This is a genomic window from Geobacter hydrogenophilus, assembly GCF_018501225.1.
Lineage (GTDB): Bacteria > Desulfobacterota > Desulfuromonadia > Geobacterales > Geobacteraceae > Geobacter > Geobacter hydrogenophilus.
The window spans coordinates 115,344-164,019 of the sequence record NZ_JAHCZI010000007.1; the positions used below are offsets into that span (position 1 = coordinate 115,344).

Sequence of the window (48,676 nt, forward strand, 5' to 3'; positions counted from 1 at the left end):
GAGATCGTGGCCACGGTTGAGGAACCCCTGACGCCGGTTTCGTGCATGGACAAGGGGAAGGGGCGCTGCACCCGGACGGCCGCCTGCACCACCCATAATGTCTGGGAGATGCTCGGCGAGCGGATCAGGACCTTTCTCGATTCCATTACCCTGGAGGACCTGGTAATCGAGGCGCGGGGGCGCGGAGGCGAGGAGTGAGGGCGGTATTGCCCGCATTTGAGACTGCATGATGATCTATCTGGACCACAATGCGACAACGCCGGTCCACCCTGAAGTGGTGGAGGCGTTGTTGCCGTTTCTGCAGGGGAAGTTCGGGAACCCGTCCAGCATCCACTGGGCAGGCCGCGCCGTGAAAGGGGCGGTGGAGGAGGCCCGGGAGCAGGTGGCTACCCTTGCGGGATGCGAGCCGGGGGAGGTGGTGTTCACCTCGTCGGGAACCGAGGCCGACAACATGGCCATCAAGGGGGTGGCCGCAGCCCTCGGGGGGCGCGGCAACCACATCGTCACTACCCAGGCGGAGCACCCAGGAGTGGCAAACCCCTGCCTCTACCTGGAGAGTCTTGGCTTCGAGGTGACCCGGGTACCGGTGGACCGGGACGGCATCCTGGACCTGGAGCGCCTGGAGGCAGCCATCACCGACCGCACCATCCTCATCTCGGCCATGGCCGCCAACAACGAAACCGGCGTCCTTTTTCCGGTGCGGAAAATCGGTGAGATCGCCGCGCGCCGCCGTGTCTATTTCCACTGCGACGGGGTCCAGGCGGCCGGCAGGGTCCCCCTCTCGGCCCGGGATGACGGCATCTCGTTTCTGGCCCTCTCGGGCCACAAGCTCTATGCACCGAAGGGGATAGGTGCCCTGGTGGTGAGGCGCGGGGTCAAGTGCCATCCGCTGATCCACGGCGGTTCCCAGGAGCGCAACCGCCGGGGAGGGACCGAGAATGTGGCCGGCATCGTGGCCTTCGGCAAGGCGTGCGCCATCGCCCGCGAGACCATGAATGACGAGATGGGGCGGCTTAGGGGGTTGCGCGACCGGCTGGAAGAGGGGATACTGTCACGGGTTTCCGGCGCCCGGGTGAATGGCCACCGGGAGCAGCGGCTCCCCACCACCACCAACATCACGATTCCCGGCGTGGAGGCCGATTCGCTCCTCATGGCACTGGACCTGGAGGGGATAGCTGCATCGTCGGGCTCCGCGTGCAGTTCCGGGACCCTCAAACTCTCACCGGTCCTGGCCGCCATGGGACGCACCCCCGAGGAGGCCAAGGGTTCGGTGCGATTCTCGCTGGGAAAGGGGAACACCGACGAGGAGATAGACCGGGTGCTGGCGGTGCTGCCGGCCATCGTTGCCCGGTTGCGGGGAAAATCATGACGGAGAAAACGAAAAAACGGATAGTCGTCGCCATGAGCGGCGGGGTCGATTCGTCGGTGACGGCGGCCCTCCTGAAGGAGGAGGGGCACGAGGTCATCGGCATCTCCATGCAGGTCTGGGATTACTCGAAGTTCACCGCCCCGGAGGGGGAGAAGTTCGACACCTGCTGCTCCCTGGACGACATCCACGACGCTCGCCGGGTGGCGGAGCAGATCGAGATTCCCTTCTACGTGGTGAATTTCGAGGAGGAGTTCCAACGGCTGGTCATCGACGACTTCGTGGACGAGTACTTTCGGGGGCGGACCCCGAATCCCTGCGTGCGGTGCAACCAGCGGGTGAAGTTCCAGCTCCTGCTCCAGAAGGCCCGGGAGCTGGGGGCCGACCTCCTGGCCACCGGCCACTACGCCCGGATCGAGCGGGGAGACGACGGCCTGTTCCATCTCCTGCGGGGGGATGATCCCGGCAAGGATCAGAGCTACTTCCTCTTCACCCTCACCCAGGAGCAGCTCGCCCGGGTCATCTTCCCCCTGGGAGGGATGACCAAGCCGGAGGTCAGGCAGCTGGCTGCCCGGTTCGGCCTGCGGGTGGCCGAGAAGGGGGAGAGCCAGGAGATCTGCTTTGTCCCGGACAACGATTACGTCCGGTTTCTGGAGGATGAACGGGGCAAAAATCAACTGGCCGGGGAGATTGTCGACCGGGCTGGCACCGTCCTGGGGCGCCACGAAGGGACCTACCGTTACACCGTGGGGCAGCGCCGGGGGCTCGGCATCGCCCATCCCCACCCCCTCTACGTGGTGGGGGTTGATGCGGAGCGGCATCAGGTGATTGTCGGGCCGAAGGAGGAACTCCTGGCCCCGGGGCTCGTGGCCACGGATGTGACGTGGGTCATTGCCCCGGCAACGGAGACCCTGGAGGCAGCGTGCAAGATCCGCTACCGGCACCATCCCGTGCCCTGCACGGTGACGGTCCTTGCCGGCAACCAGGTACAGGTCCGGTTCCGGGAGCCGGAGAAGTCGGTTACGCCGGGGCAGGCGGTGGTCTTCTACCGGGGCGACGAGGTTCTCGGTGGCGGTTGGATCGACGCAGCGGTGACCGAGGGGTAGCGGAAGAGGGATTCATGCAGAGAGTGGCAATTTCAACCCTGGGTTGCAAGATCAACCAGTTCGAATCGGCGGCCATGACCGAGAGTCTCGGTAGGGAAGGGTTCCGGATGGTCCCCTTTGACGAGGATGCGGACATTTACGTGATCAACACCTGCACGGTGACGGCGAAGACCGATGCCGAGTCGCGGCGACTGATCCGCCGCGCACTGCGCCGCAATCCCGCGGCCCGGGTGGTGGTGACCGGCTGCTACGCCCAGGTGGCACCCGATGCGGTCAAGGATCTCCCCGGCGTGTCCCTCGTGGTGGGGAACAGCGAGAAGAGGAGTATCGTCGAATTCCTGCGGGCAGCGGCCCCGGCGGAGAAGGTTGTCGTGTCGGACATCTCCCGGGAGCGGGCCGCGGAGGGGCTGCGGCTCGAAAGCTTTGCCGAGCACACCCGGGCCTTTCTCCAGGTCCAGAACGGGTGCGACGCCTTCTGCTCTTACTGCATCGTCCCCTATGCCCGGGGGCGGAGCCGGAGCGTCCCCTTCGGCGAAGTCCTCGCAGGGATCAGGAGCTTTGCCGCCCAGGGGTTCCGGGAGGTGGTGCTCACCGGTATCCACCTGGGGGCCTATGGCCTTGATCTGGAACCGCCGGCGAGCCTTCTGGAGCTTCTGGAGGCCGCCGAGGCGGAGAAAGCGGTGCCGCGGCTTCGGGTCGGGTCGGTGGAGCCCAATGAACTGACCGACGATCTCATCGACTTCCTGGCCCGGTCGGAGACGGTCTGCCCCCACCTCCACATCCCGCTCCAGAGCGGCGACGACCGGGTGCTCGAACGGATGGGGCGGCGCTATACGGCGGCGTTCTTCCGGGAACGGGTGAAACGTCTCGTGGCGGCGGTTCCCGACATCTTCATCGGCTGCGACGTCATTGCCGGCTTTCCGGGAGAAACCGACGAGGAGTTCCAGAACACCGTCCGTCTCATCGATGAACTGCCGGTGGCCTCCCTCCATGTCTTCCCCTATTCCCGGCGGGAGGGGACGGCGGCTGCTCGGATGGGGGGACAGGTGGATGGGAAGGTGCTTCGAGTCCGGGCTGAGATTCTGAGGGAGGTTGGCGAGCGCAAGCGGCGCTCTTTCTGCGAGCGGTTCGTGGGGCGTGAGCTGGCGGTCCTGATGCAGAACCGGGGCCGTGACGGCGAAGCTGTGGGGCTGTCGCGCAACTACCTGCCGGTCCGGGTGCTCGGCTACGCGGGGGAGATGAACGCCGAGGCGACGGTCATGGTCACGGAGGTGACGCCGGAGGGTGTGGGGGGAATCATCCGAGGGTAAAGAAGAACGTGGCACCCTTGCCGTCTTCTGCTTCGGCCCAGATTCTTCCCCCGTGACGGTGAATGATCCGCTGGACCGTGGCGAGCCCGATGCCGTTCCCTTCGAATTCCTCGGACCGGTGCATACGCTGGAAGGGGGTGAAAAGCCGCCCGGCGTAGCGCATATCGAAGCCGGCGCCGTTGTCCCGGACAAAGTAAATCGGTTTCTCCCCCTGTTCCATGACGCCGAATTCGATCTCGGCCTGTTCCCGCCTTGCCGTATATTTCCAGGCATTGCTCAAGAGATTTTCCATGACCGACCGAAGGAGCCGCCGGTCACCGCAGACGGTGATGCCGTCGGTGATCCGGATGGTGACCCCGGTGCGGTCCGGGTGGATGTAGCGGAGTTCCTGCTCGATGGTGCCGGCAATGGCGGAGAGGTCGGTCTGTTCCGGGGTAATGGGCTCGCGGCCAAGTCTCGACAGGTTCAGGAGCGCATCGATGAGCCTGGTCATCCGCTGGCCCGCTTTCTGGATCCGCTGGAGATAGTCCAGCGCCTCGGAGGGAAGATCGGTGCCGAAATCCTCCAGGATCGCCTTGCTGAAACCGTCGATGATGGTAAGGGGTGCCCGGAGGTCGTGGGAGACAGAGAAGTTGAAGGCCTGCAGTTCCTGGTTGGTCGCTTCCAACTGGGCGGTTCGCTCCTGGACCCGCTGCTCCAGTTCCGCGTTAAGGCGGCGCAGAGCCTCCTCGGCCAACTGGCGGTTGCGATGTTCCTCCGCTTCCTTGAGGGCGCGCCGTATCGCCGACCCAAGGCGCCCCATGTTACCTTTCAGAATGAAGTCCGTCGCCCCCTTGCGGAGGATTTCCACGGCCCGTTCCTCGCCCACTGTTCCGGAAATGACGATGAATGGTGTGTCCGGGCACCGTTCCCGGGCCAGTTCCAGGGCTGCGACCCCATCGTAGCCGGGGATGCTCATATCCGCCAGGATGAGGTCGAAGCAGTCTGCACTCTCCTCCAGGATGCGGGCGAACTGTTTCCCATCAGTTGCAACCGTTATGGTGCACGAGATTTCTTCTGAAGCAAGCTTCGCCCGCACCAGTTCCGCATCCATCGAATCGTCCTCCAGGTGGAGGATGCGAAGCGTCTCTCCTGTCAAACAGTGCCTCCCTTTCTGTACCTATCTTATCGGTGCTCATTGATGAAGGATCAGAAAATTCTCATCACCGTGGCGCTGTTGTCGAAAGACTTCTGACTCAAACTCGGGCCAGGAACTCCCTGAGCCGCTCCACGTCCGCCATCTCCCGGAACTCCCGGAATCCATCAACGCCATCGGGGTCGAAGGCCCGGTAGTAGCGGGGGGGCGTGGCAGCGAGGGCACGCAGGGCCTTGCCGGTGGCGTAATCGTCGCTGGTGAGGCCGCGGGCCTGTTTCGGCAGATCCATGACGATGCTGAAACCCAACCGGAAGAGGCGCTTGAGGCGTTCGCCGGCCAGGATGGCGGCGGCCTTTTCCTCGTCGTTGCGGGCCAGGAATTCCAGGGCTATGTTCAGGTACCCGTGGACCCGCTCGAAAATAGCCAGCATGGCCTCCCGGTCGTGGAGGGCGGTGCCGTCGACCACCAGGGCGCTGTTCACCAGATACGTGAGTTCCTGGTTGATCTCATCGGCCCCGGGCCGTGCCAGGAGCCGTCCGAGGAGCGATTCGGCGGCGCCGGGGCGGGCGGGAAGGTGACGGTGCACCGCTGCCGGGAAGAGTTCCTTCCCTCCCTCGAGGACGAAGGACGCCGGGTCGATGCGGGCATAGAGGGACTGGGCCTCCTCCTGCTCGGGGAACCCCAGGTCGGCGAGCCGCCCCGAGCGGAAGCGGAAGGCGAGTTCCTCCAGCTCGTCCTCGACTTCACTCTTCACCCCTTCCATGATTCCCAGGTAGAGTTCGTGGTTGGTGCGATAGACGATGTCGAGGAAACTGCCGACGGCCCGGGCGTGCTTGTCATTTTTGAACGTGATGAAATAGAGGTTGTCGAAGGTGTGGTCCCAGTCGGCGGTCCGCTCCTCGTCGGGCAGGAGCTCGCCGATTCCGCCCCCCACGCTGATCTCCTTTTCGAGCATGAGGAGGAGAAGCTCCAGGTCCAGGTGGGGAAGTTGCTCCGCAACCACCTCCTCCCCCGCCTCGAGAAGATAGCCGAGCCATTCGTAGGACTTGTCGGCGGTGAAGTTCCACTTGTCCCAGAGCTCCATGTCGAGGATGAAAGTCCGCTGTTCGGGTGACGCCAGTTCCCAGAGACCCATGGCGTCCGTCTCGCCGATCTCCTTTATGAGCCAGTAGAGTTCCTGTTCGGGGAGGGACCGGGCAAGGGACTTCGCCTCCGGATCGGCAAGGATGAGGTCCATCTGCTGCTTTGCCGGCAACTCCCGCAGGGTGGCTATCGTGTCATTATTTCCCATTTATCCGATTACTCCTTTGTTTTGGACCGCTTCGGCCGCCCATTCATCGTTGTCCGCGTGCGCTTTATCCCCAGCGCCCGGCGATAGGCGCAGTCGTCATGGAGCCAGGGGAGCTCCCGGACCAGTTCTTCGGTCAGCTTGACGCATTCGGGATTTATCTCGAAGCGGCGCTCGTAGATGACGCACTGGCGGGTGGCCACATCCAGGTAGCGGCACGGGGTCTGGGTGAAAAAGATGGTGCCGGAGTCGTCCTCGATCTTCTCGAAGCAGCAGAGGCCGCATTGTCGGCAGAGGGACTCCCAGGCGGCGTCGTGGTTGTCAGGCTGTTTCATGGGGTGAGGATACCGGAAGGGTCGCCGGCCTGTCAACGGATGATGCCGACGACGACATGGGCAGTGGTTCCATGTTACAACGGTGTAAAATACCCGCAAATCCGCAACAGAGGGGCAATTGGCCATTGAAAACTCCCCGGGCTCTGTTTTACTTAACCAGCGAAGGGATGAAATCAGTGGGTACCTGAGGTTTCTGGAAAGGAGGGTGCGTGAAACTCTATCTGATCCGTCACGGGGAAGCCGTCGAGCGGAGTGAAGAGATTCGCGAGGAGGACCGCTGGCTTACCGCGGCGGGGCGTGACGGGGTCCGTGCAAACGTGCGTCGTCTGGCAAAAAAGGTGGCTGTTCCCGATGTAATCGTCACGAGTCCCCTGGTGCGGGCGGTGCAGACGGCCGACATCCTTGCTGAGGTTTTGGGTTTCGAGGGCGAGGTCCGCGTATCGCAGGAGCTGGCGCCGGGGTTCAGCGTGGAGGCGCTCTTCCGCCTTGCATCCGCCTGCGAGTCACCACGGAGCCTGGCCGTGGTGGGGCACGAGCCCGATCTGGGCAGGGTGTTGGCCCGGCTTCTGGGTCTTGAGGGAGCACTTCCCTTCAAGAAGGGGGCGATTGTGGCCCTGAAGGTGGCGCCGGCCGGGAGCGGGACGCCGGCCCGGTTTCGGTGGCTGATCCATGGCGGAAAGAAGTTCAGTGAGCTTCCGTAAATTGAGCGTACGTTTTTACGATCAGGGCATAGGGGGAAGACCATGAAGGGAACGATGAAGGAGTTGCAGAAAATAAAGGGGATCGGCGAGATCCTCGCCCGGCGGTTCGTGGAGGCGGGGTACGATACCCACGGAAAGATCGCGGAAGCGGGGGAAGAGGCCCTGAAGGCCATCAAGGGGACCAACCCCCGGGCCATTTCGTCCATCATCTCCCAGGCCGCAGACCTTGCCGACGAGGTGGGGAAGGTCCGGGCAAAGCGGGTGGAGGAGCTGAAGGCAGCGGCGGCGACCCTGAAGGGCCAGGTGGAGGGGGTCGCTCGCAGCGTCAGGGACCGCTTTGCCGATGAGCTCCAAGGGAAGCAGGGGCGGAAGATCGAGAAGGAACTCCTTAAGGTGATGGCGGCCCTTGAGCGGGTCGAAGGGAAGATTGGCAAGCGGGTCAAGCGGGCAGGCAAGGGGCTTGCCAAGGCCGAGGCGCGCCTGGCCGGTCTTGCCGAACAGGGGGCCAAGGGGGTGGGCAAGGGGTTGAAAAAGGCCCGCAAGTCCCTCAAGAGGGTCCTCTCCTGACCATGGAACAACGCTATGACGATTACGGCCCGAACGCCCCTCTGGGTCGCGGCGCCGGCCCTTTTGGCTATCCGGACCGATGATTTCCTCGGCCGGTGGCGCGAGGCCCTGAAGACCCTTGACCCGGAGGATATCCACGATCTGCGGGTCTCATCCCGCCGGCTGCGGGAGGGGTGCGCTCTCTTTTCCCCCCTCTATCCGGACGGGCTCTCACGGGTCATCCGGCGGGTCCGGAAGGTGACGAGGCTCCTGGGCCCCCTCCGCAATACCGACGAGGCCCTCCTCTTTTTCCGGGAGCTGTGTGCCAAGCTGCCGGAGCCGTGCGGGGAGGAGATCGACGCCATCCTTGCCCGCCAGGAGGTCCAAAGGAAAGACGAGCATCAGCGGCTCGCGGAAGGGCTTGAGGATCTCGATGCGGCAAAGACCAGCTCCACCTTCGCCCGAGCCGTGGCAAGGCCGGCAGTGTTCCCGCGACCCGATGTCGCTGTCGATCCCTCCACCCCCATCGCCTCCTTTGCCGCCGTGGCCCTCGATGAGCGCCTCGCCGACCTCCTTGCCCTGGCGCCGGCGGCCCGCCACGAGGGGGCGGTGGCGGCCCAGCACGCGCTACGGATCGCCGTCAAGCACTACCGCTACCGCATCGAGATTCTATCGTTCTTCATGATTGACGGCGCCGAAGAGGTCATTGCGACGTTAAAGACCTACCAGGAATGCCTGGGGACCATGCACGACCTGGACGTATTCGCCGACATGGCGCGGCACGAGGGGTTGCCTCCGGAATGCGAGTGTGTCATCCTCAATGTCATCGCGGAGCGGCGGAGGACATCCTTTGCCTGCTTCGGGGAACTGTTTGGGGAGCATCCCTTTGAGCTGATTGGAGAAGAAGTGAGGAGAGCACTGTGAAGAAAAACCGGCTTGCGGCCATCGACATCGGGACCAACTCCATCCGCTGCATCGTGGTGGAGGTGACGAAAAATGGCTCCTTCCGCGTCCTGGATGACGAAAAGGCCACGGTGCGCCTGGGAGAGGGGCTGGCAACGAGCGGCTCCATCTCCACCGCCGCCTGGGAGCGGGCTCTGACGGCCCTTTCCCGGATGAAGAAGATCGTGGACGGCTACGGCGTGAAGGCCATCGAGGCGGTGGCCACGAGCGCGGTTCGAAAGGCCGCCAACGGCGCGGCGTTCATCGCGGCCATTGCCGGGCAGGTGGGGGTTACTGTGGCGGTCATCAGCGGCGAGGAGGAGGCGGAGCTGGCGGCCCTTTCGGTGCGCAACCACTTCGACATGGAAGGCGCCCGTTACGCCATGGTCGACATCGGCGGCGGGAGCCTGGAGGTGGTGACGGCCCTTGGCTCCCACATCGAGGAGATCTATTCCCTGGAACTGGGGGCGGTCTTTCTCACCGAAAAGTTCATGGCTGGCGATGCCGCCCGGCAGGCCGCTCAGGACAAGCTCCGCAAGCACGTTCGATCCAGCCTCAAGGAGGTCTTTGCCGGGGAGCGGTCCCAGTTCCAGTGCCTCGTGGGCTCCGGCGGCACCATCACGGCAATCGCCGCCATGGTCATGGCCATGCGGGGGGAAGGGTACGGCTCGGTCCACCGCTACGAGGTGCTCCGTTCCGAGGTGGTGCACCTCCTCGCCATGCTCTCGCGCAAGACGATCAAGGAGCGGCGGGAGGTGCCGGGGCTCAACCCGGACCGGGCCGACATCATCGTGGCCGGGGTCACGGTGGTGGACGAACTGATGCGCTTTTTCGACGCGAACGTCCTGCGGGTCAACGAGCGGGGGATACGGGAGGGGCTCATCGTCAAGGCGCTCCGGACTCACGGCCTCATTCCCGGCGCTGAACAGCCCCGCACCTGGCGCGATGCGGTGCTGGAATTCGGCCGCTCCTGCCACATGGACGAGGAGCATGCCCTCCACGTGACCATGCTGGCTCTGCAGCTCTTCGACGCGCTGGAGCCGGACTTCACCATGGGGGAGGGGGCGCGCCGGATGCTGGAGGCGGCAGCTATTCTTCACGACGTGGGGTACTTCATCAACTACTCCAGCCACCACAAGCATTCCTACCATCTCATCCGCCACGCCGACCTTTTCGGCTTCACCCCCCGGGAGCGTGAGATCATCGCCAACGCAGCCCGCTATCACCGCAAGGCCCTTCCCAAGAAGAAGCACGATGCCTACGTGCGGCTCGCCGAGCCGGACCGGCAACTGGTAAGCCGCCTCGGCGGAATTCTCCGGCTGGCCGACGGCCTTGATCGGCGCCGCAGCGGCGTCGTCTCCGGCGTCGCCTGCTCCGTCTCCGACGGCACGGTCGTCGTCACCATCGCCAGCAGCGAGGACATCTCGGTGGAGCTCTTCGGCGGAAAGATCAAGGGGGATCTCTTCGAGGAGGCGTTCAAGAAGCGGCTTCTCCTGGTGGCGGAGCAGCCCCAGATTTGACTTGCACCTCGGGACATTGGCCTCCCAACCCTCAACTTCCAGAGAAATAACAGGGCAAAATATTGTGCTTGACTGTTTGTTTAGGTTGATATAATTTGACATTAAATCATATCACTTAAAACCAAACAGGATGTGACATGAAAACTCCAAATGACTCCACATACCGAGCCCTTAATACCTACACCAAGCTGATGCGGGCCGCGGAATCGGTAACCGGCAGGGTGCATCGCGCCCTGTCAGCACCAAAGCTGACAATCAGCCAGTTTGGCGTACTGGAGGCTCTGTACCATAAAGGCCCGCTGTGCCAGAAGGACATCGCCGCCAAAATCCTCAAGAGTACCGGCAACATCACCCTGGTGATCGATAACCTTGAGAAGCAGGGGCTGGTAAGACGAGAGCGCGACTCTGAAGATCGCCGTTATATAACCATCCATCTCACTGATGCGGGAGCAGCGCTGATTGCCAAAGTATTTGCGGATGTTGAGGCATCAATCGTTGCTGAAATGGATTCACTCACGGATAGCGAGCAGGAATTGCTGGGACATCTGTGCAAAAAACTGGGACTGAAAGGAGGGTAAAACTGAAGCAATCGTGTTTTTTAAAGTAAATAGTTCAATATTAAATAATTAAAAACCAAAGGAGTGCCCTCATGAAAAGGATTATCGCATCAATCAGCACCATCGTCGCCCTGTCTCTTCCGGCCTTTGCTTTCGCCTCTACCTGGACCATTGACCCCGACCACTCCAATGTCGGGTTCAAAGTCCGTCACCTGATGGTGTCCAATGTGAAGGGGAGTTTCGACAAGCATAGCGGCACCGTTGAACTTGATGACAAAGACATCACCAAGTCAAAGGTGAACGTCACTATCGACACCAGTTCCATCAACACGAACGTGCAAAAACGGGACGAACATCTGCGTAGCGCCGATTTCTTCGATGTGGCCAAATATCCGACCATGACCTTCGTCTCGAAGAAAGTGGCCAAAGCCGGCAAAGACAAGCTGAAAATCACGGGCGACCTGACCCTGCACGGGGTTACCAAACAAATAGTGCTGGACGTCGAAGGGCCGACGAAAGAGAGCAAAGACCCGTGGGGAAATATCCGCAAAGGCGCCACCGCCACCACCAAGATCAATCGCAAGGACTTCGGCCTGGTCTGGAATGCGGCCCTTGAAACCGGAGGGGTGGCAGTGGGTGATGAAATTACGATTACCCTGGAAATCGAGATGATCAGGAAGTAACGTTCGGCTTCGATCAGGTCGGGAGGAGAGACAGCACTATCCTCCCGACCTAGGCAAAGGATATTGTTGGTTGAATTGATGAGATACAAACGTAGACTTATTACAGGAGGTCACATTATCCAGGAAGGAGCCTAATCATGAACTACACGGAATTACTCACTCCACAGAACTCAGCCCTTATCCTCATCGATTTTCAGCCCCAGATGGTCTTCGGCGTCGCCAGCATCGACCGGCAGACCCTCTTCAACAATGTCGTGCTCCTGGCCAAGGCGGCAAAAATCTTCAACGTGCCGACCATCCTCACCGCGGTGGAGTCGAAGAGCTTCTCCGGCAACATGTGGCCGCAAATTTTAGACCTTTTCCCCAACCAGGAGCCGGTGGAACGAAGCTCCATGAACTCGTGGGAGGATGAGAAGTTTGTGGCGGCAGTGAAGGCGACCGGGCGGAAGAAGCTGGTCATGGCGGCCCTCTGGACCGAGGTTTGCCTGGCGTTCCCGGCGCTCGGGGCGCTCAAGGCCGGTTATGACGTCTATGCCGTGGAAGATGCCTCGGGAGGGACCAGCGTCACCGCCCACAATGCCGCCATGCGGCGCATCGAGCAGGCTGGTGCCGTGCCGATGACAGCATTACAGACACTCCTCGAATACCAGCGTGACTGGGCGCGCAAGGATACCTACGACGCCGTCATCGAAGTGGTGAAAGAACACTGCGGCGCCTACGGCCAAGGGGTGGAGTACGCCTACACCATGGTGCACGGCGCGCCCCCCAGCCGCAAAGCCACGGGGAAATGACCGGCAGGGGAGGTTTGCCGAGCGGGAGGTAACGCTATGAACGCACCCGACCTGATTCTGTACAACGGCAAGATCACCACCCTCGATAACGCCAAACCCCAGGTTTCGGCCATTGCCATGGTAGGAGGCCGCATAACCGCCACGGGGGGGGATGAGCTCCTCGGCACCGCAACTGAAAATACACAGCGGATCGATCTCAAGGGGCGTCGGGTCATTCCCGGCCTCAACGATTCGCACATGCATGTGATCCGCGGGGGGCTCACCTACAATCTGGAGCTGCGCTGGGACGGCGTTCCTTCGCTGGCCGACGGCCTGCGCATGCTGAAGGAGCAGGCGCAGCGCACCCCTCCCGGCCAATGGGTGCGGGTTATCGGCGGCTGGAGTGAATTCCAGTTCGCGGAACGCCGCATGCCCACCCTTGAGGAAATCAACGCTGTCGCCCCCGATACGCCGGTCTTCGTCCTGCACCTCTACTGTCGCGGCATGTTGAACCAGGCCGCACTCCGGGCCTGCGGCTACACGAAGGACACCCCCAATCCCCCCGCCGGTGAAATCCAGCGGGACGTGCATGGCAATCCCACCGGGCTCCTCATCGCCCGTCCCAATGCCGGTATCCTCTACGCCACCGTGGGCAAGCAGCCGAAACTCCCCCCCGAACATCAGATGAACTCCTCGCGGCACTTCATGCGCGAACTGAATCGCCTTGGCTTGACCTCCCTGGTGGACGCGGGGGGCGGATCGCAGATCTACCCGGACGACTACGCCATCATCGAGGAGTTGCACCGGCGGGGCGAAATGACCGTCCGGATGGCCTACAACATCTTCACGCAGAAGCCCAAGGAGGAAAAAGAAGATTTCCTCCGCTGCATGAAGCTGACCGCCCCCGGCACGGGTGACGATTTCTATCGCTGTAACGGAGCCGGAGAGATGCTGGTCTATTCGGCGGCGGATTTCGAAGATTTCCTGGAACCCCGTCCCGATCTTCCGCCCAGCCTGGAACAGGAGCTGAAAGAGGTCGTTTCGCTCCTGGCTGCCACTAAGTGGCCGTTCCGTCTCCACGCCACCTATGACGAGAGCATCTCCCGCATGCTGGATGTGTTCGAAGCGGTGAACAGCGATATTCCCTTCACCGATACACCGTGGTTCTTCGATCACTGCGAAACCATCTCCGACAAAAACATGGAGAGGGTCAAGGCGCTGGGAGGGGGGATTGCCATCCAGAACCGCATGGCTTTCCAGGGGGAGTATTTTCTGGACCGTTACGGGAAGCAGGCCGCGGAGCGGACCCCTCCGGTGCGAAAGATGCTTGATCTCGGCATTCCCGTGGGTGCGGGGACCGATGCCACCCGCGTTTCCAGCTACAACCCCTGGGTTTCCCTCTACTGGCTGGTGGCCGGGAAGACCGTCGGCGGCGCCCAGTTGTATTCCGAGGCAAACCGCCTCAGCCGGGAGGAGGCGCTGCGGCTCTATACCCAGGGGAGCAGCTGGTTCTCGGGGGAAAACGGCAGGAAAGGGGCCATCGCCGTCGGTCAACTGGCGGATGTCACCGCACTCACGGAAGATTACTTCACCGTAGCGGAAGAGAGCATCAAGGGGATCGAGTCGGTCCTGACCATCGTTGACGGGAAGGTTGTCTACGGTGCCGGGGAATTCGGGAACTTTGACCCGACGCCGTTGCCGGTGCTGCCCGAGTGGTCACCCGTAAAGGTTTATGGCGGGTACGGGGCGCCGCTGGACATGCGCAAAGCAGCCCGGTACGGCGTCCCGGTGCCCCAGCACCAGCACTCTGCCAAGTGCCATTCGCACGGCTGCAGCCATGCTGCCCAGCAGCTTCTGGCCGGTTGTAAAGCCGGTGCTGCCCGCTACAGCGACTTCTGGGGGCTGGGGTGCGACTGCTTTGCGTTCTAAACCACAAAAGATGGAGGGAACATGTCGCAATTTGCCAGTCAACTCTTGAGTAAAATCGAACAGATTTTGCCCATGATCGAGGCCATCTATAAAGATCTTCATCAGCATCCCGAGCTGTCTCTGCAAGAAATCCGTACCTCCGGCATCATCGCCCTGAAGTTGCGCGAAGCCGGTTTCGAGGTGACGGAACAGGTCGGCAGGACCGGGGTGGTCGGCATCATGAAAAATGGTGACGGTCCCACGGTCATGCTGCGTGCCGATATGGACGCCTTGCCCATGAAGGAAGAGACCGGGGTGCCTTACGCCAGCCGCGCGGAAGGGGTCAACGCCAAAGGAGAGACTGTCCCGGTGGCGCATTCCTGCGGGCACGACATGCACACCTCCTGGCTGCTCGGCACCGCCACGGTATTGTCGCTGGCGCGCGAAACCTGGCACGGCACGCTCATGGCGGTGTTCCAACCGGCGGAAGAAACCGCCCAAGGTTCGCAGGCAATGCTTGATGACGGCATGACTAAGCGTTTCCCACGGCCTGACGTCATAATGGGGCAACATCTGTTGCAGTATCGCGCCGGCACGGTGGGATGCCGTCCGGGGCAAGTCCTGACGTCCGGTGATAGTCTGCAAGTGCGCTTTTTCGGCAAAGGTGCCCATGGCGGTATGCCGCAAAACGGAATAGATCCGATTGTGATGGCCGCCTCAGCGGTACTGCGACTGCAAACCATCGTCAGCCGCGAAATATCCCCCCAGGCTCAGGTCGTGGTGACGGTGGGTGAGTTCCACGCCGGCACGGCGGAAAATATCATTCCTGCCGAGGCTTATCTGAAGCTGAATGTGCGGACCACGGACGAAGCCGTGCACGACCACGTGCTGGAAGCTATCAAACGGATCTGCATCGCCGAGGCCCGCGCCTCGCATGCACCGAAAGATCCGGAGTTCGAAGAAATCAACAATTACCCGTTGACCGTCAATGATGGCGAGACGGCGAAAAAGATCAGCGACGCGTTTCGCAGCCATTTCGGCGAGCGGTTCATCGACATGCCGTCGCAAGGGGCCAGCGAGGACTTCGGCCGTTTCGGAAAGGCCTGGAAATCCCCCTATACCTACTGGTTCGTCGGCGGTTGCGCACCGGAAAAGTACGATAAAGCGATGCAAGAGGGGACGGCAGCACATTTGCCCGGTCCCCATTCGCCATTCTGGGCGCCTGCCTTGCACCCGACATTACAAACCGGCATTGAAACCATGCTGACCGCCGCGGGTGTCTGGCTGGCCAAATAATTCAGGGCGGGAAGGACGATAATGTGAAGATGTTTTGACATGAAAAGGAGTTTTCAATGACCGATCTGATGCCGGCGATCTTCGTCGGACACGGTAATCCGATGAATGCCATTGCGCAGAATGCTTACACTGCCGGCTGGGCCGCCATCGGCACATCGATCCCCCGTCCCCGGGGGGTACTTGCCGTCTCCGCTCACTGGTACATTGCAGGGTGCGGAGTGACGGCCAATGCCGTGCCCCCCACTATCCATGACTTCGGCGGCTTCCCGAAGGAACTCTACGCGGTGCAGTATCCCGCCCCCGGGAGTCTGGAGCTTGCCCGGCGGGTGAAGGAACTTCTTTCCCCCCTCGAGGTGACCCTCGACGAGAGCTGGGGACTCGACCACGGCACCTGGTCGGTGCTGACCCACATGTTCCCGCGTGCTGACATTCCCGTCGTGCAGCTTGCCATTGACGAGCGGCAGCCTCCCCCGTTTCACTATGAACTGGGTAAGCGGCTGGCACCGTTGCGGGAAGAAGGGATTCTCGTCGTCGGCAGCGGCAATCTCGTGCACAATCTGCACTCCTATGCCTGGGGAAGGGATGGCGTCAACGCCTACGACTGGGCCGTGCGTTTCGAGCAGCGAGTGCGGGAACTGCTGCTGGCAGGAGACGATGCTCCCCTTGTGACGTACGAGGGGCTTGGCCGTGACGCCTTGCTCTCGGTTTCGACTCCTGACCACTACCTGCCACTGCTCTACACTCTTGGCCTGCGCAGGCAAGGCGACCCCATAGATTTCCCCGTTGAGGGGGTGGATGGTGGATCTGTCTCCATGCTGGCCGTCCGGATAGGCTGACCTGTATGAGGCGATGTCCCATACTGCAGAGAAAGGAGCTTCCATGACCACGCGGCACATCAAGAAGCTGTTCAAGAGCCGCCCCACCATCGAGGGGGCCGGCGTCCATCTCAAACGGGCCTTCGGCTATTCCCAGGTTCCCCAGTTCGACCCGTTCCTGATGCTGGACGATTTTCACTCGTCCAACCCCGCCGACTATCTCCCGGGTTTCCCCTGGCACCCCCATCGTGGGATTGAAACCATCACATATGTCCTGGAGGGGCTCGTGGAGCACGGGGACAGCATGGGGAACAAGGGGGGGATCGGCGGAGGCGATGTGCAGTGGATGACCGCCGGCAGCGGCATCATCCACCAGGAGATGCCCAGGGAAAGCCCCACCGGCACCATGTGGGGGTTCCAGTTCTGGGCCAATCTCCCGGCGGCACAGAAAATGATGCCCCCCCGCTATCGTGACGTGAAAGCGGCCGACATCCCCGAGGTGAAGCTGGCGGACGGCGTGACGGCGAAGGTGATCGCCGGAACGGTGGCCGGCGTCCAGGGACCGGTGCGGGACATCGTCATTGAACCGGAGATGCTGGATATCAGCGTCCCTGCGGGGACCCTCTTCCGCCACCCGCTGCCGGCGGGGCACACCGCCTTTGCCTATCTCCTGGCGGGGGAGGGGTATTTTGACGACTGCCGCGATGCCTATGCCCATGAGGCGGCCAGCGCCGGCTGGTGGGATACGGAACGCCGCTGCGTCTGCAGTGCGGAAACGGTGGTGCTGTTCGATCACGAGGGGGACGCCGTGCAGGTCACCACGACCGACAAGCCGGTCCGCTTCATCCTGGTAGCCGGGAGGCCGCTGGGCGAACCCATCGCCTGGTACGGCCCCATCGTCATGAACACCCAGGAGGAACTGCGGGTTGCCTTCGAGGAGTACGAGAAGGGAACGTTCATCAAGCACGGGTAAGTGTCGACTTCACGCGACGGTACGCTTTTCACCAACAGGGGGATGTTCAGGGAATAGTCCCAGGTTTAAGGAAGTTGTAACATCTCCGCAATATCGCCACGCTATGATGGGGCAAAAACCGTTACAGGAGGTCTGACCCATGAACATCATGCTGCTCGGCGACTACTACGTCTGGTACTGCGACTGGTGCGACACCCGCAATCTGACCCTTCAGCAGAAGTTTGCTGCCGGCACCGTAACCTGTGGGGCCTGCCACAGGCACTTCGATACCACTGCGCAGGAGGGGGAGCATTTCGCCTGTGCGGAGGGTTTTAGCCCACTTTGCGAAGCAGTTCGAAGATGTAGATCACGATTTCGATGAAGATGAGGATGATGATGATCCACTCAAGGCGCGAGGCGCGGCGAGCGTGGGCGAGGCCGGTGAAGACGCCGGTAATGTCCAGGAGCGTCTCACCCTTGTGCTTGATCTCGTTGTAACGCTGGTTAAGCTCGAAGATATTGGCCATGGTCAGGTAGAGCCGGTCCGCCACGGGGTTCTCCCAGGTGAATTCCGGCTTCTCCAGGACCATGATGTGGGAGATGGACTGGTATTTATAGGTGAGAACGTTGGCCGCCAGCTTTGCCAGGCGCCGGTCCGAGATTCCCAGCTTCCCCCGGTCGAGGAGGGCGATGATGGTTTCCATCTCGTCGAGAACCTGGTCCACCCGCTCCTCGATCCGCTCCAGGGCCACCGACTTGGCGATGACGAAGCAGATGGTGTCCACGTAGGCCGGATCGTACCCCGGCATGGTCGCCACGTCGTTGGTGACCTCCATCCCGTCTCCCCGCTTCAGCGAGTACTCGTCCCGGTACCGGATGGCCGGGTACTCCTTGAATGCCTCAGCATGGTGTCCCATGCTCCAGAAGAAGGAACCGATCTCCTCCTCCGTGCAGTTCACGAAGACCACCCCGCCGAAGTAGTAGAGATAGACCCTCTTGGTTTCTCCCCGATCCCCCGTAAGAGGTTTGAGGCTTGCCAGGTCGAGCACCATTGGCTCTTCCCAGCGATAGCGCCGGGGAAAGCCGAGGGACCCCGCCAAGCGGTTCAGGTCCAGTTCCCCCGAAAGGGCGTAGGCGGCAAAATCGATCATTGCATCCTCCTGTCAAAAAGCTTACCCGAGGGGGCAAGCGAGCGCAAACCCCGACTTCTCTTGATGAAATAAAAAAAGGCGCACCCTCCGGTACGCCCTTTCCTCTTTTATCGAGACTTGTCGTTAATCACGCATCCGCCTTCTCGGTTCCCTCACCATTTTCCCCTGGATCGCCACTTCGCCGGCTCGGCCGGGAAGCTCTCCCATCGCCAGATCGCAGCAGGGGATTTCTCCCCGATGGGCCTCTTCAGCCGCTTCGGCAAGGGTGACGAAACGGCAACCCTTCGCCTGGAGCCGCTCCAGGAGGTTGATAAAGGTAGGGGACAGTACCCCCCCCTCCAGTTCGGCATGGATGGTATGGACGTTGAGCCCCGGTTGTATCAGGGAGAGGTAGTGGTCGTTCACGGTTTCCGGCGTGATGCCGTTCTCGCCCAAGAGCTCGTCCATGGTGGGGAGGGTGGTCGGGATCTGGAGGGTGTGGAAACGCCGGTCGTCCATCACCGGGTAGAAGGGGTGGCTCCCCCGGCTGTCGCTGCAGTAGGAGAGGTAGAGGGCATCCTGGATTTCCAGGGAGTCGGCAGTGACGGTCCATCCCGGCGCCGCCGTGGTCTTGGCCCTCTTGTCGAGGATCTCCTCGAAAAGGGCGAAGGCCCTCCCCAGCTCCAGGGCGATCATGTTCCGCGGAATCCAGGGAAGGAGGTCGTGCCACTTGACGTGGTCCCAGCAGTGGATGCCCACCTCGTGCCCCCGGGCCGTGGTTTCACGCAGGACGTGGGGGAGCTTGTTGGCGATGATCGGCGGCGGCAGGAGGATGCCGTACATGAGCGTCCGCAGCCCATAGACCGACGGCGCCCTGGTCCTCAACATCTTCCGGAGGAACCCCTTGCGGGTGAAGATGCGGCGGATCGCCTTGCCGCTGTTGTCGGGCCCCATGGAGAAGTAGAACGTCCCCTTGATCCCGAAGCGGTCGAAGATCTCCAGGAGCCGCGGTACGCCGTCGCGGGTGCCGACGTAGGTGTCGACGTCGATTTTGAGGGCAATGGTAGGCATCAGGAATCCATTGTAGGGGCGATCCTTGTGATCGCCCGCTTGATGGAACAGGGCGAATACAAAATTCGCCTCTACAGAAGGTGTTCTATCTTCTCTTTTTCCTCGATCAGGTAGAAATCGAGGGTCTTCCGCAGCGCGTCGTCGATGACGGTCTTCGGCTCCCAGCCGAGCCGCGCCTTCGCGTTCTTCACTGAGGGGACGCGGGTCAGCATGTCCTGGTACCCCTTGCCGTAAAACTGGCCGGAGGAAACCTCGATAATCTTGCACGCCTCGGCCCGGGCGCGGTAGGCGGGATACTCCTTCACCAGGGAGATGAGCTTCTCCGCCAATTCCTTGACCGACAGGTCGTTCCCCGGGTTGCCGATGTTGAAGATGCCGCCGTCGGCGTTCCCGTCCTTGTTCTCGATGATTTTCATGAGGCAGTCGATGCCGTCCTCCACGAAGGTGAAGGAGCGGCGCTGGTTGCCGCCGTCCACGAGCTGGATCGGCTCGCCGGCCAGGATGTTGTAGAGGAACTGGGTCAGGACCCGGGAGCTCCCCTCCTTGGCGGTGGAGATGGAGTCCAGCTTCGGGCCGATCCAGTTGAAGGGACGGAACAGGGTGTAGCGCAGCCCCTCCTGCTCGCCGTAGGCGTAGATCACCCGGTCGAGCATCTGCTTGGCGCAGGAGTAGATCCAGCGCTGCTTATTGATGGGGCCGAGCATGAGCGGCGAGTTCTCCTCGTCGAATTCCCGGTCGGGGCTCATGCCATAGACCTCGGAGGTGGAGGGGAAGATGACCCGCTTCTTGTACTTCACGCACTGGCGGATGATCTTGAGGTTCTCCTCGAAGTCGAGCTCGAAGACCCGGAGCGGGTCCTTCACGTAGGTGACCGGCGTGGCGATGGCCACCAGGGGGAGAACCACGTCGCACTTCTTGATGTTGTACTCGATCCACTCCTTGTTGATGGTGATGTCACCTTCCAGGAAGTGGAAGCGGGGGTGGCCGATGGAGTGCTCGAGCTTGTTGTCGCTCATGTCGAGGCCGTACACCTCCCAGTCGGTGGTGTCGAGGATGCGTTTGGTGAGGGCGTTGCCGATGAAGCCGTTGACGCCGAGGATGAGGATTTTCATAGTCTCTCCAGTGGGTAAAATGTGACCGGCGGCGATCCTGCCGGCGGTGATGCTATGGGTTTGCGAACCTTTTCCCTGCGGGGTGGACGATGGCGGCAAAGCCGCCGGCCGCAACCTCATCCTCCCCTTCGGGCTGTAACGAGGTGATTTCCAGGAGCCCCTCGCCGGTTCCGACGACCAGGGGATTCTCCGTGACCACCATCCCCGGCTCGGCGCTTCCCGGAAGTGGCCGGGTGCTCCAGATAATGACTTTCTTCCCCTCCAGATAGGTGAAAGCGCCGGGGTAGGGGTGGGTTACGCCACGAATGAGGTTGTAGATCCGCACAGCGCTTTTCGTCCAGTCGATGAGGCCGTCGGCCGGCTTGCGGCCGCCGAAGTAGCTCCCTTCCGCCAGGTTCATGGGGATGCGGGGGGCGGTTCCCGCCGCCAGCAGGGGGTACGCGCGGGCGATGATCGTCACCGCTGCCTCGGTCACCTTGGTGAAGACGTCGAAGGAGGTGTCGGTGAAGGCGATGGTGACCTTCTCCCGGTCCACGATGTCGCCGGCGTCGGGCTTCGCCACCATGTGGTGGAGTGTGGCGCCGGTCTCGGTCTCGCCGTTGATCACCGCCCAGTTGACCGGCACCCTCCCCCGGTACTTGGGGAGGTAGGAGCCGTGGAGGTTCAGGGCGCCGAGGCGGGGTATCTCCAGAACCTCCGGCTTGATCATATTCCGGTAGTAGAAGGAGAAGAGGAGATCGGGGGCAATCTCCCGCACCTTTGCCACGTTGGCCGGCTCGTTGATGTCGGTGGTCAGGTACGGGATGCCGTGGCGCTCCGCCAGCTCCCGCACCGACTGGAACCAGATCTCCTCCGTGGGCGAGTCCTCGTGGGTGAAGACGAGCCGCACGTCGGCCCCCTGCTTCAGCAGTTCCTCCAGGCAGCGGTAGCCCACATTGTGATACGCGCAGACGACTACTTTCTTACTCATATTCAATAACCTCAGCCCGTTCCGGGATGTCGATTTTTCGTCAGGTCAAGGAAGCCGAGCACCCCTGCGGAGGCGTAGCAGCGCTACGCCGCACAAAGGGGCGCGGAGGCTGACGCCGAGATGGCGGAAAAGCGGCATCCCTACTCCCCGAAGCCATAGGTTTTCCTGACTACATATCTGGGCCGCCGCCGCACTTCCTGGTAGATCCGCCCCACGTACTCCCCCACGAGGCCGATGCCGAAGATGATGATGCCGACGAAGAAGAAGAGGATGGCGAAGAGGGTGAAGACCCCTTCCACCTCGGAGCCGATCAGAAAGCGCCGCACAAGGAGGAAGAGGGCGAAAAGGACCGATGCGACCGAGGTGAGGATGCCGAGCAGCGCGAAGAGCTGGAGCGGCACCACCGAGAAACCGGTCATGAGGTCGAAGTTGAGCCGCACGAGGCGGTAGAGGGAGTACTTGCTCTCCCCCTCGGCCCGCTCCGCGTGGGAGACTGGAACCTCCGACGGGTTCGAGGCGAAGGTCTGGGCCAGGGCGGGGATGAAGGTGGTCATCTCCTGGCAGCGGTTCAGGTTGTCGATGACGGTGCGGTTGTACGCCCGGAGCATGCAGCCGTAGTCGCTCATCTGCATGCCGGTCATCTTGTTGGTGGTGATATTAACGATCCGTGACGCCGCCCGGCGGAAGAAGGTGTCCTGCCGTTTCTGGCGGACGCTCCCCACCACGTCGTGCCCCTTCTCCATCTCGGCCACGAGCTTGGGGATCTCCTCGGGGGGATTCTGGAGGTCGGCGTCGAGGGTGACGATGATCTCGCCGGAGCTCTTCTCGAAGGCGGCCATGATCGCCATGTGCTGGCCGAAGTTGCCGTTGAACTCGATCACCTTCACTTCGGAATGGCTCTGGGCCATCTCCCGGAGGATTGCCAGGGAGCGGTCCCGGGAGCCGTCGTCGGTGAAGATGATTTCAAAGGGCTTCCCCATGGCGGTCATGACCGGGTAGAGCCGTGCCATGAGCTTCTGGAGATTCGGTTCCTCGTTGTAGACCGGAATGATGATGGAGACGTATGGTGTGCTCATCGGTTACTTCCTGTTCCGGGTGATGACATCCTTCACTGCCTTCACAACATCCTGGGCGTCGTCCATGGTCATGGTCGGGAAGAGGGGAAGGGAGAGGATGCGGTCCGAGGCGTAGTCGGCGTTGGGGAACGCCCCTTCGGGGACCGGCATGTTCTCCCGGTACCAGGCGTGGTGGTGGATCGCCTTGTAGTGGAGGCCGGTGCCGATGTTGAGATTTTTCAGCTCCGCCATGAAGGCGTCCCGGTCGATGGTGAGCTTTTCCACCCGGACCAGCGGCGTGTAGAGGTGCCAGGCATGGCGCTGGGCGTAGGGGGCGAGGGCCGGGGTAGCCAGTTCCGCCACGCCGGCAAAGGCGGCGTTGTAGAATTCGGCGATCTCTCGGCGCTTCTCGATGAACCCGTCCAGCTTCGGAAGCTGGTGGATGCCGATGGCAGCCTGGATGTCCATCATGTTGTACTTGTAGCCGGGGAGGAGGATATCGTAATTAGGGGTGCCGCTGGCGGCGAAGCGCTTCCACGCCTCGCGGCTCATGCCGTGGAACTTCAGGAGCGAGATCTCCTCGGCAAGGGTCTCGTCGGGGGTGCAGACCATCCCCCCCTCGCCGGTGGTGATGTTCTTGTTGGGGTGGAAGGAAAAGATGGAGATGCTGTCGAGGGAGCCGATCCTCTTCCCCTTGTACTCGGTGCCGGCGGCGTGGGCCGCGTCCTCGATGACGGTGAGGCCGAATTCCCTGGCCAGGGCGAAGATGGGGTCCATGTCGCATGCCTGGCCGGCAAAGTGGACCGGGATGATCGCCTTCGTACGGGGGGTGATCCTTTCGCGAATTTTTGCCGCGTCGATGTTGAGGGTCCCGGGCTCGATGTCGACGAGTACCGGCTTCGCCCCGCAGAGAACGATCATGCTCACCGTGGAGGCAAAGGTCATGGGGGTGGTGATGATCTCGTCCCCCTCATCGAGCTTCAGGGCGAGGAGCGTCAGGTGGAGCCCGGCGGTGGCGGAGCTCAGGGGGACGGCGTAGGGGGCGCCGACGTAGGCCTTGAACGCCTCCTCGAAGCGCTTCACCTTGGGGCCGGTGGTGATCCACCCGGATTTCAGGGATGCGACGACCTCGTTGATCTCGTCGTCGTCAATGGTTGGTTTGGAAAAGGGGAGAAATTCGCTGCGCACGGTTACCTCCTTCCGGAAAAACGCTACATAATGGCACAAAACCGCGCGAAGTGCCATACCGTTTACGCTGTCCCCTTCGGGTCAGTGGTTTGCGACGAGAAGAGCCTTTCCTTTTCTCCCCAACTCCCGCGGCGGGGTCGTGACGAGTTTTTTCAAGCCGGGAAGAGCATCCTCCTTGATGAGGGCGATGACCGGCCGGCCCGAGTCCCAGAGCCGAGCGAAGCCCTGCTCGTCCATGAACCAGGCGCTCTGGTCCCCTTGGCGGCTCCCGAAATCGAGCTCTCCACGATCTCCCACGATGATGATCCGCCGTCCCGCATAGTAGGAAAATCCTTGCTGGTAGGTCTGAAAGCTTGCCACCGCAGTATCCGGTCCTGCCTTTTCCTTCACCAGTTGCCCCAGTTCCCGGAATGACTTCCGTTCGGCGGTGCGGGCGAGGATGAACGGCGGGCCGACTATCCCCAGAAGGTACGAGAAAAGGCCGAAGGAGACCAGGAGCACGGCGGCCTTCTTGCGGCGCAGCCCCACGAAGGCGGCTATCCCCTGGGCAAGGAGGCAGGAGCCGATCACGGCCCCGGCGAGCACCGACAGTTTCGGGTTCCGGGCCAGGTGGGGGAAGAGGATGCCGCCGGCTCCGCCAATCGTCAGCACCGCCGCTGCGAGGACCGTCGGCAGGGTGGGAAAGGGGGCGCGGCGGTCGGCCACGCGCGAGAAGAACTCGCCAACGAGAAGCGCCACCGCCGGGAAGACCGGGAGGATGTAGGGGATCAGCTTGGAGCTGGACAGGGAGAAGAAGGTGAAGATGACCGCTCCCCAGAGGAGGAGGTAGAGGCGCGCCCCGCCCGTGGGGGTGTGCCGCTCCTGCCACATGCCACGAATGGCGGACGGAAGGTAGAAGGACCAGGGAAGCATGAACCCCGCCAGGACCGGAATAAAAAACCAGGGAGGTTCGTAGCGGCCGTGAACCTTGGTGAGAAAACGCTCGAAGTGCTCGTGGATGAAGAAAAAGCGCGGGAATTCCGGATTGTGCAGCGAGACGAGGATAAACCATGGTGCCGCGACGAGAAGGAAGAGGAGGGTGCCCGTGGGGAGCCGCATCTCCCGAAGAAGCCGCCAGCGTCTTGTGAGGATCATGAAGAGGACGATCACGCCGCCGGGAAGAACAAGGCCGATGAGTCCCTTGGCGAGCACGGTAAGGGCTGCCGCCACGTAGAAGAGATAGTAGTAGAGTCCGGCGCGCCGGCCCCTGTCGTGAACCGCCAGGAGAAAACAGCCGAGGGTGGCGGTCATCCAGAAGGTGAGAGTCATGTCGATGACGTTGTAGCGGCCGATGACGACAAAGCCGAGGGAGGTGCCGAGAATCGTCGCCGCAAGGAGTCCTGCTCGTCGGCCAAACACCGTCCGACCCACGTGATAGGTGAAGAGAACACCGCAGAGCCCCATGAGCGCCCCCGGTGCCCGGGCCGCGAATTCGCTGAAGCCGAATATCTTGAACGAAATGGCCTCCAGCCAGTAGTGGAGCGGTGGTTTCTCGAAGTACTTCACGTAGTTCAGGAAGGGGGTTATGAAGTCACCCCGTTCGAGCATTTCCCGGGGAATCTCGGCGTAGCGCCCCTCGTCGGAATCGAGAAGTGGAATCTGGCCGAGCCGTTGGAAGAAGGCAAAGCCGAAGACCACGGCGAGAATGATGAGATCTTTGAACGGGTTCTGCTCCCGGTTGGATGAGACGGTGAAGGCAGTTTTCATGGAGTAGTCTTTCTTGGATGAGAGGCTATGGCTTTTCTCGCCGGATGAGGTCGTAGCGTTCCGCCGCCACGGGAAGCCTGAGGCAGATCCGCTGGTTCGGATGGGCCTCGGAGAGGCTGTTGCCGTCCATGTCGGTGAACGCGTCGAGCCGGTGGAGGGTGGAGCCCATCCGCCGGCCGATCACCTCCACCGCGGTGCCTGCCACGATCCGGTTGCGGACTTCCACGGTAACGGTGCCGTCGGAGTGCGCCTCTTCCACCACGCCGACGAATTCGTGGCTGCGCCGGTAGCGGGAGTCGAATTCCAGGTCCACATCCACCGGTTTTCCCAGGAAGAAGCCGGTGGTGTATCCCCGGTGGCTGATCTTGGAGAGCTCATGGAGCCATTCGGGCTTCACGTGCCAGGCACGGGGATCGGCGGCATAACTGTCGAGGGCTTCCCGGTAGACCCGCACCACCGAGGCCACGTAGTGGATTCCCTTCATGCGTCCCTCTATTTTGAGGGAGTCGACGCCAGCCCCCACCAGTTCAGGGATATGGCGGATGAGGCAGAGGTCCTTGGAGTTGAAAATGAAGGTCCCCCGCTCGTCCTCCACCACGGGGAAGTACTCGCCCTGCCGGGTCTCTTCCACCAGGGCGTAGCTCCAGCGGCAGGGGTGGGCGCACTCCCCCTTGTTGGCGTTGCGGCCGGTCATGACGCTGGAGAGGAGGCAGCGCCCCGAGTAGGAGACGCAGAGGGCGCCGTGGACGAAGACTTCCAGTTCGGCCGTGACCCGCTCCCGGGTCTCGCGGATCGCCTCCAGGGACATTTCCCGGGCCAGGTTCACCCGGGCGATCCCCTGCTCCTGCCAGAAGAGGACGCTGCGCCAGTTGGTGGTGTTGGCCTGGGTGGAAAGGTGGATGGGTCGATCTGGCGAGATGTGGCGGATGGCGGCGATCACCCCCGGGTCGGCGGCGATATAGGCGTCGAAGGGGACCGGTGCCACCTCCTCCAGGTAGCGGTCCAGGTCCGCCAGTTCGTTATTGTCGGGAAAGGCGTTGACCGTCAGGTAGACCTTTACCCCCCGGTCGTGGGCATAGGCCACGGCCTCGGCCATGTGGGCCAGGGTAAAGTTGTCGGCGAGACTGCGGAGCCCGAACTTCTGTCCCCCCAGGTAGACTGCGTCGGCGCCGTAGTGGATGGCCACCTTCAGCTTTTCCAGGTTGCCGGCCGGCGCGAGGAGTTCGGGAATCTTCATGGAAGGCCTCTTGGCATGATGCATGCTTTATTAGTGGGGTTCAATCAGTGGCGCGGGAACATCCCGGAAACCAGATGGTGCTTTCGAGCGCGGAAATCCTAGCATATCCGTCGGTTGAATGAAACCCCCGCGGCCTGTTTGTCCTTGACAAAAAACGTAACCTGAACTTAAGTATCCGAACGAATTTAGTTCGCGTCTGCACGGGAGGCGACCATGAAAAGAGTGTTCTCCATCGGCTGCATGCTCCTTGCCGGAGCACTTCTCACCGTCGGCACCGTCCGGGCCGCGTCCGAGGAGCCGACAATCTACGTCATCCAGAAGGGGGACACCCTCTGGGGACTCTCGGACCGTTTCCTCAAGGATCCCTACTACTGGCCCAACCTCTGGGCCAGGAATCCCGCCATCGGCAATCCCCACTTCATCTATCCCGGCCAGCGGGTCCGTGTCTACCCGGACCGGATCGAGATCGAACCCCGCCCTGTCTCCCCCGGCACCCCCGCCGTCCAGCGCCCTTCCGAGGAGCCGGTTGCCGAGCGGAGCTTTCTCGTCAGCGGCAGCGAAGGGTTCCTGATGGAAAAGGGGCTCAACCCCGCCGGCCGCATCATTACCACCAGTCAGAACCGCCAGATCGTGGGTGAGGACGACATCGTCTACACCGATATCGGCTCTGTGCATGGGGCCAAGGAGGGGGACCGGTTCTCCATCTACAAGAAGCTTGACGCCGTGAGCCATCCCGTCTCCAACGTGATCCTCGGCGAAAAGGTTATCCCCCTTGGCACGCTGCAGCTTACCGAGGTGGAGGAGAAGGTCTCCAAGGCCATCATTACCAAATCCTACCGGGAGATCGGTCCCGGCTCCATCCTCCTCCCCTATCGGGACAAGCGCCGGCAGATTTCCCTCAAGGCTGCCGACCACGACCTCTCCGGCTACATCGTCGAGACCCAGAGCGGCAACAATGCCATCGGAGAGGGAGACATCGCCTTTATCGATCTGGGGAAAAAGCAGGGGATAGAGCCGGGATACTTCCTCTATATCCTGCGTGACGTGGTCCCTGACCAGCAGTATGCGGACATCTCCGTTGAGAAGCTCCCCCCCGAGGTGGTCGGTGCCCTCGTGGTGGTGCAGTCAGGAGAGAATACCTCCACGGGGCTCGTGGTGAAGAGCATCGACACCATCTACCGGGGGGACCGGGTAGAGGCCAGGACAGACAGATAGCCCCTTCCGCGGGGGCCGGTCCGGCCGGTCCCCGCTTCTCGTTCGTGCCCATGGATCATTATCACTGGTTTGCCCTCAAATCCGTTCCCCTCGTGGGAAACGTCCTCTTCCGGAGGCTCCTGGAGCGCTTCGGCTCCCCCGAGGCGGCCTTCGGGGCGTCCGATGCCGATCTCCGCTCCGTCCAGGGGGTGAGTCCGGCGGTGGTGGCCTCCCTCCGAAGCCATGACCCGCGCCCCATTGCCGACCGGGAGTGTGCGGCGGTCAGGCGCACGGGGTGCCGCATCGTAACCATCCTCGACGACGAGTATCCGCAGCTTCTGCGGGAGATCACCGACCCTCCCCCCTTCCTCTATGTGCGGGGAAGCCTCGCCGGCATCGGCACCGCCGTGGCGGTGGTGGGGTCCCGCCGGGCCTCGGCCTATGGCAGGACGGTGACCGGGCGCATGGCCGAGGAGCTTGCCCGGCACGGTGTTGCCGTGATTTCCGGCCTGGCTCGCGGGGTCGACACCGCGGCCCACCGGGGAGCCTTGAAAGGGGACGGGACAACCGTCGGGGTGCTCGGGTGCGGCGTGGACGTGGTCTATCCGGCGGAGAACCGGCAGCTCTTCCGGGAGATGGCCGAACAGGGGGCGGTGGTGTCCGAGTTCCCCCTGGGGACCGCACCCTTGGCCGAGAACTTCCCCCGCCGAAACAGGATCATCAGCGGCATCTCCCACGGGGTCCTCGTGGTGGAGGCGGCGGAGCGGAGCGGGTCCCTGGTCACGGCCCGCATAGCCCTGGACCAGGGGCGTGACGTTTACGCCATTCCCGGCAACATCACCAATGACGGGAGCCGGGGCGCCAACCGCCTCATCCGCGAGGGGGCGAAGCTCGTGGAGAGCGTGGAGGACATCCTGGAGGAACTACCCGGCGGGAGGGTGGCCCGCAGGGGAGTGCCGGCGCCGGCGCCCGACCTCCCGCCTGCCGAGGCGGCGGTCTTTGCGCTCCTGGCCCCTGAGCCGCTCCATATCGACGAGATCATTGCCAAAAGCGCGTTGACAGTGGGGGAGCTTTCGGCTATGTTGTTGCGCCTGGAACTCAAGGGGGCCGTAACTCAGCTTCCCGGCAAGTATTTTTGCACAAACTGACCCGCCTGGCACGCCAGGCGTTACTTACTTTTATTGGATTTTTTTTATGCCACAACACCTCGTCATCGTCGAATCTCCGGCCAAAGCCAAGACCATCGAGAAATTTCTCGGCAAGGACTTCCGGGTCATGGCCTCCTACGGCCACGTTCGCGCCCTCCCCAGCAAGCAGGGCTCCGTGGATGTCGCCAACGATTTCGAACCGAAGTATGCCGTTCTCCCCGAGAGCAAGCGGCACATCGACGCCATCAAGAAGGAGTTGAAGGAGAGCGACATCCTGCTCCTGGCCACTGACCCCGACCGCGAAGGGGAGGCGATCTCCTGGCATCTCCTGGCGGCCCTGGGCATGGACAAAAAGAAGAACACCGTGCCGGTGAAGCGGGTCGTTTTCCACGAGATCACCAAGGACGCCATCGTCCATGCCGTGGAAAACCCCCGGGACATCTCCCTGGAACTGGTGGATGCCCAGCAGGCCCGCTCCATCCTCGACTACCTCGTCGGCTTCAACCTCTCCCCCTTCCTCTGGAAGAAGATCCGCTACGGCCTCTCCGCCGGCCGGGTCCAGTCCGTGGCCCTTCGGCTCATTTGCGAGCGGGAGAAGGAGATCAAGGCGTTTCAGGAGCAGGAGTACTGGACCATCGGCGCCGAGCTTGCCACCGGTAAGGGGCAGAAGTTCACCGCCAACCTGGTGGAGGCCGAGGGGAAGAAGCTCGGCAAGTTCGATATCCCCGACGGCACGGCGGCCGACCGGCTCGTGAAGGCCCTGGAGGGCGGCGCCTACACCGTCGACAAGGTGACGAAGAGCGAGCGCAAGCGGACCCCGGCGCCGCCGTTTACCACCTCCACCCTCCAGCAGGAGGCGGCAAGAAAGCTCGGCTTTTCGGCCAAGAAGACCATGTCCACGGCCCAGAAGCTCTACGAAGGGGTCGCCGTGGGGGACGAGGGGCTTGTGGGTCTCATCACCTACATGCGTACCGACAGCGTGGTGCTGTCGAACCAGGCCCTCCAGGAGGCCCACGAGGTCATCACCTCCCTCTACGGGAAGGAGTATGCCCTCGCCAAGCCCCGCTTCTACAAGAACAAGGCGAAGAACGCCCAGGAGGCCCACGAGGCAGTCCGCCCCACCTCCATCGCCCGCACCCCGGCCGAGGTGAAGAAGTACCTCTCCTCTGACCAGTTCAAGCTCTACGACCTCATCTGGAAGCGGACCGTGGCCTGCCAGATGGCCGAGGCGCTCCTGGACCAGACCTCCGTCGACATCGGCGCCGGCGAGGGATACCGCTTCCGGGCCGCCGGCACCGTGATCCGCTTCCCCGGCTTCATGAAGCTCTACATCGAGGGGGTCGACGACCAGACCGAGGAGAAGGAAGGGACCCTGCCGCCCCTTACGGAAGGGGAACTCCTGAAGCTCCAGAAGCTCGTGCCGGAGCAGCATTTCACCCAGCCACCACCACGGTACACCGAGGCGAGCCTCGTGAAGACCCTGGAGGAGTACGGGATCGGCCGCCCCTCCACCTACGCCTCCATCATGAACACGCTCCTGGAGCGGAAATACGCCCGTCTCGACAGCAAGCGCTTCGTTCCCGAGGATGTGGGGATGGTGGTGAACGATCTCCTCACCAACCATTTCACCCAGTACGTGGACTACAACTTCACCGCCAGCCTCGAAGAGGAGCTGGACCAAGTCTCCCGGGGTGAGAAGCAGTGGAAGCCCCTCCTCCACGAGTTCTGGGGGCCGTTCAGCGGACTCCTGAAGCAGAAGGAGGGGGAGGTGAGCAAGGCGGACCTCACCACCGAGGCCACCGATGAACTCTGCCCCGACTGCAAGCGGCCGCTGGTGGTGAAGCTTGGGAAGCGGGGGAAGTTCATCGCCTGCTCCGGCTACCAGGAAGGATGCACCTACACCCGCAACATCGCCCAAGGGGAGCAGCAGGAGCCGGCAGAACCGGTCTTCTCCGAGGAGAAGTGCGACAAGTGCGGCAGCCCCATGCTCATCAAGGACGGCCGTTTTGGCAAGTACCTGGCCTGCTCCGCCTATCCCGCCTGCAAGAACATCCAGCCCCTCGTAAAGCCCAAGGGTACCGGCCACACGTGCCCCGAGTGCAAGGAAGGGGAGCTGACCGAGAAGAAGTCCCGCTACGGCAAGATGTTCTACTCCTGCAACCGCTACCCCCAGTGCAAATTCGCCCTCTGGGATCCTCCCCAGCCGGGGCCGTGTCCCAAATGCGGCTTCCCGCTCCTGGTGAAAAAAGTCTACAAGCGGGAAGGGGAGTTCCTCAAGTGCCCGAAAGAAGGGTGCGACTACCGGACCGAAGGGAAGAAGTAGCCGAGAGACTGACCGGGCGGGGAGCGATCCCCGCCTTTTTCGCACGATACGAAGGAACTCACGATGCTTGACACAATGCACGAAGCCTGCGAACAGTGCCGCTTTGCCTACGCGCGAATCGATACCGAGTGCTGGGGAGAGCAGGGGGCCCGCCGGGTCATGTGCCCCATCTGCGGCTGGACCAAGTACGAAGAGCACTCATTGGCCGCTGGTTCGGCCGCCATCACCAAGCAGAGCGTCAAGCGGGGCCATGGGGCCTACCGCCTGATCCCCCCCGGCGGATTCTCGGGCTACAACGCCTTCCACGAGCCGCCGACGCCGGAGGTGGTGCGGCATATCCAGGCACTCCTGGACCGGGGCTGGAAAGGGTACCTCACCATCTGGGACGAGGAGCGGGCCAAGGCGCGGCTCGTGGCGGGGCATCCGCTGCAGCGCTACGAAATACAAGATGAAGAGGGAAATGCCCAGTGAAGGATGCTATCACCATCATCGGCGGGGGGCTCGCCGGATGCGAGGCTGCCTGGCAGGCGGCGGAGCGCGGGGTGCGGGTCACGCTCCACGAGATGAAGCCCCATGTCTGGTCCCCGGCGCACCACATGGCGGGACTCGCGGAGCTTGTCTGCTCCAACTCGCTCCGGGGAGAGTCCCTGGAGAATGCCGTGGGGCTCCTCAAGGAGGAACTGAGGCGGGCCGGCTCCCTCATCATGGCGGCGGCCGACGCCACCCGCGTGCCTGCCGGCGGCGCTTTGGCAGTGGACCGGGAGCTCTTTTCCGCCTTTGTCACCGAGCGGATCGAGAACCATCCTCTTATCGACCTTGTGCGGGGAGAGGTTACGGATATTCCTTCCGAGGGGATCGTGATTGTGGCTTCGGGACCCCTCACGAGCGACGGGCTGGCCGAAAGAATCAGGGCGATCACGGGGCCGAACCTCTACTTCTACGATGCCATTGCGCCCATCGTGACCGCCGAATCCCTCGACATGACCAAGGTATTCCGGGCCTCCCGCTACGGCAAGGGGGACAGCGACGACTACCTGAACTGTCCCTTGAACCAGGAAGAGTATGAGGGGTTCGTGGACGCGATCCTTGCCGCCGAGAAAGTGCCTGCCAGGGATTTTGAAAAAGTGGTACACTTTGAAGGGTGCATGCCGGTCGAAGAAATGGCCGAGCGGGGTCGTGAGACCCTCCGTTTCGGGCCTCTTAAGCCCGTGGGGCTCGCGGACCCCCGCACCGGTGAGGAGCCCCATGCCGTGGTGCAGCTCAGGGCCGAGAACCGGGACGGGACCATGTTCAACCTGGTGGGCTTCCAGACGAAACTTACCTACCCGGAGCAGCGGCGGATCTTCAGGATGATCCCCGGCCTGGAGAACACCGAGTTCGTCCGGCTCGGCTCCATGCACCGCAACACCTTCATCAACGCGCCGGCCCTCCTTGCCCCCACGTTCCAGCTGAAGGGGGATGCCCGCATCCTCTTCGCCGGCCAGATTACCGGGGTCGAGGGGTATGTGGAGTCGGCGGGGAGCGGCTTCCTGGCCGGAATCAACGCCGCCCGGCTCGTCCGAGGCGAGGAACCGGTGGTGCCACCCTTCGCCACGGCCCTCGGCGCCTTGGTGACCCACATCACCAACGCGGATGTGAAGCACTTCCAGCCCATGAATGTCAATTATGGGCTTTTTCCTCCCCTGGAGGGGAAGGTGAAGAAGAAGGAACGGCGGGGGAAACTTGCGGAGCGGGCCCTGGCGGAACTGGATAGGTGGATCGAGACATTGTAGGGGCGCTGCTTGCCGCGCCCATTTTCAAGCAGGGCGCGGCAAGCAGCGCCCCTACGAGGAATTCAATGGACGACAAGGAAAAACAGGAAATATCCCTCATCGGCAGGCTCCTCTCCATGGAGGCGCTTCTGATCCTCATGGGGATCGCCTCCCTTGGCTATGGCATAGCAAGAGCCCAGGTTATGAGCATCTTCTGGGGGGTGATGATTCTGGTGGGGGCCGTGGTCCTCTCCTTTGTGAGGAAGAGGGATTGGAAGAAGCACTGGGAGGAGATGGAGGGGGCGCAGCGCCGCTACGAGGCGCGGATGAAGGCCCAGGAACAGCAGAAGGAGAAAGACGATGCCGCAAAGCAGTAGGATCGTCCTGGCGTCGGCATCGCCCCGGCGGCTGGAGCTTCTGGCTTCGGCAGGCATTGAGTTCGACGTCTTTGCCAGCGATATCCCCGAGGAGCCCATTCCGGGCGAGGCCCCGGCCGACTTCTCGGTTCGCCTGGCAAAGGACAAGGCCGTGGCAACCGCCGCCCGGACTGAGGGACGCTGGTTCATCGGCGCCGACACCATCGTGGTCTGCGACGGAGAGATCATGGGAAAACCCGCGGACGAGGCCGATGCAGTGCGGATGCTGAAAAAGCTTTCCGGCGTTTCCCATGAGGTCATTACCGGCTACGCCATCTACGACAAGGAGCGCGACGGTATCCTCTGCAAGCCTGTGGTGACTAAGGTCTTTTTCAAGGGGCTGCGGGACGACGAGATCAGTGCCTATGTTGCAACCGGCTGCCCCATGGACAAGGCCGGCGCCTACGCCATTCAGGGGGGCGCCGCCTACATGGTTGAGCGGATCGACGGCTCATACACGAATGTTGTGGGGCTCCCCCTCTGCGAGGTGGTGGAGGATCTCCGCACGCTGGGGGCTCTGTAGGGCGTCATGTCAATCGCCGCGAACCTGAACCATCTCCGTGAACGCATCGAAACGGCGGCCAGTAGGGCCGGACGCGACCCGGCATCGGTGCGGCTTGTGGCGGTCTCCAAGACCAAGCCGGCCGAGGCGTTGGAGGAGGCGGCCCGGGCCGGGCAGCGGCTCTTCGGCGAGAACTACGTACAGGAGTTCACCACCAAGGCCCGGGAGGTGCGGGAGCCGGTGGAGTGGCACTTCATCGGTGCCCTCCAGAGCAACAAGGTGCGGCAGATTGCCGGCCTCGTGACCATGATCCACTCGGTGGATCGCCTCTCCCTGGCCCAGGAGATCGAGCGTCAGTGGGCAAAACTCGACGCCACCTGCGACATCCTCATCCAGGTGAACGTCGCCGGCGAGACGACCAAGTCGGGCACCACCGCCGAGGAACTCCTGACCCTCGTCAGGGAGGTGGCGCTTCTCCCCCACCTGCGGGTGCGGGGGCTCATGACCATGCCCCCCTTCTTCGACGATCCCGAGGGGGCGCGCCCCTATTTTCGCGAACTGAAACAGCTTGCCGGCGTCGTCGCCGCTGCGGGCATTGCCGGCGTTTCCATGGATGAGCTCTCCATGGGGATGTCGGGGGATTTCGAGTCCGCCATCGAGGAGGGAGCCACGCTGGTCCGGATCGGCACCTCCCTCTTCGGCGAGCGGGAGTACCCCCGGTAGATACTGCACGTTCCGAAATTCCTTCTCCTGAAACAAACCCCTTGGCAGTTTTTTTGCTGCAATCACCCAAAATAATCAACCCCGGAGGTCCTCAGGTTTCATGAAATTGCGTATTCTCTTTGCCCTTTTGCTCGGCATGCTTTTCCCTGCCATTGTCTTGGCAAGCCTGCCATCCCGTGAATTCAGCGTCCCCATTCTCCTCTATCACCGCTTCGGCCCCACGGTCGCTGACAGCATGACCATCAAGACGTCGGTCTTTGAGGAGCACCTGAAGTACCTCAGGGATAACGGTTACCGGGTGATCCCGCTTCGTCAGGTGGTCGATTTCTATCTGAAGAATGGGCCGGCACCCCCGCCGAAATCGGTGGTCATCGTGGAGGATGACGCCCACAAGTCGGTCTACACCGACATGTTGCCGCTGGTGAAAAAATACCACGTGCCGGTGACGGTCTTCATCTACCCGTCTGCTGTCTCCAACGCGAAATACGCCATGACCTGGGATCAGCTCCGGGAGCTGAAAAAGACGGGGCTCTTCGATTTCCAGTCCCACACGTTCTGGCATCCCAATTTCAGGAAGGATCGGAAGAAGCTGAAGCCGGCGGAGTTCGACAAGCTGGTGGAGTCTCAACTGACGAAATCACGGGGAAGAATCGTGAAGGAACTGGGGGTGACGGTGGATATGCTCGCCTGGCCCTTCGGCATCTATGACGACGACCTGTTGCGCCGGGCCGGCGCCCTGGGGTACCGGGCCACCTTCACTGTCGATCCGCACCCCGTTACCCAGGCCGACAGCGTGATGAAGCTTCCACGGTTTCTGGTGAGCAACGGCGATCAGGGTAAGGCCTTTGCCCAGCTTCTGGCCGGGCGCGGGGCAAAGAGAAGTGCCGCCTACTGATCCACCGAGGAAGCATCCCTGCACCGACTGCCGGTTCTGCCAGTGGTGCGGGGATGACCGTTGTTCCCTCTGTCTGGGGGGGCGGAAGCGGGGAAAGAAGCTCTCCCTGGCGGAGCAGATCGAGCTTTTCGAGAAGGTGAATCGGGGGGAAACAGGCGGTTGTTCGGGGTGTAACGAGCGGTAGGTACTACTTCTTCCCCAACTCGGCAGAGCGAGCGGTGGCAGCGTCCACGGCAGCCATGACTGTCCCCCGGAAGGCGTCCCGCTCCAGGGAGGCGACGCCGGCGATGGTGGTGCCGCCGGGGGAGGTGACCTTTTCCTTGAGGACCCCCGGGTGGTCGCCGGTCTCCAGGAGGAGCTTCGCGGACCCGAGGACCGTCTGGGCCGCAAGCCGGGTTGCCACGTCGCGGGGGAGGCCGTTTTTCAAGCCGGCGTCGGAGAGAGCCTCGATGAACATGAACACGTAGGCCGGCCCGCTCCCCGAGAGGCCGGTCACGGCATCCATGAGTTTCTCGTCCACCACGCAGGTGGTCCCCACCAGGTCGAAGATCCCTTGGGCGAAGAACAGATCGTCGTCGGTGGCATTCTTTCCCCGGCAGATGGCCGATGCTCCGGCAAGAGCCAGGGCCGGGGTGTTCGGCATGACCCGGATAACCCGGGATGAGCCGCCGCAAGCCTCCTCCATGCCGCCGATGGAAATCCCCGCCATGATGGAGATGACAAGCTTTCCGGCGAAGCCGGCTGCCCCGAGAGCTGAAGCCATGCCCCGAAAGACCTGGGGTTTCACGGCAATGATCAGGGCGTCGGTCATTGCAGCCACCTCGCCGTTGTCGGCGCGGACATCGATGCCGTAGGCGCTCTGCAGAAATTCCCGCCGCTCGGCCATGGGCTCCGCCACCACCAATTCCGCCGCTGTTACCCCGCCAGCCAGAAGTCCCTTGATGATAGCCTCTGCCATGTTGCCGCCGCCGATGAACCCCAGTCTGCATCCCTTCAGCATCGCCCGTCCCTCCTCGAAAAAATGTATAGTCCCTCCTACGGCATACGCCCGGAAAAGTCAAGCCAGTGATCTTTCTTGCCGGCAACAATGGCGCCGGTTTGCAATTATTTTGAAGTGCCCAGAAAATCGTTGACCCCCTTGATTCTTTGTATTATATATCACCTTTTGCTCGCGCTGGTTTAAACGAAAAGTTTAGAAATGCTAAACCTGTAGTTTGACAGAAAGTTTAGAAATGCTAAACAGCATAGAGGGACAAATGTTTAGCGATTTTGGACCAGGAGAATAAAGACGTGAAGATCGGCGAGCGGTTGAAGCGGCTCAGGATGATCAACTCCCTCACCCAGGAGGAACTGGCCAATCGGGCCGACCTGACCAAAGGGTACATCTCCCAGTTGGAGAACGACGCCACATCCCCCTCCATCGCCACTTTGAAGGATATCCTCGACGTCTTCGGCGTCAGCATGCAGGAGTTCTTCAGCGACCCCATCGGCGAGGACGTGGTCTACGGCAAGGATGCCCGTGTTCAGCCTTCGGCCGACGACGCGGCCGTCACGGTGGAGCTCCTCGTCCCCGGCGCCCAGAACCGGGAGATGGACCCCGCCCTGGTGACCCTGGCCCCGGGCGAGGAGATGGATGAGCAGAACTTCCACGAGGGGGAGGAGTTCGGATTCGTTCTTCTGGGCAAGATCCAGCTCCGGCTGGATGACAAGATCTACACGGTGAAGAAGGACGAATGCTTCTACTTCACGTCGGACAAGCGGCATACGGTGAAGAATATCGGAAAGGGGCCGGCCAAAATATTATGGGTCGTGACGCCGCCAACATTCGACTATTGATAACGCAATCGAAGGAGACCAACCAATGAGCAAGGTACTGATAATCGGAGCAGGCGGCGTCGGCCAGGTGGTTGCCCAAAAGTGCGCCCAGCGCAGGGACATCTTCAGCGGGATCACCCTCGCGTCCCGGACCAAGGCCAAGTGCGACGCCATTGCCGCCCAGCTGAATAACAGCATCGCCACGGCCCGGGTGGATGCCGACAACGTTCCCGAGCTGATAGCGCTCATCAAGAAGGAGCAGCCGAAGCTTGTCATCAACGTGGCCCTGCCGTACCAGGACCTGACCATTATGGACGCCTGCCTGGAGACGGGCGTGGACTATCTGGACACCGCCAACTACGAGCCCCTCGATACCGCCAAGTTCGAGTACTCCTGGCAGTGGGCCTACCAAGACCGCTTCAAGAATGCGGGGCTTATGGCACTCCTCGGTTCCGGCTTCGACCCGGGCGTCACCAACGTCTACACTGCCCTTGCCGCCAAGAAGTACCTGGACGAGGTGCAGGAGATCGACATCATCGACGCCAATGCGGGGAGCCACGGCCAGCCCTTTGCCACCAACTTCAACCCGGAGATCAACATCCGCGAGGTGACCGCCGTCTGCCGCCACTGGGAGAACGGCGCGTTCCAGGAATCTCCGGCGCTTTCCACCAAGCGGGTTTTCGACTTCCCCGAGGGGATCGGACCCATGAACATCTACCGCCTCTATCACGAGGAGATGGAGTCCATCGTCAAGCACATCCCGACCATCAAAAAGGCCCAGTTCTGGATGACCTTCTCCGACAACTACCTGAAGCACCTGGAAGTGCTGCAGAACGTCGGCATGACCCGCATTGACGAGGTGGAGTTCCAGGGCCAGAAGATCGTCCCGATCCAGTTCCTGAAGGCGCTCCTCCCCGACCCTGGCTCCCTTGGGCCGCTTACCAAAGGGAAAACCTGCATCGGCGTCATCGCCCGTGGCCTCAAGGACGGGAAGCGTCGCCAAGTCTACATCTACAACATCTGTGACCACGAAGCCTGCTACAAGGAAGTCCAGTCCCAGGCCATCAGCTACACCACCGGTGTGCCGGCGGTGGTGGGGGGGATCATGATGCTCACCGGCAAGTGGCACGCCCCCGGCGTCTGGAACATGGAGCAGTTTGATCCGGAGGTATTCCTCAAGGAACTGGGGCCAATGGGATTGCCCGAGGTGGTCGTCGAGGGCGAGTGGCCGGAGCTGTAACACTTTGACCGGTATCGATATCGAAAAAATCCTGAAGCTCGCCCCATCCCCCGCCTACGTGGTGGACCTGGGGCGGCTGCGCCACAACCTGGCCATCCTGGACGAGGTGCAGCGCAGGAGTGGGGCCAAGATCCTCATGGCCCTGAAGGCGTTCGCCATGTGGAGCGTCTTCCCGATTATCCGGGAGACCCTCCAGGGGGTTTGCGCCAGCTCACCGTGGGAGGCGCGGCTCGGGCGGGAGGAGTTCGGCCGGGAGGTGCACAGCTTTGCCGCCGCCTTCAAGGAGAGCGACGTGGTGGAGCTGCTTGCCGTCTCCAACCACCTGGTCTTCAACTCCTTCAACCAGCTGGAGCGGTTCCGCCCCCTGTGGGAGAAGGAGCGGGGACGGGTCTCGGTGGGGTTGCGCGTGAACCCCGAGCATTCCGAGGGGCACACCCCCATTTACGATCCGTGCGCGCCCAAGTCGCGGCTCGGCATCCCCCGACGGGAGTTCGACGGAAAGTCGCTTGATGGGGTCGAGGGGCTCCACTTCCACACTCTCTGCGAGCAGCTCTTTGAGCCCCTGGAGCGGACTGTGAAGGTCTTCGAGGAGAAGTTCGGCCCGTTTCTCCCGGGGATGAAGTGGCTGAACCTCGGGGGCGGCCACCACATAACCCGCGAGGGGTACGACATCGACGCCCTGGTTGAGCTTGTCGCATACTTCAAGGGAAAGTACGGGGTAGATGTCTACCTGGAGCCGGGGGAGGCCATTGCAATCGGCACCGGCATCCTCGTGGGGGAGGTGCTGGACGTGGTCCACAACGAGATGGATATCGCCATCCTCGACGTCTCCGCCACCTGCCACATGCCCGACGTGCTGGAGATGCCGTATCGCCCCGGCATCACCGGTGGCTTCGATGCCGGCGAGAAGGCCTACACCTACCGCCTGGGCGGGCCGTCGTGCCTGGCGGGGGACGTCATCGGCGACTGGTCCTTCGAGAAGCCGCTGAAGCCGGGGGACCGGCTCGCCTTCGAGGACATGTCCCACTACACCATGGTGAAGACCACCACCTTCAACGGCATCCAGCATCCGGCCATCTGCACCTTCGAGCCGGAGAGCGGGGAGCTCAAGGTGGTGAGGCGTTTCGGGTACGAGGATTTCAAGGTCAGGCTTTCCTGATCTTTGTTTCAAAAACCACAGTCAGTGCAGCGATGTCAGATTCGTGATGATAACGGCGGCGGAGAGGAGTCCGGCCCGCAGGCGTAGCAGCGCTACGTCGAGGAGTTGGACGACGAGCCGACGTCGTTAGCGCGCGAATATGGCATCGCCGGGAGAGCATATGGAACGCTGGTCGATCAATGAATCCGCAAAAGTTTACAACCTCCCCAACTGGGGCGCCGATCTCTTCTCCATCAACAAGAAGGGGAACGTCTGCGTCCACCCTTCCCCCACGTCGAAACATTCCATCGACCTGCGGGCACTGGTGGATGACCTCATCAAGCGCAAGATCAAGCCCCCCATCCTCCTTCGGTTCATGGACGTCCTCCAGGGGCGGATCGCGGCCATCAACCGCGCCTTCAAGTACTCCATCGACGAGAACGACTACCCGGCCAAGTACCAGACCTTCTACCCCATCAAGGTGAACCAGCAGCGCCAGGTGGTGGAGGCCATCGCCAAGTTCGGCAAGCGGTACAACATCGGCCTCGAAGTGGGTTCCAAGCCGGAGCTGGTGATTGGCATCTCCTTCGCCACAGGGAACGGCATCCCCATCATCTGCAACGGCTACAAGGACAAGGAGTACATCGAGACGGTCCTCTACGCCACCAAGATCGGCTACGACATCACCATCGTCGTCGAGAAGATGTTCGAGCTGGAGAAGATCATCGCCCTCTCCAAGAAGACCGGTATCAAGCCGAAGCTCGGCATCCGGGTGAAGCTCTCTTCCAAGGGGACCGGGAAATGGGCCACCTCCGGCGGGGAGGACGCCAAATTCGGGCTGCGGATGTCGGAGATTATCGCCGCCATCGGGCTCCTGGAGCAGAACGACCTTCTCGATCGGGTGAAGCTGATCCACTTCCACATCGGAAGCCAGATCACCAAGATCGACAAGATCAAGAGTGCCCTCATCGAGGGGACCCGGGTCTACGCCGAGATGCGCAAACTCGGCGTCGGCATCGAGTATGTGGACATCGGCGGCGGCCTCGGGGTCGACTACGACGGCTCCAAGTCCAGCTACTTCTCCAGCGTCAACTACTCCATCGAGGAGTACGCCAACGACGTCATCTACCAGATCAAGAACATCTGCGAGGACGCCGGCGTCGAGTGTCCCAACATCATCTCCGAGTCAGGCCGGGCCACGGCGGCCCACTACTCGGTGCTCGTGACGAACCTCCTGAACACCAACACCCAGAATCTCATGCCCGACTTCGAGGAGGAGCTGAACGGGTCCGAAAAACTGGCCCCCACGGTCAAGAAGCTGGTGGACATCTACAAGAGCATTGACCGCTACTCCCTGCGGGAGGACTACCACGACACGGTCCAGCTCATCCAGGAGGCGGTGAGCCTCTTCAACCTGGGGTACCTGACCCTCAACGAGCGGGCCATGGCCGAGTGGCTCCACGGCAAGATTCTGCGCAAGATCAACGGCATCGTGGAGAAGATCAAACCGATCCCCGAGGAGCTCCAGAACTTCCAGCTGAGCCTGCGGCAGACCTACTTCGCCAACTTCTCGCTCTTCCAGTCGGTTCCCGACTCCTGGGCCATCGACCAGCTCTTTCCCATCGTGCCGATTCAGCGGCTCAACCAGAAGCCGGACGTGATGGCCTCCATCGCCGACATCACCTGCGACTCCGATGGCGAGATAACCAGCTTCGTGGGCGAGAACGGGCGGACGAAGTACCTGCCCCTCCACAAGATCCGCAAGGACGAGGATTACTTCGTGGGCTTCTTCCTCATCGGCGCCTACCAGGAGATCCTGGGTGACATGCACAACCTCTTCGGCGACACCAACGCGGTGCATGTCACCTTCAACAAGAAGACCGGCTACAAGATCGACACGGTCATCAACGGCGACGCCACCTGGGAGAGCCTGAAATACGTCCAGTACAAGGGGCCGGAGATCCTGAAGCACGTCCGCGACAACCTGGAGAAGGACGTGGCCCTGCGGAAAGTCACCATCGAGGAGAGCAGCCACTTCCTGGAGCTGCTGGACCGGACCCTCCTGGGGTACACCTACCTGGGGGAGTAGAGATAAATTTTTTTCAGACCACAAAAAAGGCGTCGTCCCCTGAAAGGAACGGCGCCTTTTTTCGTCGTGTATTCCGAAATCGCTCTACACGGCCAGGTCGACCTGCTGCACCGTGCCGACAGTCCCGTTTTCCTTCACATAGATGCCGGTGGTCCTGACCGCGCCGAGGAGGGCGTTGGCAGAGTCCTTCAGCTCGAAAGAGGTGGCGACGTTGCCGAGGCTGATGGCGCCGACCCCCGAATCCTTTAGGCTCGTGAGCGTACCGTCGCTGCCGCCCGACCAGGTGGAGAGTCGGGAGAAGACGGCATCGTTTTCGTCGATCCAGCCGTTGCCGTCGTCGTCGAAGGCGGCCAGTTCGGCAAACCCCTGGCCGGTGGTGGGGCCGAAAAGCTCGCTCCCGTCGTTGACCACGCCGTCGCCGTTGCGGTCCAGGGCCAGGTAGCCGCTGCCGCCGCCGAGGGTGGCGATCTGGTCGGCTGTGCCGTCGGCGTCGATATCGAAGCTGAAGCGGAGGTCGGACAGCTCGGCGGCGGTGCCGTTGAAGTTGATGACCAGAGGGTCTTTCTTCACCGCGTCGCCCGCCCTCAGGCTTACATCCGTTTCGCTGAGGTGCTCCCGCTCCATGACAAGCCCCAAGTCGAAGCTGATCTCCTTGCCGTCGGCGGTCTTAATTACCCCTTTTGCATCAAAGGTTGTGCTCTCGAACTCGTAGCTGGATTCGTGGAGGTCGTATTCGATCCCCCATCCGGCCCGCTGGTTTCCCTGGGGCTCCTCTTTCGACTTTGCGCTTTCTTCGGGCAGGGGGTCGGTGCAACGGCCGTCCTTCATGCTGTAAACCTGAATCTTCTTCCCCGTCATTCTCTCGATGAGGGTCTTGAGAAGTTGCAGGCGGGGTTCGAGGCTTTCTTCATCCCTGGGACCGAGCCCTTCCGTTTTTTCTGCCCCTTCCGCTTCGTCGCGAAGCTCGTTGCGGGCGTGGGCCTCGTCGGCCCGGCCCCGGTTCGAGAGGGTGACGGTGTCGTTGATCCGGTTCCCCTCGAAATCTGGCCGCTCGTCCCCGATCCAAGCCTTCAGTGACTCCTTCCGTTCGTACCGTTCCACCGATACGTGCCTGCTTGCCATGGTGATGTCCGACCCTGCGATTATCATTGCCGACTCCTTTCGTCGCTCTTCCGGATATGCCTCCGAAAGGTTCGCCCAGTCCCTGGGTATATGACTGCTTATGCACCGTATCGGCATATTTCAGAAAAAATGAAGGGGAAAAGTTATCCTTTGTGATTAGCGGCGGGAGTGGTATTTGTGCGGTAAACTGTCTATCCAGAGGAGCCCGCGTCAGGGGCGGAAACCAGGGGAGGAATTCGTGGAAAATCTTACCGTATCGGGTCTCGTGCGGCTCATCGGCGCCGGGGCCACCATGATCTATGTGATAACCGACAACGAGCGGCGAACCGAGCAGATCGTGGCCCAAGCGGCGACGCGGCTCCGGGGGGTGGGGGCACCCTGCGTCTGGAGTTGCACCGGAGGCTTCAGCCGCGACGGCGAAGTGCTTGATGGCGTTGTCGATCCGGTTCTCGCCCTTGACTTCGCCATGGCCCAGCCGGGGCCGCTTCTCTTCCTGTTCAAGGACCTGCCCTGGTTCTGGGGCGACAACCCCTACCTCATCCGGGCGCTCAAGGAATTCGCCCTGCGGGCCAAGACAAAGGCGGTTGTCGTGATCGGCCAGGATGAACGGGTGCCGCCGGCCCTTCGCGAGGAGTTCGTGATCCTCCACCAGGGGCTCCCCGCCATGGACGAGATCAAGGCGTTCTTCGCCCATGCGAAGGAGCGGGATCCCGCTCTGGCAAAGGCGTGCGGGGAGCGGCCGGGGCTTCTCGAGGACCTGGTGGTGGCGGCCCAGGGGCTTGATCTCATCGATCTGGAGCGGGGGATGCGCTCCGCCCGCATCGCCGGTGAGGCGGGCGGCGAGGGGCTCGTCCGGAGCATTTTCGAAACCAAGCGGTCCGCGATCCGCACGAGCGGCATCATGGAGTTCGTGGCAAACGACGTCACCCCCGACCAGGTGGGGGGGATGGAAAACCTGAAACAGTGGATGGCCCGCCGGGAGCAGGCCTTCGGTCTGGAGGGGATATCCTCGGGGGCGAACCTTCCCAAGGGGGTGCTGATGATGGGGATCGCCGGGTGCGGCAAATCGCTCTTTGTGAAGGCCATCGCAGCCACGTGGCGGTTGCCGCTCATCCGACTCGACATGGCGGCGGTCTACGACGGCAGTTACGGCAATCCCGAGTCGAGCCTCCGCAAGGCCTTCAAGACCGCCGAGGCGGTGGCACCGTGCGTTCTCTGGATCGACGAGATCGAGGCGGGCATCTCCACCCAGGGGTTCAAGGCCGAAGGGGGGCCGGCGTCACGCATTCTCGGCTCGTTCCTGACCTGGATGCAGGAAAAGAGCGCCCCGGTCTTCGTGGCCGCCACCGCCAACGCCATCGAGATGCTCCCGGCCGAGATCATCCGCAAGGGGCGTTTCGACGAGATCTTCTACATCGGACTCCCCGAGCCAAAGGCCCGGGAGGAGATATTCCGCATCCACCTGGAGCGCCGGAAGGTCGACCTGACTTCCTTTGACGTGCCGCTCCTTGCCGGCTCCACCAAGGGGTTTTCCGGCGCCGAGATCGAGCAGGCGGTGGTCTCGGCCTCTTTCGAAGCACTCACCGAGAGGCGCCCCATGACCCAGCAGGACCTCATGGCCGCCATCAGCCGCACGGTTCCCCTTTCCGTCACCATGGCGGAGCAGATCAAAAAGATCGAGGCCTGGGCCTTTAAGCGTGCGGTCCCGGCTTCCGGCAAGTTCTCATAGGGGGCCCGGGGTTCCCATGCTCAAAGGCATTTCCGGCAACGTCCTGATTTTCGGCCTCGTGAGCTTTTTCACCGATGTGTCGAGTGAGATGATCTATCCGCTCCTCCCCCTCTTCCTTACGACGGTCCTCGGAACAGGGCCGGCGTTTCTCGGGCTCATTGAGGGGGTGGCGGAGTCGACCGCGGCATTCCTGAAACTAGCATCGGGGATTCTCTCCGACCGGGTCCGGGGCCGCAAGGGGTTGGTTCTTGCAGGCTATGCCCTGTCAAGCCTTGCCCGCCCCCTGGTGGCGGCCGCCACGGCTCCTGCCATGGTCCTCGCCATCCGTTTCGCCGACCGGGTAGGGAAGGGGATCAGGACATCGCCCCGCGACGCCCTTGTTGCCGACTCCACCGATCCCGCCTTCCGCGGCAAGGCCTTCGGCTTTCACCGGGCCATGGACCACGCAGGAGCCCTTGTCGGCCCTCTCATTGCCACGCTGCTCCTTACCTGGTTCGTGAAGGATCTGCGGACCGTCTTCTGGCTTGCGGCCATTCCGGGGTTCCTGGCCGTTGTTCTCATCATCTGGAAGGTGCGGGAGACGGCGCGGACCCGCACCAGCGACGGCAGTTTCCTCCGCATCGTCCCCCGGGGGGAGCTGCGGCGATTTCTCCTGATCCTCTTCCTCTTCACCCTGGGAAACTCCTCCGACGCATTTCTTCTCCTGAGGGCAGGAGAGCTGGGAGTAGCGCCTCACCGCATCCCGCTCCTCTGGGCCTTTTTTCATTTCGTCAAAATGGCCGGGTCGACCCCCTTCGGCGCCCTGTCGGACTGTATCGGGCGCCGGGTGGTGATCGTCGTGGGATGGGGGATCTACGCCCTTTCCTACGGGGGCTTCGCCCTGGCCGAAACCGAGATGGCTTGCTGGCTCCTCTTTGCTCTTTATGGATTCTTTTACGCCATGACCGAGGGGGCCGAGAAGGCGCTCCTTGCCGACATCGCCCCATCCCGGGAGAGGGGGAGCGCCTTCGGTTGGTACAATTTCGCCGTGGGGGCGGGGGCGCTTCCGGCGAGCCTTATCTTCGGTGCTGTCTGGGAGAAGGCGGGGAGAGAGGCGGCCTTCGGGCTCGGGGCGGCGCTGGCGGCCCTCGCGGCGGTCCTCCTTCTCACACTGGTGAGGGTTCCGACGCGGGAATGACAAGAAGGCGGCTTGACAATGCAAAGCTTGCCTTTATCATTCTTCATGACGATAAATTCAGGTAAATTTCAGGGATTGGAAGGGATTTCCGATGAAAAGGGAGCTGAGGATTCTGGTGCCGATGGCAACCCTGACCACCATGATTGCATTGGCAGCCGCAGGTTCTTCGTCATTTGCCGCTGACGACCAGTGGGTGCTCCTCGACGAGGATCCCTCCACTTCCAGCTACTATTACGACACAAGCACCATCGTCCAGGGTGATGACGAGCTTGTCACCGTCCAGACCAAGGCTGTCTACACCACCGAGGGTAAGGCGGACGCCCTTGACACCATCGGTCATCCCAAGGGGTTCGAAGACCTCGCTGTCACGAATTTTAACTACACCATCAACTGCTCCGGCGACATGAGCCGGTTGGAGAAGGTTGTCCATCGGGACAGCAAGGGGAGGACGATCAAGGAATACGTTCTCACCGGGAAGGCCCCCTGGGAGCAGATCGAGGCGGATACGCGGATGAGTCTTCTGCGCGACGCCGTCTGCGACTGACGCGTCTTTCTGGCAGCATACGCTCTGAGCATGCTTGCTTCGCACTGGACAACTGAAGTGTCTGGGGAGATATTGTAGCTGTTTATTTTGTTGTTACTTCTATTGTGATCCATTAAGTCCAAATTGAATGCATTGAACCATTTCTCTTTTTTCTCTCTCCTGCAACAGTAATCATTATTTATTTTGTTAGACGGACGCGGGCCTTTTTTCTCAATGAGAATCAAGTGCCGGCGAGAGACATATTTTTTTGTCTGCCAATGCAAGTAAGCGCTTGCATCATATCAGGGGTGCTGAGGGCGGAAGAATGGCAATGGTCAGGAGGGGCAATCGCGAGGAGAGATGTTCCGTAACCCGCGAGCGGATACTCGACACCGCCATAGGGCTCTTTTCGACGAGGGGATATTCGGGCGCCACGACCCGTGAGATTGCGCAGCAGGCAGGGGTGGCGGAGGTTACTCTCTTCAGGCATTTCGCGTCGAAGGAAAATCTTCTCGAGGCGGTCATCTCCCATTACTCGGCCATTCCCGGTCTTAAATCGTTTCTCCCCCGAGCACTTGAAATGCCCTATGAGCAGGCCCTTATTGGGATGGCTGACTTGTTCCTCGACACCCTTTTTCAACTCAGGGACTGGATACGGATCATGCATGCCGAAGTGCAACGCTCACCGGACAAGCTGATCACCATTTATCATTCATTCCTCGATGAACTCTTCGAGATTTTCGCCTCCTATTTTCGCGAGTTGCAGAAACGGGGCACCCTGCGGGACTTCGACCCTGATCTGGGCGCGCGGGTCTTCCACGGAATGTTTTACAGTTTTTTCAATATGGAAGAGCTGCTCGGACGGAGGGATTACCGGCCCACAGACCGTGCCAGGGCCGTGCGCGAGTTTGTAAGCCTGTTTATCCATGGCACCCTCGCAATGCGGGATAGTCGATGATTGGATAATTTTGTCAACCTTGTTTTGTGGTTAAGAAAGCGACACCGGGACCAGGGAGGTGAGAGGAGATTACCGGAGGTTCGCACCTAGTGATGTTGCTGATTTTGAGAGAAAGGAGGTCCACTGAATGGGAATCAAAGGGTTTACCCGCCTGCTCCTGCTTGCCGGCGTCCTCAGCGCATCGAGCGGTCTTGCTGCCGAGATCCACGGCAGAAGCTCAACTCAGCTTTCCTGGTTCAACAATTATTTCAACGACCGGAAACAGGTAGAGCTTGGTGAGTACCTGCGCCTGTCGGTCACCAACCTCGATAAAGAGGGGAAAGCCGGGATTTACGGCTATGGCAGGATCACTCAGGACCTGAACAACGGCGAAGGATTCAACAGCAGGCTCTACTACCTCTACGGCGAGTACCGCGACCTCTACGATAAGATCGACATTCGGCTTGGTCGCCAGTTTATCAACCAGGCAGCCGGGTCGGCCATCATCGACGGCGGCCAGATCGACCTCAAGAACGTCGGTCCCGTTGCCCTGTCCGTGTACGGCGGCCGCAACGTTATCTTCGGCCTCGACAACGAGTCGGGACATGGTGGCGACCTCGCCTTTGGCGCGGCAGCCTACCTGCAGGGTTTCAAGAACACCGACCTGGAACTGAGCTATTTCCGCAAGTGGGACCAGTGGGACGTTGCCCGCGACATCCTCGGGGCGAGTTTCAAGCAGTACCTGTTCAACAGTGTACGGCTGTACGGCAACACAAGATTCGATCTGGTTTCGGAAACATTCAACGAAGTGCTTGCCGGGGTGAAGTACTACCCGCTGAGCAACCTGGTCTTCACCGGCGAGTGGTATCAGAGCTATCCGACCTTCGACGCCACGTCGATCTACTCTGTCTTCACCGTTGACCGCTACCAGGAGGCCGTATTCCGCGCCGACTACACCATCAACGACATGATTGCCCTCAATGGCGGCTACACCTCCCAGTGGTTCGGGAACGGCGGTCGCGGACACATCTACCATCTCGGGACCAGTGTGCGGCCGTTTGAGCCGCTGCAAATCAATGTCGAGTATGACAACAACCAGGGGTATAACGGCAAGACCAACGGAATTATGGTTGATGCGTTCTACGACGTGACAAAGAGCCTCCAGGTAGCCGGCGGCCTCGGCTATGACGTGTACAAGCGCGATGTCATGGACAA

Annotated in this window: 47 protein-coding genes (1 of these 47 running past the window's edge); 34 read left to right on the forward strand and 13 right to left on the reverse strand. The window is 61.8% G+C overall.

Going from position 1 to position 48,676, the window contains the following annotated elements:
- The 4 genes in view from KI811_RS12460 to mtaB are tightly spaced (at most 31 nt apart) and all read left to right on the forward strand, a layout consistent with a single transcriptional unit that may run on beyond the window.
- A protein-coding gene (locus KI811_RS12460; protein ID WP_004513017.1) for an Rrf2 family transcriptional regulator crosses the window boundary here: on the forward strand, window positions 1-198 show its 3' end. 231 nt of this gene lie to the left of the window's left edge; only the last 198 of its 429 coding nucleotides appear in the window; the start codon falls outside the window, past its left edge; the stop codon is at window positions 196-198.
- Window positions 199-229: 31 nt separating this feature from the next.
- On the forward strand, window positions 230-1,369 hold the full coding sequence (locus tag KI811_RS12465) for a cysteine desulfurase family protein (protein WP_214186849.1): 1,140 nt from the start codon (window positions 230-232) through the stop codon (window positions 1,367-1,369).
- Window positions 1,366-2,472 (forward strand): tRNA 2-thiouridine(34) synthase MnmA, encoded by a 1,107-nt coding sequence (mnmA, locus tag KI811_RS12470; protein ID WP_214186804.1) that lies wholly within the window; start codon window positions 1,366-1,368, stop codon window positions 2,470-2,472. Before KI811_RS12465 ends, mnmA begins: the two co-directional genes overlap by 4 nt.
- A 14-nt stretch (window positions 2,473-2,486) precedes the next feature.
- Window positions 2,487-3,782 (forward strand): tRNA (N(6)-L-threonylcarbamoyladenosine(37)-C(2))-methylthiotransferase MtaB, encoded by a 1,296-nt coding sequence (gene mtaB / locus KI811_RS12475; protein ID WP_214186805.1) that lies wholly within the window; start codon window positions 2,487-2,489, stop codon window positions 3,780-3,782.
- On the opposite strand, the gene KI811_RS12480 is transcribed toward mtaB, so the two are convergent.
- The 3 genes from KI811_RS12480 to KI811_RS12490 all read right to left on the reverse strand — a co-directional run bounded on the left by KI811_RS12480 (window position 3,769) and on the right by KI811_RS12490 (window position 6,540).
- Window positions 3,769-4,920, reverse strand: coding sequence for a sensor histidine kinase (locus KI811_RS12480; RefSeq protein WP_246551726.1), 1,152 nt, complete (start codon window positions 4,918-4,920; stop codon window positions 3,769-3,771). The two genes, mtaB and KI811_RS12480, sit on opposite strands and share 14 nt — an antisense overlap.
- A gap of 97 nt (window positions 4,921-5,017) precedes the next feature.
- Window positions 5,018-6,208, reverse strand: a complete 1,191-nt coding sequence (locus tag KI811_RS12485; protein WP_214186806.1) for a DUF6178 family protein — start codon at window positions 6,206-6,208, stop codon at window positions 5,018-5,020.
- Between the two features lie 8 nt (window positions 6,209-6,216).
- Window positions 6,217-6,540: a YcgN family cysteine cluster protein gene (locus tag KI811_RS12490; protein WP_004513023.1), complete on the reverse strand. Its 324-nt coding sequence runs from the start codon at window positions 6,538-6,540 to the stop codon at window positions 6,217-6,219.
- Window positions 6,541-6,749: 209 nt separating this feature from the next.
- On the opposite strand from KI811_RS12490, the gene sixA reads away from it, so the two are divergent.
- The 11 genes from sixA (at window position 6,750) to KI811_RS12545 (ending at window position 17,251) form a co-directional block, all read left to right on the forward strand.
- Complete coding sequence (gene sixA, locus KI811_RS12495) at window positions 6,750-7,241, forward strand: phosphohistidine phosphatase SixA (protein ID WP_214186807.1); 492 nt, start codon at window positions 6,750-6,752, stop codon at window positions 7,239-7,241.
- Window positions 7,242-7,283: 42 nt separating this feature from the next.
- Entirely contained in the window at window positions 7,284-7,808 is a 525-nt protein-coding gene (locus KI811_RS12500; protein WP_214186808.1) for a helix-hairpin-helix domain-containing protein, read from the forward strand.
- A gap of 15 nt (window positions 7,809-7,823) precedes the next feature.
- Complete coding sequence (locus KI811_RS12505) at window positions 7,824-8,711, forward strand: CHAD domain-containing protein (RefSeq protein ID WP_214186809.1); 888 nt, start codon at window positions 7,824-7,826, stop codon at window positions 8,709-8,711.
- Window positions 8,708-10,249 carry a Ppx/GppA phosphatase family protein gene (locus tag KI811_RS12510; RefSeq protein ID WP_214186810.1) on the forward strand — a complete coding sequence of 514 codons (1,542 nt, stop codon included), beginning with the start codon at window positions 8,708-8,710 and terminating at the stop codon, window positions 10,247-10,249. The genes KI811_RS12505 and KI811_RS12510 overlap by 4 nt, the downstream gene beginning before the upstream one ends.
- A 137-nt stretch (window positions 10,250-10,386) precedes the next feature.
- Window positions 10,387-10,827 (forward strand): MarR family winged helix-turn-helix transcriptional regulator, encoded by a 441-nt coding sequence (locus tag KI811_RS12515; RefSeq protein ID WP_214186811.1) that lies wholly within the window; start codon window positions 10,387-10,389, stop codon window positions 10,825-10,827.
- Between the two features lie 71 nt (window positions 10,828-10,898).
- On the forward strand, window positions 10,899-11,489 hold the full coding sequence (locus KI811_RS12520) for a YceI family protein (protein ID WP_214186812.1): 591 nt from the start codon (window positions 10,899-10,901) through the stop codon (window positions 11,487-11,489).
- Between the two features lie 137 nt (window positions 11,490-11,626).
- Window positions 11,627-12,280: a hydrolase gene (locus KI811_RS12525; protein WP_214186813.1), complete on the forward strand. Its 654-nt coding sequence runs from the start codon at window positions 11,627-11,629 to the stop codon at window positions 12,278-12,280.
- A 36-nt stretch (window positions 12,281-12,316) separates the two neighbouring features.
- Window positions 12,317-14,188 carry an amidohydrolase gene (locus tag KI811_RS12530; RefSeq protein ID WP_214186814.1) on the forward strand — a complete coding sequence of 624 codons (1,872 nt, stop codon included), beginning with the start codon at window positions 12,317-12,319 and terminating at the stop codon, window positions 14,186-14,188.
- 21 nt (window positions 14,189-14,209) lie between these two features.
- The gene (locus KI811_RS12535) at window positions 14,210-15,463 is read left to right on the forward strand and encodes an amidohydrolase (RefSeq protein ID WP_246551727.1); all 1,254 of its coding nucleotides are present in this window, start codon (window positions 14,210-14,212) and stop codon (window positions 15,461-15,463) included.
- 56 nt (window positions 15,464-15,519) lie between these two features.
- Window positions 15,520-16,299, forward strand: coding sequence for a 4,5-DOPA-extradiol-dioxygenase (gene ygiD / locus KI811_RS12540; protein WP_214186815.1), 780 nt, complete (start codon window positions 15,520-15,522; stop codon window positions 16,297-16,299).
- Window positions 16,300-16,342: 43 nt separating this feature from the next.
- Window positions 16,343-17,251, forward strand: coding sequence for a pirin family protein (locus KI811_RS12545; protein ID WP_214186816.1), 909 nt, complete (start codon window positions 16,343-16,345; stop codon window positions 17,249-17,251).
- 311 nt (window positions 17,252-17,562) lie between these two features.
- On the opposite strand, the gene KI811_RS12550 is transcribed toward KI811_RS12545, so the two are convergent.
- The 8 genes from KI811_RS12550 to KI811_RS12585 form a co-directional block, all read right to left on the reverse strand.
- Window positions 17,563-18,381 (reverse strand): RMD1 family protein, encoded by an 819-nt coding sequence (locus tag KI811_RS12550; protein WP_214186817.1) that lies wholly within the window; start codon window positions 18,379-18,381, stop codon window positions 17,563-17,565.
- Window positions 18,382-18,504: 123 nt separating this feature from the next.
- The gene (locus tag KI811_RS12555) at window positions 18,505-19,431 is read right to left on the reverse strand and encodes a 4-deoxy-4-formamido-L-arabinose-phosphoundecaprenol deformylase (protein ID WP_214186818.1); all 927 of its coding nucleotides are present in this window, start codon (window positions 19,429-19,431) and stop codon (window positions 18,505-18,507) included.
- Between the two features lie 71 nt (window positions 19,432-19,502).
- Complete coding sequence (locus tag KI811_RS12560; protein WP_214186819.1) at window positions 19,503-20,543, reverse strand: bifunctional UDP-4-keto-pentose/UDP-xylose synthase; 1,041 nt, start codon at window positions 20,541-20,543, stop codon at window positions 19,503-19,505.
- A 52-nt stretch (window positions 20,544-20,595) separates the two neighbouring features.
- Entirely contained in the window at window positions 20,596-21,513 is a 918-nt protein-coding gene (locus KI811_RS12565; RefSeq protein ID WP_214186820.1) for a formyltransferase, read from the reverse strand.
- A 140-nt stretch (window positions 21,514-21,653) separates the two neighbouring features.
- Complete coding sequence (locus KI811_RS12570; protein WP_214186821.1) at window positions 21,654-22,589, reverse strand: glycosyltransferase; 936 nt, start codon at window positions 22,587-22,589, stop codon at window positions 21,654-21,656.
- 3 nt (window positions 22,590-22,592) lie between these two features.
- The gene (locus KI811_RS12575; protein WP_214186822.1) at window positions 22,593-23,756 is read right to left on the reverse strand and encodes a DegT/DnrJ/EryC1/StrS family aminotransferase; all 1,164 of its coding nucleotides are present in this window, start codon (window positions 23,754-23,756) and stop codon (window positions 22,593-22,595) included.
- A gap of 81 nt (window positions 23,757-23,837) precedes the next feature.
- Window positions 23,838-25,502, reverse strand: a complete 1,665-nt coding sequence (locus KI811_RS12580; RefSeq protein ID WP_214186823.1) for a glycosyltransferase family 39 protein — start codon at window positions 25,500-25,502, stop codon at window positions 23,838-23,840.
- Window positions 25,503-25,527: 25 nt separating this feature from the next.
- A complete protein-coding gene (locus tag KI811_RS12585) occupies window positions 25,528-26,739 on the reverse strand; it encodes a peptidase U32 family protein (protein ID WP_214186824.1) in 1,212 nt (403 codons plus the stop codon).
- A 213-nt stretch (window positions 26,740-26,952) separates the two neighbouring features.
- Here KI811_RS12585 and KI811_RS12590 point away from each other — a divergent pair, with 213 nt between their 5' ends.
- The 10 genes from KI811_RS12590 (at window position 26,953) to KI811_RS12635 (ending at window position 35,875) form a co-directional block, all read left to right on the forward strand.
- A complete protein-coding gene (locus KI811_RS12590; protein WP_214186825.1) occupies window positions 26,953-27,954 on the forward strand; it encodes a LysM peptidoglycan-binding domain-containing protein in 1,002 nt (333 codons plus the stop codon).
- Window positions 27,955-28,004: 50 nt separating this feature from the next.
- Window positions 28,005-29,081, forward strand: a complete 1,077-nt coding sequence (gene dprA / locus KI811_RS12595) for a DNA-processing protein DprA (protein WP_214186826.1) — start codon at window positions 28,005-28,007, stop codon at window positions 29,079-29,081.
- Between the two features lie 46 nt (window positions 29,082-29,127).
- Window positions 29,128-31,404 (forward strand): type I DNA topoisomerase, encoded by a 2,277-nt coding sequence (gene topA, locus KI811_RS12600; protein ID WP_214186827.1) that lies wholly within the window; start codon window positions 29,128-29,130, stop codon window positions 31,402-31,404.
- Window positions 31,405-31,467: 63 nt separating this feature from the next.
- Complete coding sequence (locus KI811_RS12605) at window positions 31,468-31,875, forward strand: hypothetical protein (RefSeq protein ID WP_214186828.1); 408 nt, start codon at window positions 31,468-31,470, stop codon at window positions 31,873-31,875.
- Entirely contained in the window at window positions 31,872-33,176 is a 1,305-nt protein-coding gene (gene trmFO / locus KI811_RS12610) for a methylenetetrahydrofolate--tRNA-(uracil(54)-C(5))-methyltransferase (FADH(2)-oxidizing) TrmFO (protein ID WP_214186829.1), read from the forward strand. The genes KI811_RS12605 and trmFO overlap by 4 nt, the downstream gene beginning before the upstream one ends.
- Before the next feature lie 65 nt (window positions 33,177-33,241).
- On the forward strand, window positions 33,242-33,532 hold the full coding sequence (locus KI811_RS12615; RefSeq protein WP_214186830.1) for a hypothetical protein: 291 nt from the start codon (window positions 33,242-33,244) through the stop codon (window positions 33,530-33,532).
- Window positions 33,516-34,094: a Maf family nucleotide pyrophosphatase gene (locus KI811_RS12620; protein WP_214186831.1), complete on the forward strand. Its 579-nt coding sequence runs from the start codon at window positions 33,516-33,518 to the stop codon at window positions 34,092-34,094. The genes KI811_RS12615 and KI811_RS12620 overlap by 17 nt, the downstream gene beginning before the upstream one ends.
- A 6-nt stretch (window positions 34,095-34,100) precedes the next feature.
- Window positions 34,101-34,796, forward strand: a complete 696-nt coding sequence (locus tag KI811_RS12625) for a YggS family pyridoxal phosphate-dependent enzyme (protein WP_214186832.1) — start codon at window positions 34,101-34,103, stop codon at window positions 34,794-34,796.
- A gap of 100 nt (window positions 34,797-34,896) precedes the next feature.
- Window positions 34,897-35,691, forward strand: coding sequence for a polysaccharide deacetylase family protein (locus KI811_RS12630; RefSeq protein ID WP_214186833.1), 795 nt, complete (start codon window positions 34,897-34,899; stop codon window positions 35,689-35,691).
- Window positions 35,678-35,875: a hypothetical protein gene (locus tag KI811_RS12635; RefSeq protein WP_214186834.1), complete on the forward strand. Its 198-nt coding sequence runs from the start codon at window positions 35,678-35,680 to the stop codon at window positions 35,873-35,875. Before KI811_RS12630 ends, KI811_RS12635 begins: the two co-directional genes overlap by 14 nt.
- Window positions 35,876-35,878: 3 nt before the next feature.
- On the opposite strand, the gene proC is transcribed toward KI811_RS12635, so the two are convergent.
- Window positions 35,879-36,691 (reverse strand): pyrroline-5-carboxylate reductase, encoded by an 813-nt coding sequence (proC, locus tag KI811_RS12640; protein ID WP_214186835.1) that lies wholly within the window; start codon window positions 36,689-36,691, stop codon window positions 35,879-35,881.
- A gap of 290 nt (window positions 36,692-36,981) precedes the next feature.
- Between proC and KI811_RS12645 the strand changes: the two genes are divergently transcribed.
- The 4 genes from KI811_RS12645 (at window position 36,982) to speA (ending at window position 41,973) form a co-directional block, all read left to right on the forward strand.
- Window positions 36,982-37,527: a helix-turn-helix domain-containing protein gene (locus tag KI811_RS12645; protein ID WP_214186836.1), complete on the forward strand. Its 546-nt coding sequence runs from the start codon at window positions 36,982-36,984 to the stop codon at window positions 37,525-37,527.
- Window positions 37,528-37,552: 25 nt separating this feature from the next.
- Entirely contained in the window at window positions 37,553-38,746 is a 1,194-nt protein-coding gene (locus KI811_RS12650) for a saccharopine dehydrogenase family protein (RefSeq protein WP_214186837.1), read from the forward strand.
- A gap of 4 nt (window positions 38,747-38,750) precedes the next feature.
- Window positions 38,751-39,905, forward strand: a complete 1,155-nt coding sequence (gene nspC, locus KI811_RS12655) for a carboxynorspermidine decarboxylase (protein WP_214186838.1) — start codon at window positions 38,751-38,753, stop codon at window positions 39,903-39,905.
- Window positions 39,906-40,065: 160 nt separating this feature from the next.
- Window positions 40,066-41,973 carry an arginine decarboxylase gene (gene speA / locus KI811_RS12660; RefSeq protein WP_214186839.1) on the forward strand — a complete coding sequence of 636 codons (1,908 nt, stop codon included), beginning with the start codon at window positions 40,066-40,068 and terminating at the stop codon, window positions 41,971-41,973.
- Between the two features lie 84 nt (window positions 41,974-42,057).
- Here speA and KI811_RS12665 read toward each other — a convergent pair whose 3' ends face one another.
- Window positions 42,058-43,122 (reverse strand): hypothetical protein, encoded by a 1,065-nt coding sequence (locus tag KI811_RS12665; RefSeq protein WP_214186840.1) that lies wholly within the window; start codon window positions 43,120-43,122, stop codon window positions 42,058-42,060.
- 211 nt (window positions 43,123-43,333) lie between these two features.
- On the opposite strand from KI811_RS12665, the gene KI811_RS12670 reads away from it, so the two are divergent.
- The 5 genes from KI811_RS12670 to KI811_RS12690 all read left to right on the forward strand — a co-directional run.
- Window positions 43,334-44,824: an AAA family ATPase gene (locus tag KI811_RS12670; protein WP_214186841.1), complete on the forward strand. Its 1,491-nt coding sequence runs from the start codon at window positions 43,334-43,336 to the stop codon at window positions 44,822-44,824.
- A 16-nt stretch (window positions 44,825-44,840) separates the two neighbouring features.
- Complete coding sequence (locus KI811_RS12675) at window positions 44,841-46,001, forward strand: MFS transporter (protein WP_214186842.1); 1,161 nt, start codon at window positions 44,841-44,843, stop codon at window positions 45,999-46,001.
- Window positions 46,002-46,092: 91 nt separating this feature from the next.
- The gene (locus KI811_RS12680) at window positions 46,093-46,545 is read left to right on the forward strand and encodes a surface-adhesin E family protein (RefSeq protein ID WP_246551729.1); all 453 of its coding nucleotides are present in this window, start codon (window positions 46,093-46,095) and stop codon (window positions 46,543-46,545) included.
- Between the two features lie 304 nt (window positions 46,546-46,849).
- A complete protein-coding gene (locus tag KI811_RS12685; RefSeq protein WP_214186843.1) occupies window positions 46,850-47,482 on the forward strand; it encodes a TetR/AcrR family transcriptional regulator in 633 nt (210 codons plus the stop codon).
- 127 nt (window positions 47,483-47,609) lie between these two features.
- Window positions 47,610-48,676, forward strand: a 1,067-nt coding sequence (locus KI811_RS12690) for a hypothetical protein (RefSeq protein WP_214186844.1), incomplete at its 3' end; no start/stop codon positions are given.

Excerpts from the sequence above, each read along its gene's own strand:
- KI811_RS12465 (WP_214186849.1), top strand. The coding sequence starts at position 230 with ATGATCTATCTGGACCACAATGCGACAACGCCGGTCCACCCTGAAGTG.
- mnmA (WP_214186804.1), top strand. The coding sequence starts at position 1,366 with ATGACGGAGAAAACGAAAAAACGGATAGTCGTCGCCATGAGCGGCGGG.
- mtaB (WP_214186805.1), top strand. The coding sequence starts at position 2,487 with ATGCAGAGAGTGGCAATTTCAACCCTGGGTTGCAAGATCAACCAGTTC.
- KI811_RS12485 (WP_214186806.1), bottom strand. The coding sequence starts at position 6,208 with ATGGGAAATAATGACACGATAGCCACCCTGCGGGAGTTGCCGGCAAAG.
- KI811_RS12490 (WP_004513023.1), bottom strand. The coding sequence starts at position 6,540 with ATGAAACAGCCTGACAACCACGACGCCGCCTGGGAGTCCCTCTGCCGA.
- KI811_RS12500 (WP_214186808.1), top strand. The coding sequence starts at position 7,284 with ATGAAGGGAACGATGAAGGAGTTGCAGAAAATAAAGGGGATCGGCGAG.
- KI811_RS12505 (WP_214186809.1), top strand. The coding sequence starts at position 7,824 with ATGACGATTACGGCCCGAACGCCCCTCTGGGTCGCGGCGCCGGCCCTT.
- KI811_RS12515 (WP_214186811.1), top strand. The coding sequence starts at position 10,387 with ATGAAAACTCCAAATGACTCCACATACCGAGCCCTTAATACCTACACC.
- KI811_RS12520 (WP_214186812.1), top strand. The coding sequence starts at position 10,899 with ATGAAAAGGATTATCGCATCAATCAGCACCATCGTCGCCCTGTCTCTT.
- KI811_RS12525 (WP_214186813.1), top strand. The coding sequence starts at position 11,627 with ATGAACTACACGGAATTACTCACTCCACAGAACTCAGCCCTTATCCTC.
- KI811_RS12530 (WP_214186814.1), top strand. The coding sequence starts at position 12,317 with ATGAACGCACCCGACCTGATTCTGTACAACGGCAAGATCACCACCCTC.
- KI811_RS12535 (WP_246551727.1), top strand. The coding sequence starts at position 14,210 with ATGTCGCAATTTGCCAGTCAACTCTTGAGTAAAATCGAACAGATTTTG.
- ygiD (WP_214186815.1), top strand. The coding sequence starts at position 15,520 with ATGACCGATCTGATGCCGGCGATCTTCGTCGGACACGGTAATCCGATG.
- KI811_RS12545 (WP_214186816.1), top strand. The coding sequence starts at position 16,343 with ATGACCACGCGGCACATCAAGAAGCTGTTCAAGAGCCGCCCCACCATC.
- KI811_RS12550 (WP_214186817.1), bottom strand. The coding sequence starts at position 18,381 with ATGATCGATTTTGCCGCCTACGCCCTTTCGGGGGAACTGGACCTGAAC.
- KI811_RS12555 (WP_214186818.1), bottom strand. The coding sequence starts at position 19,431 with ATGCCTACCATTGCCCTCAAAATCGACGTCGACACCTACGTCGGCACC.
- KI811_RS12560 (WP_214186819.1), bottom strand. The coding sequence starts at position 20,543 with ATGAAAATCCTCATCCTCGGCGTCAACGGCTTCATCGGCAACGCCCTC.
- KI811_RS12565 (WP_214186820.1), bottom strand. The coding sequence starts at position 21,513 with ATGAGTAAGAAAGTAGTCGTCTGCGCGTATCACAATGTGGGCTACCGC.
- KI811_RS12570 (WP_214186821.1), bottom strand. The coding sequence starts at position 22,589 with ATGAGCACACCATACGTCTCCATCATCATTCCGGTCTACAACGAGGAA.
- KI811_RS12580 (WP_214186823.1), bottom strand. The coding sequence starts at position 25,502 with ATGAAAACTGCCTTCACCGTCTCATCCAACCGGGAGCAGAACCCGTTC.
- KI811_RS12585 (WP_214186824.1), bottom strand. The coding sequence starts at position 26,739 with ATGAAGATTCCCGAACTCCTCGCGCCGGCCGGCAACCTGGAAAAGCTG.
- KI811_RS12590 (WP_214186825.1), top strand. The coding sequence starts at position 26,953 with ATGAAAAGAGTGTTCTCCATCGGCTGCATGCTCCTTGCCGGAGCACTT.
- dprA (WP_214186826.1), top strand. The coding sequence starts at position 28,005 with ATGGATCATTATCACTGGTTTGCCCTCAAATCCGTTCCCCTCGTGGGA.
- topA (WP_214186827.1), top strand. The coding sequence starts at position 29,128 with ATGCCACAACACCTCGTCATCGTCGAATCTCCGGCCAAAGCCAAGACC.
- KI811_RS12605 (WP_214186828.1), top strand. The coding sequence starts at position 31,468 with ATGCTTGACACAATGCACGAAGCCTGCGAACAGTGCCGCTTTGCCTAC.
- KI811_RS12615 (WP_214186830.1), top strand. The coding sequence starts at position 33,242 with ATGGACGACAAGGAAAAACAGGAAATATCCCTCATCGGCAGGCTCCTC.
- KI811_RS12620 (WP_214186831.1), top strand. The coding sequence starts at position 33,516 with ATGCCGCAAAGCAGTAGGATCGTCCTGGCGTCGGCATCGCCCCGGCGG.
- KI811_RS12625 (WP_214186832.1), top strand. The coding sequence starts at position 34,101 with ATGTCAATCGCCGCGAACCTGAACCATCTCCGTGAACGCATCGAAACG.
- KI811_RS12630 (WP_214186833.1), top strand. The coding sequence starts at position 34,897 with ATGAAATTGCGTATTCTCTTTGCCCTTTTGCTCGGCATGCTTTTCCCT.
- proC (WP_214186835.1), bottom strand. The coding sequence starts at position 36,691 with ATGCTGAAGGGATGCAGACTGGGGTTCATCGGCGGCGGCAACATGGCA.
- KI811_RS12650 (WP_214186837.1), top strand. The coding sequence starts at position 37,553 with ATGAGCAAGGTACTGATAATCGGAGCAGGCGGCGTCGGCCAGGTGGTT.
- speA (WP_214186839.1), top strand. The coding sequence starts at position 40,066 with ATGGAACGCTGGTCGATCAATGAATCCGCAAAAGTTTACAACCTCCCC.
- KI811_RS12665 (WP_214186840.1), bottom strand. The coding sequence starts at position 43,122 with ATGATAATCGCAGGGTCGGACATCACCATGGCAAGCAGGCACGTATCG.
- KI811_RS12675 (WP_214186842.1), top strand. The coding sequence starts at position 44,841 with ATGCTCAAAGGCATTTCCGGCAACGTCCTGATTTTCGGCCTCGTGAGC.
- KI811_RS12680 (WP_246551729.1), top strand. The coding sequence starts at position 46,093 with ATGAAAAGGGAGCTGAGGATTCTGGTGCCGATGGCAACCCTGACCACC.
- KI811_RS12685 (WP_214186843.1), top strand. The coding sequence starts at position 46,850 with ATGGCAATGGTCAGGAGGGGCAATCGCGAGGAGAGATGTTCCGTAACC.